This window comes from Acidobacterium sp. FHG110202_01 (assembly GCF_059115305.1).
The window spans coordinates 459,019-516,689 of the sequence record NZ_JBZYWJ010000001.1 but is presented as its reverse complement, the minus strand read 5'-3'; the positions used below and the strand labels follow the sequence as shown (position 1 = coordinate 516,689).

At 55.9% G+C, this 57,671-nt stretch carries 42 protein-coding genes (1 of these 42 running past the window's edge); 20 read left to right on the top strand and 22 right to left on the bottom strand.

Features of this window, described 5'->3' with window-relative positions:
- Positions 1–42: 42 nt before the first annotated feature.
- Together AC5S16_RS02040 and AC5S16_RS02035 are read right to left on the bottom strand one after the other, a co-directional pair.
- Positions 43–819, bottom strand: coding sequence for an SDR family NAD(P)-dependent oxidoreductase (locus AC5S16_RS02040; protein WP_493928336.1), 777 nt, complete (start codon positions 817–819; stop codon positions 43–45).
- Positions 820–1,097: 278 nt separating this feature from the next.
- Entirely contained in the window at positions 1,098–1,685 is a 588-nt protein-coding gene (locus tag AC5S16_RS02035) for a YdeI/OmpD-associated family protein (protein WP_493928335.1), read from the bottom strand.
- Positions 1,686–1,834: 149 nt separating this feature from the next.
- Here AC5S16_RS02035 and AC5S16_RS02030 point away from each other — a divergent pair, with 149 nt between their 5' ends.
- The gene (locus AC5S16_RS02030) at positions 1,835–2,065 is read left to right on the top strand and encodes a DUF2934 domain-containing protein (RefSeq protein ID WP_493928334.1); all 231 of its coding nucleotides are present in this window, start codon (positions 1,835–1,837) and stop codon (positions 2,063–2,065) included.
- Between the two features lie 61 nt (positions 2,066–2,126).
- Here the strand turns inward: AC5S16_RS02030 and AC5S16_RS02025 are convergent, their stop codons facing one another.
- Both AC5S16_RS02025 and AC5S16_RS02020 read right to left on the bottom strand, forming a co-directional pair.
- Positions 2,127–2,783, bottom strand: coding sequence for an arabinan endo-1,5-alpha-L-arabinosidase (locus AC5S16_RS02025; RefSeq protein WP_493928333.1), 657 nt, complete (start codon positions 2,781–2,783; stop codon positions 2,127–2,129).
- Entirely contained in the window at positions 2,761–3,180 is a 420-nt protein-coding gene (locus AC5S16_RS02020; protein WP_493928332.1) for a family 43 glycosylhydrolase, read from the bottom strand. The genes AC5S16_RS02025 and AC5S16_RS02020 overlap by 23 nt, the downstream gene beginning before the upstream one ends.
- On the opposite strand from AC5S16_RS02020, the gene recO reads away from it, so the two are divergent.
- The 3 genes from recO to glyS all read left to right on the top strand — a co-directional run bounded on the left by recO (position 3,164) and on the right by glyS (position 7,365).
- A complete protein-coding gene (gene recO / locus AC5S16_RS02015) occupies positions 3,164–4,012 on the top strand; it encodes a DNA repair protein RecO (RefSeq protein WP_493928331.1) in 849 nt (282 codons plus the stop codon). The genes AC5S16_RS02020 and recO overlap by 17 nt on opposite strands.
- A gap of 125 nt (positions 4,013–4,137) precedes the next feature.
- Positions 4,138–5,139, top strand: a complete 1,002-nt coding sequence (locus AC5S16_RS02010; protein ID WP_493928330.1) for a glycine--tRNA ligase subunit alpha — start codon at positions 4,138–4,140, stop codon at positions 5,137–5,139.
- A 108-nt stretch (positions 5,140–5,247) separates the two neighbouring features.
- Positions 5,248–7,365 (top strand): glycine--tRNA ligase subunit beta, encoded by a 2,118-nt coding sequence (glyS, locus tag AC5S16_RS02005; RefSeq protein WP_493928329.1) that lies wholly within the window; start codon positions 5,248–5,250, stop codon positions 7,363–7,365.
- A 71-nt stretch (positions 7,366–7,436) separates the two neighbouring features.
- On the opposite strand, the gene AC5S16_RS02000 is transcribed toward glyS, so the two are convergent.
- The 7 genes from AC5S16_RS02000 to AC5S16_RS01970 form a co-directional block, all read right to left on the bottom strand.
- Positions 7,437–7,967 carry a peptidylprolyl isomerase gene (locus AC5S16_RS02000; RefSeq protein WP_493928328.1) on the bottom strand — a complete coding sequence of 177 codons (531 nt, stop codon included), beginning with the start codon at positions 7,965–7,967 and terminating at the stop codon, positions 7,437–7,439.
- A gap of 69 nt (positions 7,968–8,036) precedes the next feature.
- Positions 8,037–8,738: a peptidylprolyl isomerase gene (locus AC5S16_RS01995; protein WP_493928327.1), complete on the bottom strand. Its 702-nt coding sequence runs from the start codon at positions 8,736–8,738 to the stop codon at positions 8,037–8,039.
- A 190-nt stretch (positions 8,739–8,928) separates the two neighbouring features.
- Positions 8,929–10,164, bottom strand: coding sequence for a dipeptidase (locus tag AC5S16_RS01990; RefSeq protein WP_493928326.1), 1,236 nt, complete (start codon positions 10,162–10,164; stop codon positions 8,929–8,931).
- A gap of 245 nt (positions 10,165–10,409) precedes the next feature.
- A complete protein-coding gene (locus tag AC5S16_RS01985) occupies positions 10,410–11,207 on the bottom strand; it encodes a succinate dehydrogenase/fumarate reductase iron-sulfur subunit (RefSeq protein ID WP_493928325.1) in 798 nt (265 codons plus the stop codon).
- Entirely contained in the window at positions 11,207–13,120 is a 1,914-nt protein-coding gene (locus AC5S16_RS01980) for a fumarate reductase/succinate dehydrogenase flavoprotein subunit (protein WP_493928324.1), read from the bottom strand. Before AC5S16_RS01980 ends, AC5S16_RS01985 begins: the two co-directional genes overlap by 1 nt.
- Complete coding sequence (locus AC5S16_RS01975) at positions 13,121–13,810, bottom strand: succinate dehydrogenase cytochrome b subunit (RefSeq protein ID WP_493928323.1); 690 nt, start codon at positions 13,808–13,810, stop codon at positions 13,121–13,123.
- A gap of 379 nt (positions 13,811–14,189) precedes the next feature.
- Positions 14,190–14,810, bottom strand: coding sequence for a non-canonical purine NTP pyrophosphatase (locus AC5S16_RS01970; protein WP_493928322.1), 621 nt, complete (start codon positions 14,808–14,810; stop codon positions 14,190–14,192).
- Between the two features lie 61 nt (positions 14,811–14,871).
- Between AC5S16_RS01970 and AC5S16_RS01965 the strand changes: the two genes are divergently transcribed.
- Both AC5S16_RS01965 and AC5S16_RS01960 read left to right on the top strand, forming a co-directional pair.
- Complete coding sequence (locus AC5S16_RS01965; protein ID WP_493928321.1) at positions 14,872–17,349, top strand: ABC transporter permease; 2,478 nt, start codon at positions 14,872–14,874, stop codon at positions 17,347–17,349.
- The gene (locus tag AC5S16_RS01960) at positions 17,346–18,221 is read left to right on the top strand and encodes a Nif3-like dinuclear metal center hexameric protein (protein WP_493928320.1); all 876 of its coding nucleotides are present in this window, start codon (positions 17,346–17,348) and stop codon (positions 18,219–18,221) included. Before AC5S16_RS01965 ends, AC5S16_RS01960 begins: the two co-directional genes overlap by 4 nt.
- Here the strand turns inward: AC5S16_RS01960 and AC5S16_RS01955 are convergent.
- The 6 genes from AC5S16_RS01955 to AC5S16_RS01930 all read right to left on the bottom strand — a co-directional run bounded on the left by AC5S16_RS01955 (position 18,204) and on the right by AC5S16_RS01930 (position 23,242).
- Entirely contained in the window at positions 18,204–18,818 is a 615-nt protein-coding gene (locus AC5S16_RS01955; protein WP_493928319.1) for a response regulator transcription factor, read from the bottom strand. The genes AC5S16_RS01960 and AC5S16_RS01955 overlap by 18 nt on opposite strands.
- The gene (locus AC5S16_RS01950) at positions 18,815–19,957 is read right to left on the bottom strand and encodes a sensor histidine kinase (RefSeq protein ID WP_493928318.1); all 1,143 of its coding nucleotides are present in this window, start codon (positions 19,955–19,957) and stop codon (positions 18,815–18,817) included. Before AC5S16_RS01950 ends, AC5S16_RS01955 begins: the two co-directional genes overlap by 4 nt.
- Before the next feature lie 15 nt (positions 19,958–19,972).
- On the bottom strand, positions 19,973–20,752 hold the full coding sequence (locus AC5S16_RS01945) for an ABC transporter permease (protein ID WP_493928317.1): 780 nt from the start codon (positions 20,750–20,752) through the stop codon (positions 19,973–19,975).
- 213 nt (positions 20,753–20,965) lie between these two features.
- Positions 20,966–21,919 carry an ABC transporter ATP-binding protein gene (locus AC5S16_RS01940; RefSeq protein WP_493928316.1) on the bottom strand — a complete coding sequence of 318 codons (954 nt, stop codon included), beginning with the start codon at positions 21,917–21,919 and terminating at the stop codon, positions 20,966–20,968.
- Positions 21,920–22,001: 82 nt separating this feature from the next.
- On the bottom strand, positions 22,002–22,712 hold the full coding sequence (locus AC5S16_RS01935) for an ROK family protein (RefSeq protein WP_493928315.1): 711 nt from the start codon (positions 22,710–22,712) through the stop codon (positions 22,002–22,004).
- 20 nt (positions 22,713–22,732) lie between these two features.
- Positions 22,733–23,242, bottom strand: a complete 510-nt coding sequence (locus tag AC5S16_RS01930; protein ID WP_493928639.1) for a P-loop nucleotide/nucleoside kinase family protein — start codon at positions 23,240–23,242, stop codon at positions 22,733–22,735.
- Positions 23,243–23,400: 158 nt separating this feature from the next.
- Here AC5S16_RS01930 and AC5S16_RS01925 point away from each other — a divergent pair, with 158 nt between their 5' ends.
- From AC5S16_RS01925 to AC5S16_RS01915, 3 genes are read left to right on the top strand one after another with little or no spacing between them, the layout of a single operon-like run.
- On the top strand, positions 23,401–23,883 hold the full coding sequence (locus AC5S16_RS01925) for a recombinase family protein (protein ID WP_493928314.1): 483 nt from the start codon (positions 23,401–23,403) through the stop codon (positions 23,881–23,883).
- Between the two features lie 46 nt (positions 23,884–23,929).
- Entirely contained in the window at positions 23,930–25,147 is a 1,218-nt protein-coding gene (locus AC5S16_RS01920; protein WP_493928313.1) for a tetratricopeptide repeat protein, read from the top strand.
- Between the two features lie 31 nt (positions 25,148–25,178).
- A complete protein-coding gene (locus AC5S16_RS01915; RefSeq protein ID WP_493928312.1) occupies positions 25,179–27,500 on the top strand; it encodes a TonB-dependent receptor in 2,322 nt (773 codons plus the stop codon).
- Between the two features lie 11 nt (positions 27,501–27,511).
- Here AC5S16_RS01915 and AC5S16_RS01910 read toward each other — a convergent pair whose 3' ends face one another.
- From AC5S16_RS01910 to AC5S16_RS01900, 3 genes are all read right to left on the bottom strand, one after another.
- Complete coding sequence (locus tag AC5S16_RS01910) at positions 27,512–30,265, bottom strand: ABC transporter permease (RefSeq protein WP_493928311.1); 2,754 nt, start codon at positions 30,263–30,265, stop codon at positions 27,512–27,514.
- Between the two features lie 335 nt (positions 30,266–30,600).
- Positions 30,601–31,257: a Vgb family protein gene (locus AC5S16_RS01905; RefSeq protein WP_493928310.1), complete on the bottom strand. Its 657-nt coding sequence runs from the start codon at positions 31,255–31,257 to the stop codon at positions 30,601–30,603.
- A 9-nt stretch (positions 31,258–31,266) separates the two neighbouring features.
- Positions 31,267–32,487: a winged helix-turn-helix domain-containing protein gene (locus AC5S16_RS01900; RefSeq protein ID WP_493928309.1), complete on the bottom strand. Its 1,221-nt coding sequence runs from the start codon at positions 32,485–32,487 to the stop codon at positions 31,267–31,269.
- Between the two features lie 110 nt (positions 32,488–32,597).
- On the opposite strand from AC5S16_RS01900, the gene AC5S16_RS01895 reads away from it, so the two are divergent.
- On the top strand, positions 32,598–33,377 hold the full coding sequence (locus AC5S16_RS01895) for a DUF899 domain-containing protein (RefSeq protein WP_493928308.1): 780 nt from the start codon (positions 32,598–32,600) through the stop codon (positions 33,375–33,377).
- Positions 33,378–33,779: 402 nt separating this feature from the next.
- Here the strand turns inward: AC5S16_RS01895 and AC5S16_RS01890 are convergent, their stop codons facing one another.
- Complete coding sequence (locus tag AC5S16_RS01890) at positions 33,780–37,412, bottom strand: carboxypeptidase-like regulatory domain-containing protein (protein WP_493928307.1); 3,633 nt, start codon at positions 37,410–37,412, stop codon at positions 33,780–33,782.
- A 545-nt stretch (positions 37,413–37,957) separates the two neighbouring features.
- Here AC5S16_RS01890 and AC5S16_RS01885 point away from each other — a divergent pair.
- The 6 genes from AC5S16_RS01885 (at position 37,958) to AC5S16_RS01860 (ending at position 45,304) form a co-directional block, all read left to right on the top strand.
- A complete protein-coding gene (locus AC5S16_RS01885; RefSeq protein WP_493928306.1) occupies positions 37,958–39,160 on the top strand; it encodes an ROK family transcriptional regulator in 1,203 nt (400 codons plus the stop codon).
- Positions 39,161–39,206: 46 nt separating this feature from the next.
- The gene (locus AC5S16_RS01880; RefSeq protein WP_493928305.1) at positions 39,207–40,091 is read left to right on the top strand and encodes an aldo/keto reductase; all 885 of its coding nucleotides are present in this window, start codon (positions 39,207–39,209) and stop codon (positions 40,089–40,091) included.
- Between the two features lie 29 nt (positions 40,092–40,120).
- Positions 40,121–42,664, top strand: coding sequence for an ABC transporter permease (locus AC5S16_RS01875; protein WP_493928304.1), 2,544 nt, complete (start codon positions 40,121–40,123; stop codon positions 42,662–42,664).
- A gap of 252 nt (positions 42,665–42,916) precedes the next feature.
- Positions 42,917–43,459 carry an RNA polymerase sigma factor gene (locus AC5S16_RS01870; protein WP_493928303.1) on the top strand — a complete coding sequence of 181 codons (543 nt, stop codon included), beginning with the start codon at positions 42,917–42,919 and terminating at the stop codon, positions 43,457–43,459.
- A complete protein-coding gene (locus AC5S16_RS01865) occupies positions 43,456–44,250 on the top strand; it encodes an anti-sigma factor (RefSeq protein ID WP_493928302.1) in 795 nt (264 codons plus the stop codon). Before AC5S16_RS01870 ends, AC5S16_RS01865 begins: the two co-directional genes overlap by 4 nt.
- A gap of 172 nt (positions 44,251–44,422) precedes the next feature.
- Positions 44,423–45,304, top strand: coding sequence for a ferritin-like domain-containing protein (locus tag AC5S16_RS01860; RefSeq protein ID WP_493928301.1), 882 nt, complete (start codon positions 44,423–44,425; stop codon positions 45,302–45,304).
- An 82-nt stretch (positions 45,305–45,386) separates the two neighbouring features.
- Here the strand turns inward: AC5S16_RS01860 and AC5S16_RS01855 are convergent, their stop codons facing one another.
- Positions 45,387–46,742, bottom strand: a complete 1,356-nt coding sequence (locus tag AC5S16_RS01855) for a hypothetical protein (protein WP_493928300.1) — start codon at positions 46,740–46,742, stop codon at positions 45,387–45,389.
- 258 nt (positions 46,743–47,000) lie between these two features.
- Here AC5S16_RS01855 and AC5S16_RS01850 point away from each other — a divergent pair, with 258 nt between their 5' ends.
- From AC5S16_RS01850 to bcsA, 4 genes are all read left to right on the top strand, one after another.
- Positions 47,001–50,756, top strand: coding sequence for an outer membrane beta-barrel protein (locus AC5S16_RS01850; RefSeq protein ID WP_493928299.1), 3,756 nt, complete (start codon positions 47,001–47,003; stop codon positions 50,754–50,756).
- Positions 50,757–50,840: 84 nt separating this feature from the next.
- Positions 50,841–52,547, top strand: coding sequence for a hypothetical protein (locus tag AC5S16_RS01845; protein ID WP_493928298.1), 1,707 nt, complete (start codon positions 50,841–50,843; stop codon positions 52,545–52,547).
- A 465-nt stretch (positions 52,548–53,012) separates the two neighbouring features.
- Positions 53,013–54,095 (top strand): nucleotide-binding protein, encoded by a 1,083-nt coding sequence (locus tag AC5S16_RS01840; RefSeq protein WP_493928297.1) that lies wholly within the window; start codon positions 53,013–53,015, stop codon positions 54,093–54,095.
- A protein-coding gene (bcsA, locus tag AC5S16_RS01835) for a UDP-forming cellulose synthase catalytic subunit (protein ID WP_493928296.1) crosses the window boundary here: on the top strand, positions 54,092–57,671 show its 5' portion. The gene runs 854 nt beyond the window's last position; 3,580 of the gene's 4,434 nt are visible here — the first part of the coding sequence; it begins with the start codon at positions 54,092–54,094; the stop codon falls past the right edge of the window. The genes AC5S16_RS01840 and bcsA overlap by 4 nt, the downstream gene beginning before the upstream one ends.

Genomic DNA, 57,671 nt, shown 5'->3' with positions numbered 1-57,671 from the left:
GTCGAATATATGTACCGCGAAGTTAGAAGGGAAGGGAACAACTCACTGATTCACGCCGCTCGCCAGGTAGCCTCCATCAACGGCGAAAATCTGTCCGCTCACATACGATGCAGCATCAGAAGCAAGAAAGACAGCCGCCCCCACAAGCTCATCCGCCTTCCCAAATCGCTTCATAGGAATTCTCATATGCAGCTCCAGTCCTCTGTCTGTCTTGTCCAGCAGTTCAGAGTTAAGCGCCGTCGGAAAAATTCCGGGCGCGATGGCATTTACGCAAACTCCGTGCTGAGCCAGCTCAACGGCCAGAGATTTTGTCAGTGACCCAACTCCGGCCTTGCTTGCACAGTAGGCTGCTACCTCGTGGAAGGCGACAAAAGTGCCGAGAGAAGCGATGTTGATGATTCGCCCGTACCGCTGTGCAACCATCGTGCGTCCAAAAATCTGGCAGGCGCGGAACGTTCCCATGAGGTTCGTATCCATGATCCGGTTCCATTCGTCTTCCGTGCAGTCGAGCGTTGGCACTTTTTGCGTGATTCCCGCCGAATTCACCAGGATATCGATTCGCCCGAAGGCATTCAGAGTCTTGTCATGGAGTACCTGTAAGGATTGCCGATCCAACACATCCGCAGTAAGCTCGAGGCTTTTTCGGCCCAGGGATTCAATCTCAGTGGTGGTCTGTCGTACTTCTTCGATGCGGCGTGAAGCGGCCACAACATCGGCCCCCGCTGTAGCCATACCAAGCGCGAGTGCGCGCCCAATCCCAGAGGTGCCTCCGACCACCACCGCCGTTTGTCCCCCCAAATCGAAAATATCTTGACTCATGCCTTTCCAGCCTAAAGTGATCGATTTAGTTTTTGTCTACTCGAAAATTAGTGTAATGCCAAAATGGCGGATACGGCACAACGATTCGCAGCAGAGTATCGTCGAAGCCCTTTTGAATGTCGGCTTTTTACTTAGAAAGACAATATCATGACGTTCACGAGCTTGCATATTTGCTGCAAAGCAGCTCACGGCTTTGAATATCAAGTCAACTTATAGTTTGTGTTTCGTACTAAATTGATTTAACCATAAGGCAATTTCAGGCTGGCTTGTTGCAGATTTTATGGATGGATCTTCTCGCCTCGCTCCAGCATTTCAATGAAGAGCGCGATGCGCCTGGCGCGCGTCTCCGCTTTCTTTGCCGTTTGTACGCGCCACAGGATGGCATAGCGGTTCCTGCCTTCCAGGGTTGCGAAGAATGCCTTTGCGCGGGCGCTCCTGTTCAGTGCCGCTTCAAGGTCAGGAGGAATCGTAGCAGCGCTTGGAGAATCGTAGGCCTGCTCCCACCGGCCATCTTTCTTTGCGCGCTCTATCTCCGCGAGGCCCGCTGGTTGCATCTGTTTATTCTTTATCAGAGCAAGCGCCTTTTCCCGGTTGATCTTTGACCACACGCTTTTCTTGCCGCGCGGAGTAAATTTCTGCAGCCAGGTCCCGGAGCTGTGGCTTTGCTTCTGTCCATCGATCCAGCCATAACAGAGCGCGATCTCAATCGCCTCGGCATAAGCCACGGACGGAATCCCGGAGTCCTTCTTCGCCAGTTGTACCCACAACCCGGCAGAGGAGAGATGGTTGGCCTTCAGCCACTTCTCCCAGGCTTTCTGGTTCGGGAACGCCCGGATCTCCAGCTCAGATTTTTTATCGTCGCGCATGCAAATAACACACTATCAGCCTGAAATCAGGCCGGTTGCTCAATCATGTTCCCTTTCAGTCAATGTGGAAAGAGAATTGCTGTCTTGAATGCGCGCGCTAGATTCGTATCATCTAAGTAAATGACGACCTGAGGAGGACTCATCGCCCCATGCCCACTCCAAAAGCCGAGAAAGCCGAGAAAAAAACAAAACCCCGCAAGACCCCGGCAAAGAAGACTCCCGCCGCGCCGGAACCCGTTGCCAACAACAACCATCACCCAACTCACGACCAGATTGCCGTTCTCGCCCACCAGTTCTGGGCAGAACGCGGATTCACTCACGGCCAGCACGAGCAGGACTGGCTGCGCGCCGAACAAGAGCTCCTGAAGACAGCCTCCTGACTCCTGAGTACGCCGCGATCATTCATACTTCATAAAGCAGGCGCTGTCATCCAGCGCCTTTCTATTGCTGAAGAGCAACATGGGGCCAGTCATCGTCCCACGTGATGGTCGAGATTTCGAGCGCCGGCTTTCCAGTTTTTGCGTCGTAGGCATGGAAGACAAGCAGATCCTGTCCGTCCTTACCCATCCATATAGATTCTCCGCCGGGGCCAAGCCAGCGCGAATTGGCAGTCAGAAGCTCTGTGCCTCCTCCTTCTGCCATCGATTTCCCATCTTTATCGAGATATGGTCCGGTGATATTCTTGCTGCGGCCAACCATCGTGTGGTAAGTGCTCTTTGTGCCGCGGCAACATAGATCCCATGAAACGAAGAGATAGTAATAGCCGCCGTGGTGCACGATAAAGGGCGCCTCCACCGCCTGCCAGTCAGGAGGAAGATCAGGTTTTGCTGGTGGCGGATTTTCCGGCTTCTGCCGCGACGCCAGCGAATACACTTTCGTATCAATGGAGGAGAGCAGACCGGTCTTGTCGTCAAGACGGCGCATTTTAATGCCGCTCCAGAAGCTGCCGAAGGCAAGCCATGCATGACCTTGCGCGTCGCGAATGAAATTCGGATCGATCGCGTTGAAGTCATCCGCCGGTGTCGAGCGCAGCACCAGGCCGTGGTCTACCCATTTGTACTTCGAACTCGATGGGTCAAGCGTCTTGCTGGGTTGCAAGCGCGATACCGGAAGTGTTTTTTCCGAAGAGCGAATAAGCATAGTAGAGACGGTACTCGCCATTCTCATAAGAAATATCGGGTGCCCACAGCTCTTCCGTCCCCGGGCTGTCTTTGTGAATCCAGTCCGGAATCTGATCAAAGACACGGCCGCAAAGCTTCCAGTCCCTCAGATCGTGGGAGCAGCGTACCTGGAACTGGCCTCCTTCGCGCGCCTTCCCCGTCGCAAAAACATACCAGGTATTACCTTCTTTCATGATGGATGGGTCATGCGTTCCCCAGTAGTCGCCCGTCAGGTCGAACGCCTTGGGCTGCTGGGCGAACGCGGCGGCGCAGAGAAGGAAAGTAAGCAGACTCGACAGAAATTTATGGCCAGAAAGCATGGCAAGCACTCGCATGAGAAATCGTTTTCTTTGCGAGCAGAAGACTACCATAAACATGCGCGCCCCGAGGAGAAGCAGTTCTTTTGTTCTATTCTGCTCAAGAGTGATCGTCCATCAGGCAGAAGCTGTAGTCCTCCGCACCTGGCCCATCCATGAGGCCGACCTGATCGTCTCTCTTTTCACGCGAGACCACGGTAAGATCAAGGGCATCGCCAAATCCGCCAGCAGAAGTCGTCGTCGCTTCGGCGGAGCGCTTGAGCCCATGACTCATGTCTTCGCCAACTACGCCGTAAAGCCACGGCAGGAACTGATGCGCCTCGATTCCTTCGAGATCATCTCCTCGCCGCTCTCCGGAGCAGTCGATTATGCCCGTGCCACAGCTCTCGCCTTTTATGCAGAAGTGCTCGAAGAATGCCTGCCCGACTATGACCCGCACGACGCGGTCTTTCGTCTGCTGCTGTCCATGCTCGAACAGACCACAACGGCAAATATCTGGATGCCGGTTACCTACTTCGCTCTATGGATTACGCGTCTCATGGGCTGGATGCCTGACGTAACACACTGCACGGTTGGCGGTGAAGCCTTCGCCGGCCGTCCTGCCTACTGGCATGCGCACGCTGATGGCCTTGTCTGCATTGCACACAAACGCCTCGCCAGCTTCATGCTTTCCCCAGAATCCCAGGCACTGGCGATTCGTATCTTCCGCCAGCCGGTTGCCGCACTGGCCCAGGAGAGCTGGCCGCGGAACCGCGCCGCAGACCTGCGCCGTTTCGCAATTCAGGGACTGGAACGCCACCTCGAACGCAAACTCACATCCGCACGCGCATTGATGAAGCTTGACGGATAAACTCTGTGCTCTCCGTGTCCTCTGTGGTGAAAGATTTTTACATACTTCGCAGCATCCAGCTTTCTCATTGGATCAATTAAAATCATCCCAGCACTAATTTCCCGATTTACAGAGAGACTTTGCGCGTGGCATCAGCCTCGGTTGTTACGAAACAAGCACCACTCACTTTTCAGGAATTGCTTTTCCGCCTCCAGACATTCTGGGCGCAGCGCGGATGCGTCCTGCAGCAACCCTATGATGTGGAAGTCGGCGCCGGCACCATGTCTCCGGACACTTTTCTGCGCGTGCTCGGCCCCAGACCGGTCAGCATTGCCTACGCGCAGCCCTCGCGTCGTCCCGCTGACGGGCGCTACGGAGAAAATCCGAACCGTCTCTTCAAGCACACGCAGTTTCAGGTCATTCTGAAGCCGCCACCGTCCGGCATTCAGGACATATACCTCGAATCGCTCTCCACCATCGGCATCGACCTGCGCGAGCACGACATCAAGTTCGAAGAAGACAACTGGGAGTCGCCGACACTGGGCGCATGGGGCATCGGCTGGCAGGTCATGCTCGACGGGCTCGAAATCACGCAGTTCACCTATTTCCAGCAGTGCGGCGGCATTGATCTCGATCCCATTTCCGGCGAGATCACCTACGGCCTCGAGCGCATCGCTGCATTTCTGCAGGACGTGGATTCGATCTATGACATCGTGTGGGCGCGCGATCCGGTGACGGGACGCGCCATCACCTATGGCGAAGTGCGCTTTGAAGAGGAGCTGCAGTTTTCCGTCTACAACTTTGAAGCCGCTGAAGTCGAGAAGCTATGGGAGCACCTGCGCATGTACGAAGCCGAGTGCCAGACGCTGCTTGCCAGCTTTCAGGACCTGAAGAAGCTTGAGCCGCGCCAGAAATCGCATGAGCGCCTCATACATGAGGAATCGCCTGCAGCGGATGAAGAAGTCGAAAAGTCGCTCAAGAGGTTTCCGGTGCTCGCTGCCTACGACCTGTGCCTGAAATGCTCGCACCTGTTCAACTTGCTCGATGCGCGTGGAGCCATCTCAGTCACCGAGCGTGTCGGTGTGATTGCGCGCATTCGCAACCTTGCTGTAGGAGTAGCCAAAGCCTACGCTGCGCAGCAGATGTAGCCACTAGCTATTAGCTTCTAGCCGTTAGCTTTTTACGGTTGGATGGTCACATACAAGAGAATGGAAAGAAGAGCTAGAGGCTAAAGCCAATAGCTAACAGCTAAAGATATGTCAGACTTTCTCCTCGAAATAGGACTAGAAGAAATCCCGGCACGCATGATCGCTCCCGCGCAGGCCGAACTCGCGCGCCGCGTAGAAGATCTGCTCACCCGCGAACGACTGCTTGACCAGATGGAACAAAGGGTGCCCCATTCTTCGCGAAGCGAAGGGTGGGAAAGCTACTCTACCCCACGCCGCCTCGCCATCCTAGCGTCCGGAGTATTGCCAAAACAAGCCGACACGGAAGAACAGCTCACCGGTCCATCGTGGAACGTTGCCTTCAAGAACGGCGAGCCGACACCAGCCGCGCAGGCATTCGCAAAGAAGGCTGGCATCGAAGTTTCCGCGCTCAAAAAAATCACCAATCCAAAAGGTGAATACGTCTCCGCGACTGTACTGCGCAAAGGGCGTACTGCTGCCGAGGTCCTCACCGAGCAGCTGCCTAAAGAGCTTGCCGCGCTCTACTGGCCGAAGAACATGTACTGGCGTGCCGGTAAGCCGGAGCGCTTCGTGCGTCCCGTAAAGTGGATCGCTACTCTGCTCGACCACGTCATCGTGCCCATTGAGTTTGCAGGAGTCCATGCCGGAAATCTCAGCTATGGACATCGCATTCTCCACGGCGACCATGCTGTCACTATCAACCAGCCGTCTGAATATGCAGCAGCGCTTGAATTCGCCAAAGTGCAGGTCGATGTGGAAGCACGCCGCCAGCGCATCCGCAAAGCATTGGATGCAGCCACACGCACTGTAGCAGGCGCACGCTGGCGAGAAGACGAAGCTCTGGTTGACACAGTGACCCATCTCACCGAGTGGCCTTCAGTCGTGCTCGGCAACTTTGAGCCCGAGTACCTGTCGCTGCCTGAAGAAGTGCTTGTCACCGTGATGCGCGACCACCAGAAATACTTCGCCGTCGAAGATGCATCTGGCAAGCTCGCGCCGCATTTTCTCGCCGTACTGAATACTGAAGCCAACGAGCAGGGAATCGCCGTCATTCGCCATGGCAACGAGCGCGTGCTGCGCGCCCGCTTCAACGATGCGCGTTTCTTCTGGGATGTTGATCAGAAGATTCCGCTCACCGAGCGCGTCGAAATGCTTCGCTCCGTCACATTCCAGAAAGATTTAGGAAGCTATTACGACAAGACACAGGCAAACCTGGCAATAGCCGAACAAGTCGCCGATCTTCTGGCGGCACGCGGAACGGTTCTCGACAAAGCCGCATTGCTCACCGCTGTCCACCTTGCAAAAACCGACCTCACTACAGAACTGGTCAAGGAGTTTACCGAACTGCAGGGAGTCGTCGGCGGCCTGTACGCGCGCGCTCAGGGACTCGGCGAAACCGTCGCGCACGCCATCTACTCGCAATACACGCCAGCATCGACTGAGGACACAATTCCATCCACCGTCGAAGGCCAGGTGCTGGGGCTGGTCGACCGCCATCACACCATCGCGGCTATGTTCGCTATTGGACTCGAGCCGACAGGCTCAAAAGATCCGTTCGCTCTGCGTCGCGCAGCGAATGGCGTAGTCAAGATTCTCGCGGAATCGGAACTGCCTCTTACATTTGAAAATTTGTCGAAGGCTTCGGGCGCTGAATCACAGGAATCTTTGAAGGCATTCCTGCGCGAGCGCCTTGAGTTCTACCTGCGCGATGTGCGCGGATTCAGCTACGACGTAGTCAACGCCGTGCTGGCTGCGGGTTTCAACGATGTACGCGACGCGATCGCCCGAGCAGAAGCGCTGACAGCAGTCCGCGGATCAGATGATTTCGTCGCTATCTCCGCAGCCTTCAAGCGTATCAAGAACATTCTGCGCCAGGCTTCAGAAAAACGGGAAGTTAAGAATGGCTTGAATGAACCTCTGCTCTCAGATGCAGCCGAGCAGGCTCTCTTTCAGAGCACAGAGAAGCTGGCTCCCGCAGTAGAAAAACTGCGGACCGAACACAAATATCAGGCTGCGCTCGAACAGATTGCGACGCTGCGCCCGCACGTTGATCTATTCTTCGATAAGGTCATGGTCATGGTTGAAGATCAGTCAGTCCGCGAGAATCGTCTTGCGCTTCTCGCGAGAGTCCTCAACGGGTTTTCTTCCATCGCCGACTTCTCAGAGATCGTAGCCGGCCAGGCATAAACACCGGGTGCCCCACCCTATCGCGTAGTTTGCGATAGGGTGGGATACCATAGATGCTTCGAGCGCCGTATTCAGGCCACGCGCTCAATCACCAGCGACTCAATCACCACCGGCTTCACTGGCTTGTCTTGCGCGCCGCGCGAGACCTTGGAAATCTTATTGGCGACATCCTGTCCCTCTACCACCTCGCCAAAGATGGTGTGCTTACCTGTCAGCCATTGTGTTGGAGCCACAGTAATAAAGAACTGCGAGCCATTCGTATTCGGTCCGGCATTGGCCATGGCCAGTTTGCCCGACTGGTCAAAGCTATGCTTGGAGCCTTTTGTCTCGTCCTCAAAGCGATAACCGGGCCCGCCGAAACCAGAACCCGCCGGGTCGCCGCCCTGGATCATAAAGTCAGGAATCACACGATGAAAGATCGTTCCGTCATAGAGCTTGTCCTTGCTCTTATTGTTGGTCACCGGATGAGTCCACTCGCGGCTGCCCTCTGCCAATTCGATAAAGTTGGCGACAGTCTTGGGCGCATCCGTTTCAAAAAGACGGCAGACAATGGTTCCTTCATTCGTGTTGAAGATCGCGTACGTTCCAGTAGTACGAGCCATAGTTACTCCTTTGATTTGAAAAAATCGGGTGCCCAGGTTCGCGGAGCTAACCTGGTTTTATCAGAATGGTTATTGAGAAGACGGAGCCGCCGGTACAGGCTGTCCGGCAGGCACAATCGTGACCTTCTTCAGGATGACCGGCTCAAGCGGCTTATCGTTGTCATCGCGCTGAACGCGGGCAATGGATTTCACCACCAGGACCCCTGAATCATCGCACTGCCCAAAGATGGTGTGCTTCTGGTCCAGGTGTTCCGTCGGAGCTTCAGTGATAAAGAACTGCGAGCCGTTGGTATTCGGGCCGGAGTTCGCCATCGCCAAACGTCCAGGCACATCAAAGTTCAGGCTGGGATCAAACTCATCTTCAAACATATAACCTGGATCGCCCGTGCCTGTCGCCGTCGGATCGCCGCCCTGAATCATGAACTCGGGAATCACGCGATGAAACTGCGTGCCGTCATAGAGCGGCTTGTGCATCTTCTGGTGCGTTGTCGGATCGGTCCATTCCTTCGTGCCCTGCGCCAGGCCAATGAAGTTGGCAACAGTCTTCGGAGCCTGTTTGTCAAAGAGCTTGCAGGTAATGCGTCCCATGCTCGTATCGAAAATCGCCGTAGGCCCAGTAGGTTGCGGGCTTGTATGAGCCTGCGTTCCTGGAGCGTCAGGCAATTCCTGTGTTGAAGCTGGAGTAGATGGAGTCGATTGCTGGGCAAAACCAGAACAAATAAGCACGGACGAAAAGAAAACGAGCGATGCAGAGCGAGCGATGACGTTCATGCAGATTCCCAATGGCTAGGGTACAGCATCGGAGGCAGCCGAGGAAACCTCGATAGCAAGTCGCTCCACAATCAAAGATTGTCATCCTGAGCGCAGCGAAGGATCTGTTTTTCCTGCTTTTCAAACACAGGTGCTTCGTTTTTCTCAGAACTTGTACGGATTGGCGCCGAAGGCGCGTATGCCTGGACGGCTAGTCCTTCTTGAAAGGCTGCTGCTCCATAATCTTAGGCCGCGACCCCGACTCCGCTTGCAGCTGCTTCGCCGTAGCCTCTACCTCACGCATCACGCGCAGCAGATTCCCGCCGAGAATCTTGTCGCAATCCGCAGCCGAATACCCACGCGCCATCAGAGCCTGCGTAATCTTCGGTAGATCAGCCGCCGAGTCAATGCCTTCCGGCAACTGCCCAGAGACACCGTCAAAATCCGAGCCAAGCCCGACATGGTCGACACCGGCAACCTTGGCGATGTGGTCAATATGATCAATCAAATCGCTGAGCGGCGGACGCGGAATGCGATCGGCATACTGGCGCTGCAGCTTTTCAAGATCGCCATACGTGACCTGCTTGCCTTCCTTCGCATACTGCGCTTTCAGATTTTCGGTGGCCTTCTTGACCTCCGGCTCCTGCGCAATCGAGGCATCGCGGTACTTCTGGCTGATGAAGGCCGAATAGTAGTTCACCATCACCACGCCGCCCTTGCTGTTCGGGCCTCCGCTGCGGGCCACCGCGCGCAGCATGTCATCGGTCATATTCCGCGGAGCATTGCACAGTGCGCGCGCCGAAGAGTGCGAAGCAATCACAGGAGCGCGCGAAGTAATCACAGCGCGATAGAAAGTCTTGTCGGCCACGTGCGAGATATCGACCATCATGCCCATGCGGTTCATCTCATACACAACGTCCTTGCCGAAATCCGTCAGCCCGTCCTGCATATGCTTGACTTTGGTGTCATCGATGTCGCCCGAAGAGTCGGCCCAGTCATTCGAGTTCGACCACGTCAGCGTCATGTAGCGCACGCCCAGCCTGTAATAATCGCGCAGCGTGCCAAGCGAGTTGTCAATCGAGTGCCCGCCCTCAATGCCCATCAGCGCGGCCAGCTTGTGCTCGCGGTGCGCGGCGACAATATCATCCGCGGTAAAGGCCATGCGCATCCTGTCCGGATGCTTCGCGGCCTGCTGATAGACCGCATCGATCAGGTCAAGCGTCCGTTTCACATACTGGCCCTTGTAAAGATCAGGCTCCACCCAGATCGAAAAAAACTCCGCGCCCAGATTGCCTTTCTTCGCCGACTCAAAATTCAGGTTGCCGCCATTCAGCGGATCGGTAAGGTCATAGTTCTCGTCGACCAGGCGCTGCGTCGTGTCAGCATGGGTATCGATCACAATAGCGTTCTGATGGACAGCGAGCGGGTCGGCAGCAGTTTTCTTCACAGGAGTTTTTGCGGTGGTCTGAGCAGTTAGCGGGAGCGCAGAAGCAAGCAGAAGGGCAGCAGCGTATCGGTTCGTCATGGTTTTGGTAATGGCCGGATTGTAACACCACCATAGGCTGGCATCTTAGAGTAAAGTCGGAACTCCCAACATGCGAACACCGCGCATGTTGGGGATTCCGACTTGGGTATTTCGCCTCTGTGCTCTCCGTGTCCTCTGTGGCGAAAGATTTTCCCTGCAGGGGACCTCTATGACCGCGCGCTCCACTCCGTCACCGGAGCAATCGTTTCGACCAGGTGGTTCCTCCGTTTCCAGCTTCCGCGGACGTAATCGCGGTTCATGGTCGCGATCACTTCCAGAGGAATTTCCTTGGGGCAGGCCGCTGTGCATTCGCCGATGTTGGTGCAGCCGCCGAAGTTCTCGGCATTCATCTGTGCCACCATGCTCAGAGCCCGCATGTCGCGCTCCGGCTCGCCCTGTGGAAGAACACTGAGGTGCGAAATCTTGGCTCCGGTAAAGAGAGCAGCTGAAGCATTGGGGCAGGCTGCCACGCACGCGCCGCATCCGATGCACGCCGCTGCGTCCATGGCCTGGTCGGCAATTTCCTTAGACACAGGAATCGCATTGCCATCCGGCGCATTGCCGGTATTGACGGAGACGTATCCACCCGAAGCGATGATGCGGTCGAACGACCGGCGGTCGACGACAAGGTCCTTAATAGAAGGGAAGGCAGCCGCGCGCCACGGCTCAATGACCAGTTCCTGCCCATCTTTGAAGTGGCGCATCGTCAGCTGGCAGACAGTAGTGGCAGACTGCGGGCCGTGCGGAATGCCGTTAATCATAAAGCCGCAGGAGCCGCAGATGCCTTCGCGGCAGTCGTGCTCAAAGGCCACCGGCTCTTCGCCGCGCTCGATCAGCGTTTCGTTAAGCACGTCCAGGCATTCGAGCATCGACATTTCCGGATTGACATCGTCGACCGTGTAGCTGACGAACTTGCCTGCTTCTCTGGAATTTTTCTGACGCCAGATTTTCAGCGTTAATTTCATTACTTGTAGCTCCTCTGGCTGGGATGAACGTAATGGAATTCGAGCGGCTCCTTATGCAGCTCCGGCTGGTTGCCCGGTCCGCGATACTCCCATGCTGCAACATAGGAATAGTGCTCGTCGTCGCGCTGCGCCTCGCCGTCCGGCGTTTGATACTCCTCGCGGAAGTGGCCGCCGCACGATTCATTGCGCTGCCGCGCGTCGATGCACATCAGCTCGCCCAACTCGAAGAAGTCGGCCACGCGCCCTGCTTTTTCCAGGCTCTGGTTCAGGTCATCGCCGCTTCCAGGAACCGTGACATTCTGCCAGTATTCCTCGCGCAGCTCGCGGATCTTTCCGATGGCGTGCTCCAGACCTTCAGCCGTGCGCGACATGCCGCAGTAGTCCCACATGACCTTGCCCAGCTCGCGGTGGAACGAATCGACCGTGCGCTTGCCCTTGATCGAGAGCAGCTTCTGAATCGTCTGTTTCACGCACGCCTCTGTATTGCGAACTTCCGTGTGCGACTCGCTGACTTTATCCAGCTTGGTCGAAGCCAGATAATTGCCCAGCGTGTAAGGAATAATGAAGTAGCCGTCTGAAAGGCCCTGCATCAGCGCGCTCGCGCCCAGGCGATTGGCTCCGTGATCGGAGAAGTTGGCCTCGCCCAGCACGAAGAGCCCCGGGATAGTGCTCTGCAGGTTGTAATCGACCCACAGGCCGCCCATCGTGTAGTGAATCGCGGGATAGATGCGCATCGGGACCTTGTAAGGATCTTCGTCCGTGATGCGCTGGTACATATCGAAGAGGTTGCCATAGCGCTCGCGAATCTTATGCTCGCCCAGGCGCTTGATGGCGTCCGAGAAATCCAGATAAACGCCAAGCCCCGTCTCGCCCACGCCGCGGCCTTCATCGCACACGGCCTTCGCATTGCGCGAAGCCACATCGCGCGGAACAAGGTTGCCGAAGCTGGGATAGCGCCGCTCAAGGTAATAATCGCGCTCCTCTTCAGGAATTTGGTTCGGAGGCCGCTTATCGCCCTTCTGCTTCGGAACCCAAATGCGCCCATCATTGCGCAGCGACTCAGACATGAGTGTGAGCTTCGACTGGTAGTCGCCCGAGACCGGTATGCATGTCGGATGTATCTGCGTATAGCAGGGATTGCCAAAGAGAGCGCCACGCTTGTGCGCGCGCCAGCCCGCCGTTACGTTCGAGCCCTTGGCGTTGGTTGAAAGGTAGTAGACGTTGCCGTATCCGCCTGTTGCCAGAATCACCGCATCAGCGATATGAACATCAATCGCGCCGGTCACAAGATTGCGCGTCACAATGCCGCGCGCCTTGCCGTCGATCACGATCAGGTCCAACATCTCCGTGCGCGGAAACATGACAACCGAGCCGGCATTTACCTGCCGCTCCAGCGCCTGGTACGCACCCAGCAGAAGCTGCTGGCCCGTCTGCCCTCTGGCGTAAAAAGTGCGAGACACTTGAGCTCCACCAAAGGATCGGTTGGTCAGCGCACCGCCGTATTCACGTGCAAAGGGAACGCCCTGCGCCACGCACTGATCGATGATGTTGACGCTGATCTGCGCCAGCCGATACACATTGGCTTCGCGCGCCCGGAAGTCTCCGCCCTTTACTGTGTCATAGAAGAGGCGGTAGATGCTGTCGCCGTCATTCTGGTAGTTCTTCGCGGCGTTGATGCCGCCCTGTGCTGCAATCGAGTGCGCGCGCCGCGGCGAATCCTGAAAGCAGAAGCACTTGATGTTGTAGCCAAGCTCGCCCAGCGAGGCCGCAGCCGACGCGCCCGCGAGACCCGAGCCCACAACAATGACCGTATGCTTGCGCTTGTTCGCCGGGTTGACCAGCTTCATCTCGAAGCGCATCTTGTCCCATGCCTGTTCAATCGGGCCTGAAGGTAGTTTTCCGTCGAGTGTCATTTACTTTATGATCCCCAGCAAAACGCTAACCGGAATACAGATGTATCCGAGAACGATGACGACAGCGATGACCAGCGCCGCAGATTTCAGAAGCGGAGTGTGGCGCGGATGATTGAGCCCAAGCGACTGGAACATGCTCCAGATGCCATGCCGGAGATGGAAGCCGAGCAGGATCATCGAGAAGATGTACCACGCAGATACCCACCACACGCTGAATCCGGCCACGACATTGTGGTACACATCGCCTTCAATATATTCCGATCCAGGATGGATATAACCCGCCGTGAAGTGCAGCAGGTGGAAGATCACAAAGGCCAGAATGATCGGGCCGCTCCAGTACATCGTGCGCGAAGCATAAGAAGAATTGATAGCTTCCTTGCGCGAGTAGCCGACAGGGCGGGCACGCTTCTTCCGCAGCGCAAGCTGAATCGTGGCGGTAACATGCAGAATGACAGATACCGACAAAATGATGCGCGCAGGCCAGAGTATCTCAAGGTTGCTGTGCAGGAAGTGCCCATAGGCGTTCAGCTTCTCAGGGCCTTCAAAAATCTGAAGGTTTCCCGCCATATGTCCTATGACATAAAGAAAGAAAATGGCGCCAGTTACCGCCATCACTACTTTTTTGCCGTTTGTCGAATCCCAGAAGCCCACCACGCGATTGGCGCGCAGGCTGACCGCAGCAGTGCTCATTCGATCTTCCCAGCCTTTTGATTCAAAGTGAGCGGCCTGAAGCAGTGTCCAGCCCGCAAGGTTTGCAATGTTCCGTGTAAGCGGAGCCGTCCGCCACCCGAAAAGGGATGCCTGTGTGCAGCTGAATTTCTCGGTGAAATCACTATCTATTATTGGTGTTCGAAAGAATGACCGTCAAGAAAACACGAAGGATTTCTTTAACAATCTCCAATGGTTGTCATCCTGAGCGAACCCTGAACAAAGTGAAGGGGAAGTCGAAGGACCCGCACGAACTCGTAAAATCCTGCCCTGAATGGAATCGAAGCGTTCGTGCGAATTGTTGCGAAAGCAACAACCTCACCTTTTGAATTGCCAGGAAAAAGGGCAGGAAAGCACGAACTCACCCACGCCGCAATTGTTTCAATAAGCGAAGAAAAGCTTTCCCCCGATGGCTCAAAGTCTGTTTGAGCGCAATATCAATCTCACCCATCGTTTTGCCCAGTCCCGGCAGATAAAACAGAGGATCATACCCAAATCCGCCATCCCCGCGCGGCTCCGAAGTAATTTCGCCCTCAACTGAGCCTTCAGCAGTAAGCACGACTTCACCCGCCCGCGCAGCAGCAATCACGCAGCGATAGCGCGCCGTATGTGGTCCCGCTCCATGGGACGAGAGCTGCAGCAGCAGATGAAGATTATTGCGCTTGTCGGTATCCAGGCCGTTGCCCAGGCTGAACCCGGCATCCTCGGCATACCGGGCCGAACGCACACCCGGCTCGCCTCCCAGTGCGTCCACTTCGAGGCCGGAATCGTCTGCAATCACCAGGCCCTCAGGAGCGAAGCCGCTGTAATAGACAGCCTTGATGCGAGCATTGTCCTCAAAAGTAGCGCCGTCCTCCACCGGAGCGGGAATACTTTTCAGCCCGGGCAGGGGAGCAATGACCACGTCAAAAGCTTCCGCGGCGGCAGCAAAATCACGCAACTTGCCCGGATTGCTGGTAGCAACATAAAGCGTCAGAGACATAAATTACAGAGTACAGTGCCTGAGCCTGTGTTACCGTGTTTGCTATTCACGAGGCCATTGCATGACGACCCTCATCTGGAATGATGTGAAGTACGCGCTGCGGCAATTATGGAAGACCCCAGGCTTCACTTTGACCGCAGTCCTCACCCTGGCGCTTGGCATCGGCGTCAATGCCGCAATGTTCTCCGTCATCGATCAGGTATTGCTGCGGCCCCTGCCGTATAAAAACGCCAGCCGCATGGTGCAGATTGGCAACTTGCCCTTTACTGGCCGCGGTTTTGGGCCTACTTCGATTCCCGATTTTCAGGACTGGCAGGCACGCAGTCATTCCTTTCAGGCGCTGGGTTATTTCATGGTGCAGTTTCCCAGCCTGAAGGGAGAGGGTGATCCGCAGTTCACAGTGCAGGTGTTATCCAGCACAAATCTTTTTGGATTGCTGGGTGTGCAACCCGCTCTCGGACGCAGCTTTCTGCCAGGTGACAGTGAACCTGGACAAAGCAGAGTCCTGATCCTTGGCGACGGAATATGGGCGCGGAATTTTCATCGCGACCCGAACATCATTGGCCGTTCGGTATTAGTGAATGGAACTCCATACACGGTTGTTGGAGTACTCCCTCCGGGAGGTGATTTTCCCGGGGATGTAGGGTCAGCAATTTACTCCCCCTTAGTGAAAGAGCAAAAATCGGTCGTTTCGCGAAATGATGCTTCGCAGTCTGTGATTGGTGTTCTGCGTCCTGGAGTTTCTGTGGAGCAGGCACGTGCCGAACTGAATTCCATTCACAGCCAGTTGCTCATGGAATACCCCAAGGAAGAACAAAAAGCGCCCATTCGTGTTGTCGGTTATCGCGCTTCGCTCACAGAGAGTGCTCGCCCGGGATTTTTTGCGCTATATGGAGCAGTGATCGCTGTCTGGTTAATTGCGTGCGCTAACGTTGCAGGGCTTATGCTGACCCGGACAAATGGCCGCAGGCGCGAGATTGCCATTCGTAATGCATTGGGAGCCGTTCGTGGACGCCTCACTCAACAGTTCTTTACTGAAAGTCTTTTGTTGGCATTATTCGGTGGCATAGTCGGTCTCGGGCTTGCGGCTTTGGTGTTGCGCATCCTGAAGGGATACCTGGAGAATCAGGTCTTCTACGGTGACCGCATTCACATCAACATAGCTGTTTGCGTTTTCCTTGTTCTGGCTTCCTGTGTCTCAGCTGTGCTATTCGGCTTGCTGCCTGCATGGATAGCTGCAAACATTCCTGCACAGGAAGGATTGCGTGAGGGCTCCGCCGCCTCCGGCACAGGCAAACGTCAGGCATGGTTGAGAGATGCTTTTGTTGTAAGCGAAATTACTCTGACGTTGGCTTTGTTGATCGAGGCAGGATTGATGATTCGCTCTCTGGTGACATTGCACAATGCCAGCGCAGGCTTCGTAGCGGAGAATGTGGTCACCGGCATGTTATTTCCGCCGGCAAACGCAAACTGGATTCCAGGTTCAGATCAGGGAAACTCTCCCAATTACGTTCGCGTACTTTACCAGCCGCTGCAGGATCATCTCAGTCAGATACCAGGCATTACATCTGTTGGATTGACTACTGTGCGGCCGCTTGCGCCTGGATTCAACTTTATTGACAGTGTTGTGATCGATGGCAGGCCCAAGGCAGACAAGTCCACCCTGCCACAGGCACATCTGCGCGCAGTTTCTGCCGGCTACTTCAAGACATTTCAAGTGCGATTGTTAAAGGGACGCCTCTTCAATGGCCAGGATACGCAGGATTCGCCGGTGGTGACGGTCGTGAACAATGCCTTCGTAAGGGCGGTCTTTCCGGACGAAGATCCATTGGGCAAGCGGATTGAAATTAGCGATGCTCCAGGACCAAGGCATTGGGCGACCATCGTTGGAGTAGCAGAAGATGTGCGCCAGCGCTCCATGGGGGAAGACTCTCTCCCTGAGTTTGATCTCAACCTGATGCAATTGAATCTCAATGATGATTTTTATCCACTGGCAACGTTTGTAATGAATGTCGCTATTCGCACGCACCTGCCCGTCGGGACAGCAGAAGAAGCAATTCGTAAATCAGTGCGTCAGATCAATCCTGATGTCGTGATCAATAATCTGGAGCCGATGACGCAAATCGTGAATGAATCAATGGGCAGCGAGACACTCGCCGCCCGCCTATTGGGCATCTTCGGTCTGGCCGCACTCGCTATCGCCGTCGCCGGAATTTACGGTTTGCTTTCCTACTCCGTAAGCCAGCGCACACGCGAGTTCGGCGTGCGGCTGGCGCTTGGCTCTTCGCAGAATGGCGTTATCTGGGTGGTGCTCCGCCATGCATCGCTGTTGCTTGCAATTGGAGTCTCCGCTGGCATCGCCGTCGCCGTTGCCGCCAGCGGAGTCATGCGTTCATTCATCTATGGATTTCACGGCTACGACATCTTTACCGTCATCGCTGTCGCTGCCATTCTAGTCATATGCGCATTAATCGCCAGCTACATTCCCGCACGCAGAGCAGCGAGTGTCGATCCCGTGGTAGCCTTGCGCTCAGAATGAAGATACAGGCCTGGATAGGTACTCTGCTGATTGCAGCTACCGCTTGCTCCTTTGCAGCGGCACAGACTACAAACAAGCCTCTCACTGCAGGCGAGGCAATCAAGCGCATCATCGCCGCCACGGGCGCGACGCCGCCCGCTAACACGGTCGACACCATCAAGGCCGGCGACCCAAATACAGTCGTAACCGGAATCGCCACAACCTTTCTCGATACCTATCAAGTGCTGGAACAGGCCGGTGCTGACGGCAAGAATCTCATCATCACGCATGAGCCTACCTTCTACAACCATCCGGACAACATGACGCTGCTCGCCGGCGATCCCGTGCAGGCCCAGAAGCTCCAATATATCGAGCAGCACCACTTAGTCGTGTGGCGCTTTCATGACACATGGCATCTGCGCAACCCGGACGGAATTCTCGAAGGCGTAATGGACGAGCTCGGCTGGAAGAAATATCAGAGCAGTGCCGACCCGCATTTGTTCACGCTTCCGCAGACCACCGTAGGCGAGCTCGCCAGATCGCTCCAGGCAAAAGCCGGCTTGCACTTCATCCGCATTGTGGGGGACACCGGCATGCCCGTAACACACGTAGCATTGCTCCCCGGTGCATCCGGACTGGCAAAGCAGGTCAAGATGCTGGAGCGCGATGATGTACAGGTGCTTGTTGCCGGAGAAGCCGCCGAATGGGAGACAGTGGAATACGCGCGCGACGCCGTAGCACAGGGAAGACACAAAGCCCTCATCCTGATCGGGCACGAGGACTCAGAAGAAGCAGGCATGAAATATTGCGCTGAATGGCTGAAATCCATACTGCCCGGAGTCCCGATCGAATTTATAAAAGCAGGCGAGCCTTTCTCAAAGCCAACCCTTTGAGCGCGCGATCCGCGCAGCTTCCACACGGTTTGAAGCTCCAAGCTTGCTGATTGCTTCGGACAGATAATTCCGCACCGTGCCTTCCGAGAGATGCAGCTCCTCCGCGATCTCTCCGCTCGATTTGCCTTCACCCGCGCGCCACAATATCTGCCGCTCGCGCTCCGTGAGAGGATCAGGATCGGCCGTCCACGCCTCCGCCGCAAGATCAGGATCAACCACGCGCAGCCCATGATGTACGCGCCGCACCGCATCGGCCAGTTCCGCCGCAGGCCGGTCTTTCAGCAGATAGCCTTTGGCCCCGGCATCGAGCGCGCGTCGCAGATACCCGGGCCGCGCAAACGTAGTCAGGATCACCACCCGCGTTCTCGGATAGCGTTCATTCACTTCCGCAGCCAGTGTGAGCCCGGTCATCTCCGGCATTTCAATGTCGGTCACCAGCACATCGGGCGAATGCTTGCCAATCGCGGAAAGCGCCTCGCGTCCATTCCGCGCCCGCGCGCAGACCGCAATATCGGACTCAGTCTCGAGCAGAGCCGCAAGCGCTCCCAGCACCATCGCCTGGTCTTCCGCAACAATCACCTGGATTTTCTTGCTCATGCCGTGTGTATCGGGATTTCAATGTTGAGGCGAGTCCCTTGTGTGCAATCAATGCTGAAGCGCCCGCCCAGCGCTTCGATGCGCTCGCGCATGCCGCGCAGCCCATTGCCTTCCTGCCGGACATTACCGCGACCATCATCTTCAACTGTTAGGAAGGTGTGGCTATTCTTCGTAACAAAGCTCATGTGGCATTGGCTAGCCTGCGCATGACGCACAATGTTGGTGACCGCCTCACGCACAGCCAGGGACAGCACACTTTCTTCTGCGGAATTAAGTGACGGGGGTTTTGAGTCGTACACCAGCGCAACGCCTGCGGCATCAAGCGTGCGCTGCGCACGTTCCATCTCCGCGGCCAGCCCTTCGGAACGGTATCCGACAATCGCCTCCCGTACCTCACCCAAAGCTTTCCTTGCAATCTGTTCCACATCGCGGACTTCTGCACGGGCACGCTCCGGATCGCGATCCATCAACCGTCCGGCAAGCTCCGACTTAAGGACAACGACAGAAAGCGTATGCCCCAGAACATCGTGCAGGTCGCGTGCAATGCGTTCGCGTTCTGCGATCTTGGCCAGGTGCTCGATCTCTTCATATGCGCTATTCAGCTTCTTGCTTGCGCGTACCCTCTGCGCGGTAAACAGATTCGATACGCCGACAAGGATAGAAGTAAAAATGCTCATCGCCCATGACCAGGGCGAGACGTGAAAGATAAGTCCTTCCGCTGCAGCGATGATACAAACGCCTGCGATAATGGCTGCTGCTCCCGGAAGAGACTCAACAGCGAAGGGCGCAAACGCAGCAACATAAATCAGGGCGCTGAGTGAGGCATGCACTACCGGGAACCAGGCAATTGCAAGCACTGTCATCGCCGCACAGAACAGATAGGTTGCATATCTGGTTCGTGCCAGGATAAAGCCGGAATACAGCGCCACAAAGGTTACGTAAAAGCAAAGGAACAGAATCCAGAAATGCCGGTTATTCCGCTCCACTGGCTCAATAAAGAAAAAGAGCGACCATATAATCCAGATGAAGTCGTAATACCGCGCTTTCGGCTTCCTCTCCCACCTGCGGGCAAACTCCCGCCGCTCTACCTGGTGCGCCTCCCACGAGCAGGCTCTCTCAAAACTTGTGTCTTCGGCCACGATAGATGTCTCTTCCTACGCTTTTGCCTCGCTGCGGGTAAAAATCAACCAGGAAATACCCAGCATCAGGCAAGTGAACCCGGCAAGCGCCTCCCAATGAATGAGCGTAGCACCAGAACGCGCGTATCCGAAAACATTCAGCGCAAGCTGAGCGTAGTGATAAGTGGGAAGCACAGGCGCAACCTTCTGCAGCCAGTGCGGAAGCACGTCAATCGGCATCCATAGGCCGGAGCAGAAAGACATGGGCAGATAAATAAGGTTGATGATCCCCGGCGCGGCATTCGGCGGAACAACTAGGGACAACGCCAACCCGAGAGCAGCAAAGGGAATGGCTCCGGCAACAATTACGACGGCAAGGTGCGCAATCTGCAGGGGAGTTGCCGTTACGCCTCCAAGCGTAAGCCCTAATGTAACCAACACGGTTATAATAAGCACTCCAAAGCCCATGCAGGTAAGAACCTTGGCTACCAGATAGGCAAGCCGCGGCATCGGACTGGCCTGTTTTACCTCAAGCCACCCCTGTGCCCGCTCGACTGCAATGCCGGCGCCAAGATTGAAGAGTGCAGCGGCGATCATGCCGAAGCAGCTGTATCCGGCAACCAGATACTGCGCATAGTTCAAGCCCGGCCCCGAGTGCCTGTTCGTAACTCCAAACAGCAGGTAGAACATGACGGGGAAGCCAAGCGTCGCCAGCGCATACATGCGGTTGCGCGTAGCCTTCAGAAACTCATACTTCGTTTCCCTGGCAAATAGATTCACATAATACGGTGCGGTAAGAGTTGCAGCAGCCATCATTGTTCTCCTTCGAATCGGTTTTGAAAGGGCACGGCTTCTAGAGAATGCGGAAAAGTCACTGCTTTGAAGGGGCACGGCTTTAGCCGTGCCATAAGTGCCCGGAATTCAACGCGGCTTTAGCCGCTGAGGGATTGCCTTCCGGATGAACTGTGATTTCCCTCATCCTCTTTCTTTTATCCCGTGCCATGAACATGCAAAATTCTGAGGAAATGCCTAATTCGCTTCCGTTCTGGTAAGCGCAAGAAAAGCATCTTCCAGCGCTGCAGCCGATATCTCAAGATCGCGCAGCGTGTCATCGCGCATCAGCATCTCGCGCACCACGTGTTCAGGATGCGAAGAAGTAATCAGCAGAGCATCACGGTCTTCAATCACCTCGGTCACGCTGGGCAATGCGCGCACAAAGGCAGCCGTGATCTGCGTCACGCAGCGAATCCTTCGCCCTGCAACCTGGTTCTTGATCTGGGCCGGCGTCCCTTGAGACACAAGCTGGCCCTTATTGATGACCAGAATCCGGTGTGCCAGCGCATCCGCTTCTTCCAGATAATGCGTCGTGAGCAGAACGCTCTTGCCGCGTGCCGCAAGCATTCGAATCTGCTCCCACAGATTGCGGCGGGCTTCAATGTCCATGCCGACCGTCGGCTCATCAAGAAAAACCAGATCGGGATCGCCGCACAGCGCTAGCCCGAACAACACGCGCTGCTTCTGCCCGCCGGAGAGCTTGCCGAAAAACTTGTCTTCGATTCCTTGCAGTCCGGCAATGCGAACCACTTCGGAAACCGCCAGTGGTTTTGGATAGTAGCTGCGAAAGAGATCAATGTGTTCCCGCACGCGCAGCGTCTCCGGAACTTTGGCCACCTGCAGCATCGCGCCAATCCGGGTGCGCGTTGCCGATTCGCGCGGATCATGCCCCAGTACTCGCACACTGCCCTGTGTGGGAGCGATCAGCCCAAGCAGCAACCGGACAGCAGTAGTCTTGCCGGCACCATTGGGCCCGAGCAGCGAAACAATCTCGCCGGGATGAATTTCAAAGCTCAGATTGTTGAGCGCAAGGACTTGCCCATAACGCTTGCTGACAGAATGCAGCCGTGCAACCGTCGCTTGTGCGCCTGCCGGAAAAGCGTTGACTCCATCAACGGCTTCGGGAACGAGAGTAGTCGTCGACATCATGCCTCCTGATTACAGGAGACAGAATGCCCGAGAAACCCATGCCGAAGCAGTGGAGTGTGTCATCAATCGGATATGACAGTTGTCATGAATCGTGGCGCCAGAGCGAAACGCCGCCCAGCAGCCCGTCTTCATTCGAGACAATCTGCACGTGCTCCCCAAGCGGGACATCGATCAGCTTCGCGTTGCCGCCCCCAATATAGAGATAGTCCCAGTTGAATGTCTTGGAGGTCTGTGCAGCCGCATCTTGAAGCAGCTTGTTCCAGCGCTTGCGGCCATACTTCTTCAGGCCGCGCTTGCCCAGGCAATCTTCGTAGGTCTTGCCCTTCAGCCAGGGATGATGCCCCAGCTCAAGTCCGGGGCAGAGCCGCCCATCCGTATAGAGAGCCGAGCCGAGCCCCGTGCCCAGCGTCAGAATCATCTCCACTCCATGTCCGCGAATCGCCGCATAGCCTTGTACCGCCGCATCGTTCGCTACGCGAACCGGCTTCTTCCAGCGCTTCTCAAGCTCCGCGTCGAGATTAAAACCGATCCACTTGGGGTGAAGGTTCGCAGCGGTATAAACAATTCCGCGCTTAATGACTCCAGGGAAACCAACCGCCACGCGGTCGAATTTCGGCACTTTAGCCTTGAGCCTGGTTAGAGCGGCGATAATGTTTGCCGGCGTTGGGTCTGATGGAGTATCGATACGCAGGCGGTCTGTCAGCGCTGCGCATTCGCTGTCGAGCAGCATGATCTTCAGGCCTGTTCCGCCAATATCGACACAGAGAGTAAGAGGATTCGCTTTAGCAGCCATAGGCCAGACCGTTATACCGTCTATGGCCGGATATAAGCAAGCGCGCCAGCCACAATGCCATCAACACCTTCTGAAGTGTCAAGGTCGAGTTTCGGTTGCTTGATAGGCTCAAACGCAGCCTTCACCCGGTAGTAGAGGGTCGCATCGCGATTGCGCGCCGGATGGTCAGGATCGGCAATTCGAAGGCGCGCTTCGGCAACTTCGTCCGTCGTGGTCAGGTGCAGAATGCGCCACGCTGCTCCGGCTTTTTCTGCTGCCTGAATCACTTCATCGATATGCGATGCGCGGCTGAAAGTCCGCCCATCGAAGAGAATGAATCCCGCAAGCCCGCGCCGCGTGAGATAACTCGCAGCATCGATCATCGCGCGCATGCAGAGTTCATCCTGGTCCGCGGAGTAGTCGGTCATTGGGCCAGGGAAGAGTGCTGCGCGGACCTTGTCCTTATCCAGAATGGCTGCGCGATGGAGTAGGAGTTGTGCGGCGAGCTTGCGCGCCAGAGTGCTCTTTCCCGTCGCAGGCAAACCTGCCAGCAGAACCCAGGTTATCGAGCGTGCAGACAGATGTCCCCCCTATGCAGCACTATACCGGCAGATGATTTCCTGTCCGGCCGCGGACACAGATTCACAAAAACGGACAGACCCGGCATTCCCGCCTCCATATCTTTCAATAATTTGGCGTGGCCCTTCAATTGCCATTCATAAGCCGGAAGAGTCTGTTTCAGGAGGCTGGAATGGCATATTTTGAGCGGATGCGTGACGTAATCCATGGGTCGGTGACTCCCGAGCTGATCGAGCGGCGGGCACAGGCAGGCTGGCAGGCGGTATCCATCGAATGGAGGCGGCAGCTTCCCGGCAGCGCGCCGGAGGGCAGCTTCGACACCGAAGACGTCCCCTACGGCCTCCGCGTCTCCGAGGACTGCACCCACCTTGAAATCCACCCGCAGGAAAACCAGGTGCTGCTTCAGATGATGGAGCTGCTCGTGCAAGACTTCTCCTTCTCGAGCGTCGCCAGCGACCTCAACGAGAAGGGCTACCGCACCCGCGAAGGCAGGATATGGAGCCCCGTGACCGTCTTCAACATGCTGCCCCGCCTCATCGAAGTCGGCCCCCGCTTCTTCTCCACCGAAGAATGGGAGCGCCGCCGCGAGCGGTTCGCCGGCAAAGCACGTTAGGCGGTCATCCAAAACCCACAGGCCACTCGTCTAAGATGACAGACGAATGGCAGCCACACGTGTGCGGTTTTCCTGGATAGCGACTTTTCTTTTTCTGTTGGGCGGAATAAGCTCCGCCTTTGCCGACACTGTAAACACCGATCCTCTGAACCGCGACCCCGCGGTGCGCGAGGGCTTCGACCATTTCTACATCATGGATTACGACGGTGCGCTCTCACGTTTTCAATCCGTCCAGAACACACACCCGTCGGATCCCATCGCGACCGACTACCTCCTCTACACCACGCTCTTCAAGGAGCTTTACCGGCTCGACCTGCTCGACACCACCTTTTACGCCAACGACGGTTTCCTGACCGGAAAACACACCGTCGTTGAAGACCCGCACATCCGCGACCAGATCAAGGCTCTCTCTGACAAGGCTGTCGACCAGTCGAATGCCCAGCTCAAGGCAAATCAGAACGATGTCAACGCGCTCTTTGCCCGCGGATGGGCAAAAAGCCTGCAGGCGACCTACATGGCCATGGTGGAGCGCAGCTTCAGTCCCGCTTTGCATCTGGCGCTCGCTGCGCGCGGCGATCACAACCGCGTCCTCCAGCTCGATCCAAACTACATCGACGCAAAACTCGTCGTGGGAACCTACGAATATGTAGTGGGCGCACTGCCGCTGCCGTTCAAGATACTCATCGGCTTCGTCGGCATCCACGGCTCCAAGGCCGCAGGTATGGAGATGCTGCACGACGCAGCGTCGCGCGGCGTCATCACATCGGTTGAAGCGCGCACCTGCATGATGCTCTTCCTGCGTCGCGAAGCGAAATACCAGGAGGCAACGAAGATCGCGCAATCGCTCGCCGACCAGTATCCGCGCGATTTCCTCTTCCGTCTCGAGGTCGCCAATCTTGAGAAAGATGCCGGGCGAGGGCTGTCTGCAATCTCAAGCTACCGTGAAGTCGTAGACCTGTCGAAGAAGCCTGGTTACTTCGTGACGACGCATCTGGAGCTTGTGTACTTCGGCCTGGCCGACAGCCTGCGCGGCCAGAGAATGTACGCCGACGCCGTCGAGGCCTATAAGGAAGCTGCAAACCAGGCAACTACCAGTCCCGAGCTGAAGCGCCGCTGCCTCCTCGCCGCCGGACAGGTCTACGACCTGATGCACGACCGCGACAAGGCAAAACAGCAGTATCAGGCCGTAATCGACGCCGGCAGCGACACGGCGCAAGCTGACCAGGCACGAAAATTCATGCGAACTGCATATGATGGACGCTGAGCCGTATTCGCGATAATGGACAGAGGCCAACATGCACAGAGCGAAGAAGCTGCTTGCGGTATTTCTCTTGAGTGCATCTTCTGCATTGGCGCAGGTCAATTACGGTGAAGTGCGCCTGAAAACCACCGATCCGTCAGGTGCTGCCGTCCAGACCGCTATCGAGTTGACCTCCACAGGAAATGGTTACGACAAATCATTTCGCAGCGATGCTTCAGGATTCCTCGCCGTTCAACAGGTTCCTTATGGTGCTTATCAGGTGCAGGTGCAGCAACCTGGATTCGCTCCTTTTTCAATGAAGATTGAAGTTCATTCCGCTCTGCCCCTCGATAGAAGCATCCAGCTCAGCCTTGCTTCCGTTGTGACTCAAATCAATGTCACCGAATCCAATACGCTGATCGATCCCAATAGTTCCTCGTCGGTCGCGCAGATCGGCACCAGGCAGATTCAGCAGCGCCTTTCTTCGTTACCGGGGCGCTCCGTGCAGGACCTGGTCAACTCCCAGCCCGGCTGGCTCTATGAAGGTAATGCCGTTTTGCATCCACGAGGCTCGGAATACCAGACACAGTTCGTTGTCGACGGCATTCCTCTTACCGACAATCGCTCGCCCAGCTTCGGCCCCGAGATCAAGGCTGATGATCTCGATGCAATCAGCATTTACACTGCGGGCTATCCGGCAGAGTACGGCAGAAAAATGGGCGGTGTGGTCGAACTCAATACCCGGCATCAAACCGATCCCGGCCTGCATGGCCAGCTCGTTCTCTCCGGCGGCAGTTACGATTCTGCTTCTTCTTACGGGCAACTCCAGGATGTCTGGGGCAAAAATACAGTCGCAGTAAGCGCCGCAGGCAGCATGACCAGTCACTACCTGAATCCCGTGGTGCCGCAGAACTACACCAATAATGGCACTCTTGGAGATTTCTCCGCCAGATACGAGCGCGACCTGACCGATCGGGACCGCTTGACCTTCAGCGCGCGGCATGAATTTTCGCGCTTCTTCATTCCCAATGAACTCGTGCAGCAGGAAGCCGGGCAGATACAGAATGGCGATAACTTCGAGACGATGGGAACCGTGAATTACCAACACATACTCTCGCCCGACAGCCTGATCGCGCTTGCCGGTATGGTGCGCGATAATGCCTCCAACCTTTACTCCAACCAGGATTCCACGCCGGTCATCGCCTTCCAGCACAACTATTTCCGCGAAGGCTATTTCAAAGCGACCTACTCTCTGCATCACGGTAATCAGGAATTTAAGGCCGGAATAGAATCAGATGCTGCCTTTCTGTATGAAAAATTCAATTATCAGATCACCGATCCCGATCAATTCGACGATGACACTCCGCCGGCTCTGAGTTTTTCCGATCAGCGGCCTGACCTGGAGCAGTCAGCATTCATGGAAGACCAGATTCATCTGGGCAAGTGGACGGTGAGCGCCGGCCTGCGCTGGGACCACTATCAGTTGTTGCTCAATCAGAATGCCTTCAGCCCGCGCATTTCCGTCGGCCGTTATCTGCCGTCGCTCAACATGACGCTTCATGCTTCGTTTGACCGCATTTTTCAGACGCCGTCATTTGAGAACATCCTCGTTTCCAGTTCTCCGCAGATTGATGCGCTCAGCGATCAGTTCCTCCGCCTGCCTGTTCAGCCATCGAAAGGGAACTATTATGAAGCTGGATTTTCCGAAAGCGTTTTGGATCGCATGCGTCTCGATGTCAACGTATATCGTCGCGACGTCAGGCATTATGCCGATGACGATCAGTTGCTGAATACCGGAGTCAGCTACCCGATCTCTTTCGATAAGTCCGTTATCTATGGCGCAGAGGGCAAGCTCTCAGTCGTGCGCTTAGGCCGGTTGAGCGGTTTTCTGAGCTATTCCTATATGGTTGGCAATGTCTGGTTTCCAGTAACCGGAGGTCTCTTTCTTGGCGATGATGTCGGTGATGCTCTCTCACAGTTGAGCGGCCATTTTCCTGATTCACAGGATCAGCGCAACACCGTAAGAACCCGCTTCCAATACCAGATTGCTCCGCGCATCTGGTTCGCTGCCGGCGCAGACTACGGATCCGGGCTGCCGTTCGAATTCACAGGCGATGAAGATGAAGCTCTCGCCGAATACGGCCCCGAAGTCATCAGCCGCATCAACTTCGACCGGGGGCGCATCCGCCCTCTGCTGTCTGTGAACTCATCGCTCGGTGTAAATGTCTATAAGGGTGAGAAAGCAGATGTCCGTCTCCAGGCCGATGGAGACAATCTGAATGACCGCCTCAATGTCATCGACTTCGGTGGACTGTTCTCAGGAAATGCCATCGGTCCCGCCCGCAGCTTTGCCATCCGGCTGAATACTACCTTCTAAAGTCCGATTAGCTATTCATAGCGCAGCGCCACCATGGGATCCACCTTCGAAGCGCGGCGGGCAGGAAAGTAAGCTGTCAGCAGCGTAACAGCCGCAATCACAAGGATGGCGGAGGCCAGCGTCAACGGATCGTATGGGCTTAATCCGAAAAGTGCCGATCGAATGGTGCGATGAATAGCCACGGTAGCCGGCAATCCCACCACAACTCCAATGCCCAGAAGCAGCAGGGATTCCCGGAGCACCATCCACAGCACACGTCCCGTTTGCGCTCCGAGGGCCAGGCGAACGCCAATCTCATTGGTACGCCGCAGAACACTGTAAGTCATCACTCCATAAAGACCGATGCATACCAATGACAGGGCCAGCAGCGAAAAAAAGCTCGATAGCCGCGAGATCAGCTTCTCGTTGTCCATCCGCTGGTCCACCTGCTCGCTGATGGTCATCACCTGCAGAACGGGAAGGTTCGGGTCAATCTCTGCCAGTGCCGCTCGAGCGGCTGCCGCTACCTTGCTGGAATCTCCCGCTGTTTGCAGGTGCAGCCAGTATGCGTATTGATCATTTTCCGTAAGCTGCACCACGGGCAGGTACGTCATGCGCTGCGGCTTTTTGCGTGGGCCGTTATATTTTGCATCGCGCACTACGCCCACAATTTGAAAAGCTCCTTTGACTGCGGGATCATCAACCGTAAAACTGTGGCCGATCGCATCTCCGTGCGGAAAGAAATGGTCAGCCATGGACTTGTTCACGACCGCCACCTTCAGAGACGACGCGGTGTCTGATGCCCTGATCGTCCGTCCATAGAGCAGCGGAATTCCCAGCGTTTCGAAGTAATCAGGCCCTACCCGATTCAGCAGAGTGCCGACATCTTCATTTGGCGCAGAAACGTGCCCTTGAACGAAGATAGGAGAATCCCAGCTGCCGGGGCTTACCGGCGGCGATCCGGCAAGCGTGGTCGACCGCACGCCGGGCAGCGCATTCAGGCGGTCTAGCATTCTCTCGTAGAGCGCGTTGAGCTGCTCCGGTTTGTATCCCGCAAATTTCGCGTTGAAATTCATTAGCAGCACATTCTGGCGATTGAAGCCGAAGTCCTGCTGTTGCAGGTTGCGCAGCGTCCGCAGAAACAGCCCTGCTCCAGTAAGAAGTATGAGCGAAAGCGCCACTTGCGTTATGACCAGTATTTGCGGTGCCAGCCTGCTCGATTTCTCTCCGGCACTCAACAATGCCCGGACATTCGCTTTCAGAGCAGGAGTCACTCCGATTCCGGAAACGCGAATCGCAGGCGCAATTCCAAAGAGCAGCCCCGTCAGCAGGGAAATGCCGAGAGTGAATGCCAGCACAGGCAAATCCGGCATCGCGCTCAGGGAAGGACTTTGAGTGCCAGCTGCAACGAAATGGATCAGCAGGCGCGTTCCCCAGAAAGCGAACAGCAGTCCAAGTGCGCCGCCGGAAACTGAAAGTAGCAGAGCCTCCGTCAGTATCTGGCGCACAATTCGCGCACGGCTTGATCCGAGCGCAAGGCGCGTAGATATCTCGCGCTCGCGCGCCGCCGCGCGGGCCAGAAGAAAATTCGCCAGATTCGCACAGGCAATCAAAAGCACCAGCACCACAACACCCATCAGAAAATACAGGGGCTGCGCAAATTGCTGGCGCAGGACGGAGGAGCCGCGATCACCCGGAAGCATGTCTACATAGATCTTCTGTATCTCTTGTTTCCGCTGGCCGGTAATCTTCGCTCCTTCATGATCGATCATGAAAGCCTGCAGCTGGCTCGTAACCCATGCCTGCGCCTGCTTCATATCAGTGCCTGGTTTGCGCCTGGCCATCATATGCAGCCAGAAGAGTCCATGAGGCTCCAGTAGGGATGACTGCAGCATCACCTGAGGCTGCATAGAGACGGGCAGCCATAGATCTGTCGCGTCCTTGATTTGGTCAACGCCGTAGAATTCGGGCGGCATCACTCCGATAATCGTGAACAGCGTTCCATCGATGGTGATTGTCCTGCCGATCACTCCCGGGTCAGAGGCCAGAGCCTGCTGCCAGTAGCGGTAACTGATGACTGCAACCGGGCTGCGCCCCGGAGCATCCGCATCTGCCGGAGAGATGGTTCTGCCAAGCAAGGGCTCCGCTTCCAGAACGCTGAAGAAATTTCCAGACACAAGATGACTCATCGCCTGGCTTGCAGGCCCATTGCTTGACGAAGCGAGTCGCACGTTCACCTGAGTTTGAAAGCTGCCATATGTAGCAACCCCTTGAAACGGACTCTGCTTCTCCATGCGCTGATAGAAGTCATAAGGAAAAATATCCAGCGGCCCCGGCCCGATCCCATCGACGCTGCCTCTGCTCGTCTGATCTCCGAAGGCGACTAGCTGTTGTGGATCCCGAACAGGCAGCGTTTTGAGTATCAGACTATGGATGAGTGTGAAGATCGCGGTATTCGCGCCGATTCCCAAAGCAAGCGAAAGAATCGCGACTGTAGTAAACCCGGGACTCTTTGCTAGCATGCGTACGCCATAGCGCATGTCCTGCCACACGCTTTCAGCCGCTGACTCCCATCCTGCCGCCGCAACTTTATGCTTCACGCTCTCCGTGCTGCCCATCTCCAAACGGGCAGCGCGCTGCGCCTGGTCACACGTCATGCCGCGGCTGATTTTTTCTGCCGTTGAGTCTTCGATGAAACCCTGCAGTTCTTCATCCATCTCGCGGCTGCGCAGGTCTTTGTGAAAGACTGTCCTCAATCCGGCAATAAATATCCGCAAGAATGCCACCGGGATGGTTCTCCTTTAGATGATCTAGAGTTATCAGTTCTTTTGTCTAGATTGTCAAGAGGAAAGAAATGGATATAATGATACTTGGATTGATGTGCGCCTCTGTTCTTGTCAAGCCCTTCACATCTCATCACCTCAAATAAATAAAGCATTTCCAGCAACTTACATAGATCGAAGAAGCGCAGGGAATTATGCCTGAATTTGATAAACTTAAATTAAGGAAATAGAAAGGGCATGGGCATAAAATCCAGGCACTTTAAGATTTACGGCATAAGTTAATGAAACTAAACGATCCCCGTACAAATCCCGGAGAGGGGTACCCATGAGATCTATACTCAACCTCTTCCTGCTGCAGGGCTTCGTTTAGGCCGCCGGACAGCCCGTACTTTCCCGCTCTTCTCTCCGCCGCAGAAGAACTGATTGCCGCCGTCAGACTCAAGGCCCGACACGCTGACGCCGGATGGCATATCCAGCTTTTCCAGTAGCTCTCCCGTGCTCGAATCGATTCGCCTCAGATCGCTCTCGCCGCCTTCCAGGGTTCCGTGCCACAGTTCGCCGTCAACCCAGGTCACCCCGGTGACAAAGCGATTCGACTCAATCGTGCGCAGAACCGCCCCTGTGTCGGGATCAACCTGGTGTATCTGTCGAGCCCGGTACTGCCCAACCCAGAGCGACCCCTCGGCCCACGCCAGCCCCGAATCGCCTCCGCCGCCAGGCGCAGGGATTGTGGCGAGTACTTGACCGCTCTTCGGATCGATCTTCTGGATACGATCCTCGGCAATCTGAAACAGGTGCCGACCGTCGAAAGCCGTTCCGGCATGCGCGGCAACATCGATCGAATGCAGAATCTTCCCGCTCGCGGGATCGAAAGCATTCAGCTTGTCTCCGGAAGCAAACCACACGTGCTGGCCGTCATAGGTGACGCCATGCACGCGGTCGGCTCCCGGGAACGGACCATACTCACGGACGATTTGGGCTTTGGACTGACTCATGCTTCCACCTTAATCAACCGGCAAAGGAGCGGGGAGTAACAAAGTCGTCGTGAATCCCGGCACCGGGGGAGTCATCCAGCGACGAGCGCGCCCACCGCCAAACCACTGCACCTTTCCCGCCTCGGCAAGCGACTCGAGCGACCGCTGCACGCTGCGCTGGCTTGTTCCCATCGCCAGCGCCAGGGCCGAGCTCGACCACGACTCGCCATCAGCCAGAAAGGCGAGCACCGCCGCGTGCTCGTCCTCGACCGGCTGCGCCAGTACAACAACCTTGCGGGCGCCTTGCGGTGTCAGTGCAAACCCTCGCTTCGTCGCGCGGATGTTGGCCAGCGGCCGCAGCGCCCGGCGCAGCCGTCCTATTTCAACCCGTAATCGCGCACGATGCGATTCATCGACAAATCTCGCTCCAAATGCCCGCGCCAGCAACTGATCCCTCGGCACATCGTCGGGCCACGCTTCGCCCAGCGCTCGCGCCAGGGCAAACAACACCGGACGCCTTGTGAGAGGAACCACCGTGCCTGCACGACGCACCACATAACGGCACGCATCCACGACAAGCGCCTTCGACGCCAGCAATGTCTCCACCTCGTCAAGCAGAAGAAGCCGCTCCTCGCTGTTCGAAATGAAGCGCGCCGCCGGCGTCTTCAGCACATGAGACGCGCTTTCCACCTCCGCTGCCAGCGCCGGGATAGCTGCAAGCCGCGCCGCGCTCTCGGCCCGGGCAAGCGCAACGCGCGCTGCCTTCGTTCGCAGACGGCGCATCGCAATCCCTGCAAGTACCAGCTCGTGCGCCGTCCTCAATGCAGGCGGAAAGAGCATAGGGTCGAGATCGGCAAGCATGCGCTCCGCTTCGTCGAGCCGGCCAATCAGAACAAGCCGCCGCGCTTCAAGATACCGCGCATGCGCAGCATTCAACCGGTCGCCCTGCTTCTCAAGCGTCACTCGCGCAGCATCGAGAGCCTTCGCGCCCCAACTCAGATCGCGAGTGACGAACGCAATCTCCGCCTCGGCGACAACGCACCTCGCCCGCGCTACGGCTTCTCTCGGACCGAAGCCGCGTGCCGCGCTGCGCAGCAATTCCTTCGCCCGCGCCAGATCGCCAAGCTGAGCCATGGCGATGCCTCGCAATGCCAGAGCAGGCGCATCATCGCGCAGTGCCACGCGCTTCAGTGCGCCGAGTGGATCACCGGCAGCGAGCGCGCGGGCTGCAGCCGTGATCAGCGAATCCATCGGAATCCCGCCACACTTGTCACTCCCACCCTGTCAATTCTCAGCGCTAAGTTTATCTCGTGACCCAGACCACAAGGTCATATTGAGAACAGACAAAGGGAGAAAAGATCATGACGACACAGACAGCACACAAGATCGGAACTCGGGAACAATGGCTCGAAGCACGGCTTGACTTGCTCAAGGCAGAGAAGGACCTGACGCGCCGCAGCGACGAGCTGGCGCAGCAGCGGCAGGAGCTGCCGTGGGTTCCGATCGATAAGGAATATCAATTCGACACGGACGAGGGGACAGTCTCTCTTGCAGACCTCTTCCAGGGGCGCTCGCAGCTTCTCGTTTATCACTTCATGTTCGGCCCGGACTGGACCGCAGGCTGCCCCTCCTGCTCGTCGATCGCCGATGGCTTCAATGGCATCGCAGTACACCTGGCTAATCATGACGTCATGCTCTGGGCCGTCTCTCGCGCCCCGTTGGCTAAGCTCGACGCATACAAACAGCGGATGGGCTGGACCTTCCCCTGGGCCTCCTCGCTCGGCGGCAATTTCAACTATGACTTTACTGCCTCCATCACCGAAGAGCAGCAGCGCACGGGGAGCGCAGAATACAACTACCGGCGCGGCGGCCATGCAATGGACGCAACGACTAAGTTCCCGGAAATTGTCGTCAAGCAGTCGGTCATGACCGGAACCGACGCGCTTGCGTACACCCGCGAGCGGCCGGGCATGAGCGCCTTCGTGCTCGAGGACAGCATCGTCTACCATACCTACTCCACCTATGCCCGCGGACTGGACGGCCTCTGGGGCATGTACCAGTGGCTCGACCGCGCCCCCAAAGGCCGCAACGAACAAGCAGGCGGCATCTGGTGGCGGAGACACGACGAGTACAAGGGTTAAGCAAATCGCCTGTTCTGGAGGGGTGAGATGTTCTCAACAGTAATTAGCACCATTCGCAAGCCAGCTTCCTCTTCGCATGGTAAGAGGAAGCTGCTGAGTTGCTGCCATGTCAAGACGAGAGGTTGGCGGAGCCGCGCAAGCGGGTGTGCAGGCTCCGCCGCTCTGCTCGTCCTGCTGCCGAAGTGCCCGCTATGCATTGCAGCATACGTAGCTCTCTGGACAGGAGCCGGCGTGGCGATGCCAATTGCCATGCGCCTGCGTCCTGTCTTGGAGATTTTGTTTGTCTTCTCGGCGGTCCTGCTGCTCATACGATGCATGGCAGCCCGGCGGACATGACTCACAAAATGCAAAGGCGGGGTGAATGCTGCGGCAGCTCTGTGAAAGAAGCTGCCGCAGCATTTCTTAGAACGTGAAGCGTCCGCTGAATTGCAGTGCACGCGAATTACCGTAGTTCGCCGTGATCATGCCAAATGTGCCGTAGTTGCCTGCGGCGATATTCGCGTTTGAAGGCACGGTCGTATTCGGATTAGCAAGCAGAGTATGGTTCAGAGCATTGAATGCTTCAAAGCGAATCTGGAACTGACTCTCGTGGTACACCGTGAAGCTGCGGAAGATGCTGGCATTGAGAAGAGTCTGCCCGGGGCCGCGGAACTGATTGCGCCCTGTATTGCCGAAGACAGGTGAGGCAATCTGATCCGGAGTTTCATTGCCGGTATACGTTGGCTCAACCGGGTTAGCGAAAGTCGTTGGATCGAACCACACCTTGCCGCCACTGACGGGACTGCCGGCGCTGCGGGCACGGCCGCCGAGCTGATGATAGGGTCTCACCATGTTGGCATAGAGCTGGTTGCCGGGAGAATTGGTGTTATTCGTGTTGGCCGTGACTGTAAAGGGAGCGCCGCTGGTGTGGCTGAGCTGGCCGTTCAGCTGGAAACCGCCGAAGATAGTGTTGGCAATGCCCGAATTCGCCCAGATATGTCCGCGTCCGAAGGGCAGGGCATAGATGCCATAGACCTGTATGTTGTTGGTTACATCAAATCCGGCGCTGGCACGGTTGAAGCCGTAATACGCTGGATAATTCCATTGCAGACCTGCCGAACCGGAGCCTGCTCCGTTGTCTTCAAAGTCGATGGCGTGAGAGAAGGTATAGATTGCTCCCAGCTGCGTCTGGCGGCCTCCGTTGTATGTCAGCTGCGCCTGCAGTCCGTTGTAGTTTGCGCTGAAAAGTGGCATGACCATGCCGATGCCGCCAGTGTTATAACAGGCCGGATTGCTTGTTCCAGCGCAATATTGCTCGTTGATGATCTCGTTGGCAGCAAAGTTGCAGTTTCCCGTCAGTCCGGTTGTCGGGTTCCACTTGCCGTTGGCCATGCATGGAGTGGAGCCGCTCGGCAGCGGCGCTGCATTCAGGTAGCCCGTCTGGATGAGCTGTCGGACATCATGCATTCCCACATATCCAAGATTCATGACAAGCCCGTGCGTAAAATCCTGCTGCACGAATGCATTCCAGCTTTCAATGTAACCGCGATGGAAATCCTTCACCGCAGTAACCGTTGATCCGCTGACCGGCAGGGAAGCGAATCCGTTGACGATCGCCGGTGGGACTGCGGCGGGGATACCATAGGCAAGCGTCATCGGCGCGTTGCCGTTTGCAGGATCGACAGTAATGCTGTTGGCCGTCAGTCCCGTGTAGATCGGCGCCAGGTCTTCAGGAAACGCATCGCGCAGGAAGCGGAGGCTGTCCGGATCGGAGGTGATGCCTCCGCCCGCGCGAATCACTGTCTTGTCACTCACGCGGTAGGCAAAGCCTACGCGGGGAGCGATAAAGCCCCAGCCCATTTGCAGTCCGGCGCTCTTCGGATTGCCGCCGACTCCGCCGATCTCAACATTGGCAGATTGAGGCAGGTTTGGATCGGTGATGAAGACTCCAGCATCATGGTCGCGATACGGCGGGGGATAAAACTCGTAGCGGATGCCATAGTTGAGTGTCAGCTTCGGAGTCACTGTCCACTGGTCCTGTGCGTAGGCAGCATATTCTGACCAACGCATCGCATTGGGATTAGTGATCTGTGAGGCCTTCGTCACGGCGCCGCCGTTGGCTGTAGTTGTGCCGTTGTTGGGCAGGCCCAGCAGAAAGTCGGCCAGGTTGTTGTAGTTTGTTGTGCCGCAAGTAGCTCCGCCGCAGGTCATTCCGCCGGCAAAGAAGAAGCCGCCGCGCGGATTGCTGATGCCCGCGCCGCTGGTTGGCTGAAAGTGATTCAGCAGAAAGTGGTAATAAGAGAAGCCATACTTGGTGGCATGCTTGCCGATCGTCCAGCTGAAGTTTACGTCGCCGGTAAACTGGTTGTCGCGGAAGAGAAATGGACTGGCCCCGCTGGCATTGCCCAGAGTACTGAACGATGTGACATTCGAAGTGGTGGCAACACCCAGTGACATAATTGGCTGTCCCACGTAGTTTGGCCCATCACCATTCGTGCCTGGAATATTCAGTACATTAAGACCAAAATCGCCAACCTGCTGGTCGAGCGACGATTGTGATCCTGTCACTTGGCGGGTATAGCCAAAGTCGGCATCGATGACTTTGTTCGCGCTGAAAACATGGCTGACCCCGAGACCGACGTTCTGGATGCGCCCACTCGCGGCACCGGGTTGTCCACCGTCAAAAGTGCCGCCTCCAGCCTGTCCCAGCGTCTGTGGATCAGTAACAGAAAATGGCTCGATGCTATAGCGTCCGAAGACCTGCGTATTGTCGCTCGGAACATATGTGATCTTCGTATCCGAGGTGTTGCGATTGTAAGCCAGCGTGGCAGTGCCGAAGTAATCGTTCACCATGCCGGACGCGATCAGTGCCGGTGTAGGGGTAATCTTGGCTGAAATCGGTTGAAGCAGAGAAAGCATCTTGACTGCGGCGGGCGCCTGGCGCGATGCCGGAATGCAGTTGCAGCCATATTCCGAAAGGAACGTAGGACGAGAAGCAGGAGCTAGATAAGGCCCAGTGCCTCCTGGCTGCGGATCGTACAGGGTCACAACGGAGTTTGCTTCAGAGAAATCGCCGCCAATCATGGCTGTATCCGGAACATTCTGGAAGCCGCTGATAAGCTGACGCCGCGTCGTGCGCTCGAAGTTTTCAAAGAAGAAAAGCTTCCTTCTGCCGGTAAGGAGTTTGGGAATGTAGACCGGGCCGCCGATATTGAACCCAAATTGATGGAAGACATTCTTGGGGATGGTGGGGGAGTTCTGCCTGGTTGCCGTGTAGGCGCGTGCATTCAATGCCGCATCCTGGTAGTACTCCCACGCGCCGCCGTGGAAGTCACGCGTACCGCTTTTGATTGTGACGTTCACCGAGGCGCCACCGGCCAGGCCCTGTTCGGCATTGAAGGAATTCGTGGTGAAGTTGACGTTCTCAATCGAGTCTGCGGGCGGTACATATGCCACCAGATATGGCAGCCAGCCGTAATAGTTCACCGCGCCATCAATGCGCGTGGTATTGCCCATATCATTCATGCCGTTGACGTTGACTGACATGGCGCGCGAAGGATTGGACGCTGTGGAGTTCTGCTCCTTCACCATGGCTGAGCCGGGAATGAGGGTATACAGCGACTGATAGTTGCGCCCCTGACTGGATGTGACCGGCAGCTGCGATATCTGCGCCTCGGATATCTGATGATTTACCTCGGCTGTTTCCGTCTGCAGGATTGGCGGAGCCTCTGTGACCGTCACTTGTGAGGTCACGCTCGCGAGCTGCAGCGTAATGTCGACGCGAAGCTGCTGGTTGACCTGGACTCTGACATTGTTCTGTGTAAACCCTGCAAAGCTGCCCGCGCGTGGCGTGGATACCGTATAGGAACCGGGAAGCAGGTCGCGAAAGGCATAGTTGCCGTTATTGTCAGCTGTGGCGGTCCGGCTTTCGCCTGTGGCTTCGCTCGTCAGTGTCACCGTCATGCTGGGAACCACAGCTCCGCTGGCATCATTGACTGTTCCGGTAATGGAACCGTAAAGCACCTGCGCTTTGGCTGTCGCGGTGCTTATCAGCAAAAGAAGGAGTGTTATAGCCAGAAGACATCTTCCGGCCCTGCATTGTGTATTTGGCCTGTACATCATACTGCCTCCCTCAATCAAGCAAGTGCTTCGCTCTCTTATCAATCCACGTTTTCAACGTTGCAGGGATTGATTGCCGAATCATCTTCGGTTTAATATGCGACACGAACTATAGAAGTACAGTTCATGGATTGTCAAGAATCTTCATGCGACATTGGCTGCTTATGGAAATAACATTGTGGTCAATGTTCATCTATGAAACAGGCTTTTGCGTCTAAATGAAAGAGAGATTTGCAATTTTGAGAAAACGCAGGCAAAGGAGATCGGGCAATGGTCGTCGTGATTTGAGAAAGAGAGCTGCTTGAGCAATCGTTGTCAGCGGTGACAATGTTCGTTCGTGATAGAAACTAAATGCGGCTTTATCGCGATCGGTTGTAGGCAAAGCGCCCATTTATGATGACTGGAAGAACCGAGATGTCTGCCTCTTGTATAAAAACTCACAAATGAGCACACAGGAGACAACGAAGACTCGGAGGGAAAATTTGAAGAAATCGAAGCAGGCAGCGAAAGGCTTGCGCCGCGTAGATCTCAACGACATAGAGTCGGCCTCCAGTGAAACCGCGCGTCGCATCAATCGCGAAATCATTCTGCAGCTCATCCATGTGCGCCAGCCCATCTCGCGCGCCGACCTCGCAAGGCTTTCCGGATTGCAGCGCAGCACCGTTTCGCAGATCATCGAGCAGCTTATTCATGAGCGATGGATACGCGAAGGCGCCGTAGCGCAGCTGCCGCGTGGCCGCCGCCCGACCATGCTGGTTCTCAATGACGATCTTGTTGTCCTGGCTGCTGACATTCATCCCCGGCAGGTAACTGTTGCCATGGTGGATTTAAGCGGCCGTCTGCTTTCCCGGTCTACGCTGCCGCTCGGCACGGATCCGGCCAAGGCTGTTGCCAGCATCATTGATTGCATGAAGCGAATCCGCGACAGCCATCCCAGGAAGTCAGTCGAGGGAATCGGCATCAGTGTCCCGGGCCGCGTCGATAAGGAGTCGCACTCGCTCATCTTTGCACCCAATCTGAAGTGGCCGGAATTCGACATCAAGCACGCGATCGAGCGCGGAATGGGTTTGCCGACAGAAATGGAAAATGCTGCGACCGCCTGCCTCATGTCCGAGCTCTGGTTCGGAAGAATGGACGGTGTGCGCGATGCTGTACTGATTACGGTTTCTGAAGGTATCGGAGCCGGAATTCTGGCGAATGGCCAGCTGATATCAGGGCGTCATGGAATGGCGGGCGAGTTTGGGCACATTTCCATCGACCCCTCCGGTCCGCGTTGCGGGTGCAAACAAAATGGGTGCTGGGAGGTCTTCGGATCGTGCAATGCCGCGCTGCGCTACTACAGTGAATCGCAGCCGAAAGCGAAGCACGTGACATTTCACGAGCTGCTCAATCTTGCCGAAGAGGGAAACCCACACGCTGCAGCCGCGCTGGCAAAGCAGGCGAAGTACATCGGGAAAGGGCTGCGCATGGTTACCGCAGCATTGGCACCGGAAGTCGTGCTGGTCGCAGGTGACGTGACCTCCGCATGGAGCCGCTTTGCCCCCATCATCCAGACAGAGCTCGAAGGGCGGTTGCTGGCCGAAGAGCCGCCGCGCCTTGTGCCGACGCATGAAGGCGACGTCGCCCGGCTTCGCGGCGCGGCAGCGCTGCTGCTGCAGCGCCACTCTATTCGCAGCGACGCATAAGCAGGTCAAACAGTGGTACCATGGCCAAAAGCTGCGGAGGCCTGTTATGAGCCCATTTTCCCGTCGCGACTTCCTGAAAGGTTCACTGGCTGCCGGAACGATTGCCGGCCTTAGTCCTCTTGCGCTGACTGCCGCGCGCCGTACAGCTACAGATACCGTCACTTTAGGCAAATCAGGAATGCAGGTCACGCGACTTGCCTTCGGCACCGGCAGCAACAATGGCCACGTGCAGGCCTCGCTCGGTCAGCAGGAATTCACGCGCCTGGTGCATTACGCATATGACCACGGCATCCGTTTCTTTGAAACCGCGGAGGCCTACGTCACTCCCGCGATGCTGGGCGAAGCGCTCAAGGGCTTTCCGCGCGACAGCTATCAGCTCATGTCCAAGGTGACCACCGACGAGGAGAATGACCCGCTGAAGCGTTTCGATGCGATGCGCCAGACCCTCAAGACTGACTACTTCGACATCATGCTGCTGCACTGGCAGCATACGGATGACTGGGTTGCTGCTACTGCACGCTGGCAGGACGGCATCCTCGAAGCACAGTCAAAGAAGATCATCCGCACGCGCGGAGCATCGGTCCATGGCCTGCCCGCGCTCCGCCAGATGCCCGGCAACAAGTGGCTCGAAGTTGCGATGATCCGCATGAACCACAACGGTACGCGCATGGACGGCCCCACCTGGGAGGACAACAACAATCCCGATCATGTGGATGAAGTAGTGGAACATGTCAGACAGGTGCACAAGCAGGGCATGGGCGTTATCAGCATGAAGCTCGTGGGCAACGGCGCCTTTACACGCCACGAAGACCGCCAGGCTGCCATGAAGTTCGCCTTTCAGCACGCAGGCGTGGATTGCGCTACGGTCGGTTTCAAGAGCACGCAGGAAATCGACGAAGCCATCAATAATCTCAATCTTGCTCTGGCCTAGTAAGGATGGTGAGAGAACATACCGCTTCAATGCATGGCTCACAGACCTTTGAACGTATGTGGTTCGATCTGCGCTATGCATTCCGGCAGCTGCGTCGAGCGCCGGGATTTGCGCTTACCGTCGTCACTACTCTTGCCCTTGCCATCGGAGCAAACCTCGCTGTTTTTCAACTGCTCTATGGCGTGATGCTGGCTCACCTGCCTGTCCAGCAACCGGACCAACTCTATTCACTGCACGCGCTCAAGTCTCCATTTGATGGGCAGTGGTTCTTCTCTTATCCGGCATACCAGCGCCTGCGGCAGGCCAGTGGAAGCTCCGCTCCAGTCATCTCGCGCTCGGGCCTTGAAGAGGCAACATTACAGGCGAGCGATGGCTCTGCGGAACGGGTAAATTTTCAATTCGTTTCCGGAAACTTCTTCAGCGTGCTTGGAGTTCATCCCTTTGCCGGACGGCTTTTCGCGGACAGGGACGACGAGCCAGGGCAGAATGAATGGCCTGCCGTGGTCACGTATCAATATGCGCAGGAGCATTTCGGGCTGGACCGGTCCGTGGTTGGCAGGCGGTTCGTTCTCAATGGAGTTCCTGTCGTCATCGCCGGTATTGCGCCTGAGCGTTTCTATGGAGTCATGCGCGGCTTCGCGCCTGATCTCTGGCTGCCTCTTGAAGCGCAGGCATCAGGACAACTCGGCGCATGGTTCGATTCACTTGGACCGGGTTTTGGAATCCATCTGAACGAGCCATGGCAGAATCAGCCCGGCATCTTCTGGCTGTGGCTGCTGGCCCGTATGCCTGATGCGGACAAGCCCGCAACGCCGGCGCGATGGACAGCTGCACTGCAGCCGGACCTGCAATTGATCGCCGCAGCATCGAAGGACGCGCATGTTCGCGAGCAGACTCTGGCGGCGAAAGTTCAGCTAGTCTCAGCATCCAGTGGTGAAGGGGCATTTTTCAAACGGTATACGCCGCCTCTGATTCTCCTGATGGCAATGGCCTCGGTCATTTTTCTGGTCGGTTGTCTCAATCTGGCCAACCTGCAACTCGCGCGTCTCTCGAGCCGTTATCGTGAAATTGCTATTCGCATCTCTCTGGGTGCGACCCGGTGGCGGGTAATGCGCCAGATTCTGATCGAGAACCTGCTGCTCGCTCTTCTGGGTGGAGTGTTTGCATTCGCAACCGGACGTGCCGCAAGCGCTGTCCTGCTGCACTGGGCTTCCGGACGAGACTGGACCATCGCGCTCGATCTGCATGTGAATGCATATATGGTTTTACTGGGAGCAGGGCTGCTTATCTGCTCTATGGTCTTATTCAGCGTCTGGCCTGCGTGGTGGATCACGCGAAGCAATTTCGCAGCGGCAAGCGGATCAAGACAAATCACACCTGGCCTTAACTCGGGTGCTACGAATAAGTCGTCGAGCATCCTGCTTGCCGGGCAGGTCTGCTTCTCGCTGCTGCTGGTAGGCATGGCTTATATGTTTGGTCAGACGCTGCTCAGCGTGGATCATATCGATGCGGGCATGGACCGTGAACATGTGATCTCTGTCCATCTCGATACCGCCAGGTTTGCAAAAGGGCGGCAGGACGATCTCCCTGCGCTTTACCGGCAGATGAGGGAGCGCCTGAAGTCATTGCCCGGCGTGACCAATGCAGCCGTCCAGATGTGTTCCATTCCCGGTTGCGGATGGAATACGGCCCTCCACGTCTTCGGCCGGCCTGAGATGGCTGATGCGCAGATGCATGGAGAAGAAAATCACATCGGCACGGGCTATTTCCGGACGCTCGGTATTCCATTGCTGCGGGGAAGAGATTTCTCAGACGATGACCGCACGAATACAGAGCCCGTCGCCATCATCAATCAGGCGTATGCAAGAAAACTGTTCGGTGAAGAGAACCCAGTCGGACACTGGATTGGTTACAGGCCTGCTCCTGACGACCACCAGTTTTTGATAGTAGGCGAAGCAGCCGATACCCGCGTCGATGGGCTGCGTTCACCCGCGCCGCCAGTTGTCTATATTCCTGTCAGCCAGCATTCCGACGTAATACACACCATCGAAGTGCGCGCCAGCGGCCGCCCCGAAACAATTGCAAGGCAAGTTCGTCAGGCGATTCATGAACTGGCCCCCGATCTTCCCGTAAAGGAAATCGTGACGCTCAATACCGAGTTTGAAGATGGTCTCGCGACAGAAAAACTGCTTGCTCGTCTTACTGCGGTCTTTGGCAGTCTCACGCTTACGCTGGCAGCGCTGGGGTTTTATGGACTGCTGTCGTTCCGCGTTTCCAGGCGCACATTCGAGATTGGAATCCGCATCGTTCTGGGAGCAACACGTCTTCATATCCAGATGCTGGTGTTGCGGCAGACGCTCATGATTCTGCTGGTTGGAATTCTTCCAGGAATTGTTCTCACATCTATCGCAGGGCATCTCGCGCAAAGTGTTCTCTACGGCGCAGGCAAAGCGAGTCTGTTAGCCATGCTGTTTGCGGCCGCAGCATTAGCTATAGTTGGAGTCGTTGCGACATTCCTGCCCGCGCGGCACGCTGCTTCGGTCAACGCCATCGAGGCGATCCGAACGGAGTAGATGCTTATGCCGGAATGCTCCTGTCAGTTAAGTACCATGAGGCCCCAGTCGAGAAACTGAAACTTCAGACCAGATGCCTTTTGTTCATTAGCAGCACGGCATTGCGATGTAGCTTAAAGAGTAGCCTTATTACTTGCACTGAGAACCCCCTCAATGTCAAAGTAGTTAAGCTCAAAGGACATCTCTCTCTGCTAACAAGTCCAAATTCAGGTGTCGGACGTACTATGAGAGAGGAGAATGGAGTCATCCGGCATGGATGGCGTTCAAACCGATGCTGATGATGTAGCTCTGATCGCGCGGACCAGGCAGCGCGACCAGGATGCATTCGCACGATTGTATGATCGTTACTCAGCATTGGTGTATTCGGTGGCTTTAAGAGTGTTGAGGAATCCCAGCGCGGCCGAAGATGTCCTTCATGACATCTTCCTGCAGTTATGGCGTTCGCCGGAAAAATTCGATTCGGCCCGCGGGAACTTTGCCTCGTGGCTTGCCGTCATTGCCCGGAATCGCGCCATCGATGGAACGCGCCGCGAAAGACCGCGAATCGATCCGGAAGACGTAGTTCTGATCTCGCCCGTGAATATAGAAACCGAAGCGGAACGAAATGCGGTCGCCGAGAAGGTGCGGAATTTGCTGCAGGAGATGCCTGAAGCGCAACGCAGCGCCGTGGAGATGGCTTTTTTCGACGGCATGACACATGGAGAGATAGCGGCAGCAACACGTGAACCGCTGGGCACCATCAAGACGAGAATAAGGTCCGCACTGATGACGATACGGAAGGCATACGAGAGATGACGAACGAAACAAAACTCGATCATGTCGATCCGGAAAGTCTCGCGCTGTTCGCGATGAGTGCGCTGGATGCGGAGGAATCTGCTCAGATTTACACGCATGTTGAAGATTGCGCCGCATGTCGGCTGGAAATTGAAAAAATCAGAGGAGACCTCAGCCTGCTGGCGATTGGGGGTTCGCCCCTGGCACAGCCTCCTGCCCGCTCAAAGGCGAGATTGATGACAGCGATCGGCAAAGAGAGCGCTCATGTCAATGAGCGCCCGGCCTCGTCGTTCTGGAAATGGGCATTCGCATCGAGCGGCGTTCTGGCCCTGGCGCTGATTGGAGTTGTTCTTCTGCAACGCGGAGAAGTGCATAGCCTGCACAAAAGTATCGAGGGCATCCAGGCCAGCCTCGATCAGGAGCGGGCAACATCGCAACGGGCGCGGCAGGTCGCTGAGTTGCTGAACTCTCCGAATTCGATTCGTTTCACACTGGTGACAGCCCAGGTGCATCCACAACCGGAGGCGCATACTACTTACGATCAAAGCAAGGGCCTGGTATTGCTGGTAGCCAGCAACCTGGCGGAGCTTCCTGCAGAGAAGACATATGAGCTTTGGCTGCTTCCAAAATCCGGTACAACTCCCATTCCCGCCGGCCTTTTCAAGCCGGATGTGAGCGGCAATGCGCAGATGCTTTATGCGGAAATTCCTTCCGGCGCTGAGGCGAAGGGTTTTGCAATCACGATAGAGCCGAAGCAGGGCTCTCCTGCTCCTACGACGACCCCATTCCTGGTCGGCCTTGTAAAGTCATAGCGCAGTAATCACTGCAACTGCTTTTCACAGACCAGGTATTTTTTCAATTTCAGAACCAATCCAGGACTCAGCCTGCCTCGTACTAGTGCTGTGGACGAAAGGCTGCGGGCCTCGATGAGTGGTCCGCTCCAGGCCTGCACGGTTCCATAAATCGATTCAAGGAGATTCGGATATGAACCTGTCAAAAGATGACGCAGCAGCTCAACTTATCGCCGATGGAGGCTCAACAGGGATGACGAGACGGTCATTCTTCAAAAGCGCTACGTTTGCCGGGGCTGTCAGTGCAGTTGCGCTGGGCGGTTTCACGAAACTGGCTTCCGCGCTGGATATGGATGAGGAAAGAGATTTCAACCACCACTGGTCCGGCCACGGCAGGACCAGGCTGACAAAGGGCGACCGCGATATTCTGGTTGCCGCAGAGATTGCCGAGGCGCTGGCGGTCACGACGTACTCCAACATCATCAATACGGCGCCATTCTTCGACCATCTGGAGTCGGACGACCAGGGATATCTCCGGGCAGCGCTGCAGGAAGAGATGTCGCACTACCTGCTGGAACAGTCGGTGACGGATGAGCCTAGCCCGTACATGACTTTTTACTACCCGAAAAACATGTTTGCCGACCCGCAGACGACTTTGAATACGCTGGTCACGCTGGAGGATGCCTTCATTGCCGCTTACCTGATCGGCGTACGCAACTTCAGCACTGTAGAGCTGCGGGTGACGGCGGCGCGGATCATGGGTATCGAAAGCGACCATCGCACGCTGGCGCGCGTCGTTGCTCCTGGTGTGGCAGCACAGGATGGCGGCCCGATCGAGACTGTGACCGGAATCCAGGGAGTGGCGGAGAGCGTCGATCCTCCAAATAACAATGGCTACGAAAGAACGCTATGCCTTACACACATCGAGCAGGCGGTAAAGGCCCTGACGCCGTTTGTCGATCCTACAGCAGCGAAGTCAGCGGGCTTCGACACCTCGAAACCATATTCGTTCGAACCGTTTAATCCGACGTTGCCGTCTCCATTGGGAGAGTTCATTTCCTTCAAAGGCTGCTGAGTGTGGAGAGATTCCCAGGTCTCGATTCTGAGACCTGGGGACATCAGAAAGCAGGGTGCGTCTAACCATGACGCTTGGCCAATCAGGCAGGAATGCGGCGCACGGCAATCACTTCAAAGCCGCTCACAACTCCTTCAATGGCGCGGTCACGGAGGAATATCTCTACGGACTGCGTTCCGGCAGCAAAATCCGGGCCGATCGCTTTGAGAATGCTGGATCGCAGCTCCTTATTAAAGATCAGCTGAGTTGCCGCCTCGTTGGCTTCCATGGATGCGGCATTGAGCAGAAGGACATAACCCGTTTTTGTCAGATTGGGCAAAATGGCAATGTCCACATAGCTTTCCGTTGGATCGAACTCCAGCGATGGAATATAGATGTCCTGTTCGCCTGCCAGCGGATGCTTGTTGCGGAAATGGAAGATGTGCGTGGCCGGGTCTTCTTCAAAAGCGAAGTTCAGCCTGGGCTCGAACAGTGTTACCCACGGATCGGCTGTCCGGCTGCCAATCAGAATAAAATTGCCTTTTTCAAAATCGCGCGCGTTCAGATAGCGCGCATAGCGGATCGTAATCTGAGCGCCATATTGATGGGCCAGCTCTACGCACTGAACTGCAATGTTCAGGTCGGCAAGGCTGGTGAATCTTCGCGGAGCCAGCCTCTCGAGCATCTGCTTCTCGCCGTCGTCTGAAGCATTCGCAAGAATATTGGCTGGATAGTTCCTGCTGATGTACTCCTTGAGCGACAGATCGGTATGAAGCATGTTCTGGAGAAAGACCAGGTTTGTATCCGCGACCACAATCGACACCGGCACGTCGCTGATGAAAATGCGGTCGAGGATAGGATTATGCGTAGGCCGCGCTATTGAAGCTGAAACGCGACTGTGCTGGCCGAGGGTATAGAAGAGGAAGGCAATGGCTGCCACCCCGGCAGCAGCAAAAAGGTAAGCCCACCGCAACCTTGGCAGAAAGGGACGTTCGGGCGGCTCGCTGCTCTCCTTGTCCGGAGGCAGTTCTTCAGAGACTTCCATGACCGGAGGCGGAGCCGCAGCTTCCCGCGGCTCGAAGCTCGGAACGTAGGTGCCTTTCGGGATGGTGACGACCAGAGGCTCAGATTTGCCTTCCAGCGAGAAATACTGTTCCAGCTTCTTCCGCAGGTGCCCGATCTGCACGCGAACGATATTGTCACCCGAGGGATCGAAATCATCCCGGCGTCCCAGCACCTCGCAGGCAATCTCGTACTCCCGGATATTGATCGCCTGATCGAGCAGCTTGCGCCGGGTGATATAGAGGAGGATCTCACGCAGCTGTGCAGCTTTAGCAAAGTGCTGGCTGGAAGCAATCCGATGGACCAGCTGCCATCGTTCATCCTCGGCAAGCTTGGGATTTTCTTTTTTGTATCCGGATTCCCCGTCGGGGGCGATCAGAGCACTGGAGGCGGTCATGGCAGATATCAATAAACCAAAATTAGGAATGAACGGCACCAAGTGTAGTGCTGCTATCTGCCAAAGTCCAGCAGGTAGTAGCGCCGGTAGAGAAGGGTAACTTGATCTACATTTTAATCAATAAGATACGGCTGCGCCAGGGCTTTGTCTGATGGGCGAATTTACGTAAAAGCTGAGTAGCTTCACGGTAAATTGTCTTGTTCGCGGTGCAAGCAGACGCGGAATATTCTCGCCAGTTCGAAGTATTGCGAAAAGCACATGATAAAGAAGTCTATCTGGTGGGTTCTTTTTTGGGGGCTGTATGCAGTTGGTTTCATCCCAGGCGCCGTTGCTCAAACGGGAGCGGGCGCCATTCAGGGAACCGTAAAGGACCCAAGCGGGGCTGTTATTCCCGGAGCAAAGATTTCGATTACTCAGGCGGACACCAAAGTCACGTCACAGACCGAGACCAACAAGGATGGCTTCTACATCGTCCCTTCGTTGTTTACCGCTGAATACTCTGTCAAGGTAGAAGCTCCCGGCATGCGCCCATGGGAAGGCCATGTTGCTTTGCGCGTCGGCCAGACGGCGACGGTAGATGCACAGCTGGACGTGGGGGCCGCGACCGCACAGGTCACGGTAGCCGGAGACGTCACGCCCCTCATCACGACCGATTCTCCCACTACAAACACGACCCTCGAACGCGCGCGCATCGAGCAGCTGCCGATCAACGGCAGGTCGCTGCTTACGCTGACAAGCGACACGACTCCCGGAGTGGAAGGCCAGCGCTCCAATGGACTGCGTGAATCTGCCTTCGAGTTCGTACAGGACGGAACGCCTCTGGCCAACCGCGATCAGGGCGGTCTCGATTTCCAGCCGCCCGATCCTGACTCGGTCGAAGAGATGCGGATCGAGAACTCGAATTCATCGGCAAAGTTCAACCGTCCCGCAACGGCAGTTCTTACCACGCGGTCCGGCACCAATCAGATCCACGGTACCGCCTTTGAAACCAATCGCGACAACAGTTACGGCATCGCCAGGAACCGTCAGGATTCCTATACATCGAGCGCTCCAAAATTCATACGCAATGAGTTCGGAGCGTCCGTCGGCGGGCCGATTTATTTCCCCTACCTGGGTCCCGGACCTAAGCTCTATCGGGGACGGGACTCATCTTTTTTCTTTGTAGCCTGGGAACGTCTCGAGCTGCGGAACAATTTTTCAAGAACCCTCTATGTGCCGACGATGGCCATGCGCCAGGGCGACTTCAGCGCGCTGACCAACGGAAGCGGGCAGGGAATTGTCCTCTACGACAACCAGACCACTGCTCCTGCCAGTCCGTGGACGCGCCAGCCGTTTCCCGATAATCAGATTCCGATGAGCCGGCTCAGTCCACTGGCCAAGGCTCTCTACGCCATTACTCCTCCACCGACGAACAACGCCAATCCCATGCTGTCTACCGGCTTCAACTGGATTGGCCCTACGCCCAACAACCAGACCACGACTTCATTCACGACACGACTGGATCATCATTTCAGCGAAAAAAACACGGCTTACCTTCGATACACCTGGGGACACAACGAGTTTTATAAATTGGGGTCAACTGCTCTTGGTCCGCCGACATTGCACAACGAAGCCAATGTCACCTTTCAACCCATCAAAACGCAGGGCGCAGCCATTGGCTGGACGCACATCTTTTCACCAAGATTTTTTAATGAATTTGTCGCCGCCATGAATTATGAAGGCGACACCGTACAAACCGGGCCTGATCCCAGCCATAACTATGCCGCCGACCTGGGGCTGGAAAACAACTATGGACTCCTTGGCTGGCCTTACATCACCGGCACCACGCAAACGGGAACCGGCAATACATCGATGCTCATGGGTTACGGCCAGGGAGACAACACCCGCCGGAATGGCCAATACATCAACGTCTTCGATGACAACGTGTCCATGGTTCTTGGCCGTCACCTGCTGCAGTTCGGCGGGCGCTATCGCCATGAGCGCATTCATATCCTGCCCGACCAGCCGTACCCGTCGAGGGCCATCTTCAGTCAGTTGGGCACAGCCATTTACGATCCGAAAAGCGGAACACAGTACAGCGCACTCAACAATACCGGCGCCGCGGTAGCCGACTTCTTTATCGGCGATTCGCAGGAATACCAGAACACTCTTGCGCCGGCCTACCTGCGCCTGCGCGACCAGGAGATTGCCGCCTACATTCAGGATGATATCCACGTTCAGAGCAACCTGGTGTTCAATGTCGGCCTGCGCTGGGAGGCTCATCCCGCGCTGCATGAAAAGTACAACCAGTTCACTGCGTTTGATTTCGCGAACCATGCCATCGTCACCGGCAAGCCGCTCGACCAGCTCTATCAGCTTGGTTTTACCAGCCCGCAGATCGTAAGCGGCATGGAAAGCATCGGCGTGAAGTTTGAGACGACTGAGCAGGCAGGGCTGCCGAGCAGCGTGATCAACAACCAGCTCTTCACCTTCGGCCCGCGTCTGGGACTTGCATATAGGCCGTTTCAGAGGAGCCAGGGAACTGTCATTCGCGGAGGATACGGAACCTACATCTATCCGCCACCTACTCGAAATTTCTATGCCTCGCTGAACGGACAGGTCCCCTACACCAACGCCTTCCAGCAGGACTACACCAATCCCGTGCAGACCGATGGGCTGCAGAACTATATTCTCCGCTCGCAGCAGACTGTCGTTGCCGGGCAGAACAGCTCGGATGCCATCAACTTTAATGCTGCATCTGCTTTTACTCCCGGCACATTCACTATCGGTGTGCTGGACCATGACTATCCTGTGACTTATGTGCAGGAGTGGAACGCAACCCTCGAGCAACAGTTCAAGGGCCAATCTGCCTTACGCATCAGCTATGTGGGAAACCACGGAAACAATCTGGAGCAGTACTGGTACAACAACACCAAACCAAGCAACTATGTGTGGTTTGAGACTACAGGCCAGCCGCTCCCAACCGGGCGCTATTCCAACACCGCGACCCGGCCTTATGACAAAACTACTTATGGAGAGCTCGAAGTCCAGAGAAAGACCGGCTACTCCAACCTCAACTCCATCCAGATCAATTTCCAGCGCCTCTACAATAAGGGTTTTGCCTATCAGGTCTTCTATGTATACAGTGCTGCGCTGAAGAATGGCGGCAATGGTTTCCGCGACTCTGTCGTCTATCCGTTTTCTACTTTCCTGCCTGGCACTATGTCGAGTTATCCCGACTATCTCAACAGATTCCAGAACTATTACCGCGACACCGCCATACCCAAGCACAGAGTCCGCTATAACTGGCTCGTAGATCTTCCATTCGGGAACGGCAGGCGCTACTTCTCCGGTGTCAATCGATTCGTCAACGAATTCATCGGCGGCTGGGAAATTGGCGGCATCGGCTCTATGGGAGCATCGTACTTCCAGCCGGCGCAGACAGACTGGGGGCCATTCACGCCGATCCATACTTATGGCCGCAAGTACAAAATCGATGACTGCCGCAGCGGAGTCTGCAACAAAGGCTATCTTTACTACAACGGATATATTCCTCAGTACCAGATAAACACGGCAAAAGGCGTAACCGGCATACCATCGAATTACACGCCTGCACATTCTCCTGTCATCCCGCTGCCCCCCTCGGGGCCGCCCGCGGGTGGATGCAGCAAGAATCCAGATCCAAACTGCCCGTATTACGGGTCGCAGACAGTTTTCGTCAGGCTTGCCAACGGTACGACTGTCGCCACACCGTATGCTCCCGGACCGCAGGGAGCACCTGGGGGATCATCACAGGGAGTTCATCCTTATTCCAGATCGTTTCTGCTTGGCCCGCTCAACTGGAGTACAGACGCATCGATCTTCAAAGTATTTCCTATTTCAGAAAAGATCGGCCTGAGGCTTCAGGGCGATTTCTTCAATGTCTTTAATCAGCAGGGAACAAATTATCCGGATTCATCTACCGGCCTGATCAATACCACCAGTTCCTACAACACTGCACGGCAGATTCAACTGACTGCGCGATTAACATGGTGATCCTGAACTGAAGAGGTGATTGAGACTGGCAGTCAATCGGGGGTGACGGCCATGTCAGTAAGAAGTAAGAGATGTGTTTTATGGATGCTGCTTTGTAACCTGGCTGTTGCTGTACCTGCATCGGCCACAGAAATAGAACATAAGATCGTTGTCAACGGACAGTTGTACTCCACGTTGAATGCCGCGTGGAGCGCTGCTGTTTCCGAAGCAAGCCAGAGCGGCACCGATCAGACGATCTTCCTTTCATCCGGTAATTTCCCGGTCACGGCAACGCTGGCTGAGCCGGCCAATGGCGTATGCGTCAACATCATCGGTTTTTCCGGGACATCGGGCGGCGCGGACGTCTCCACCTCTGCGACTACCATCTCAGCGGCCAGCGGTATTTCCGGCGATCTGATTAACCTGCTGAACGCATCGGCTTCGAACATCGCCGAGGGCTGCACCTTCAGGGACTTCACCGTGCTCGGAAACAAGCTGATCACTCACGCCTTCGAGCTCCAGTGGTTCAGGGCGCTTGCCATTGAAAATGTGACCATCAATGACACGACGTCAGATGCGATTCTTCTTGGAGAAGTATCCGGCACGCATAATGCCGTGATGTACCTGCGCAACGTCACCATCAGCTATTCAGCCAGTGCGTTTACTCCGGCAAACCGGCCAAACTACGGGCTAAACATGCAGGCCACTGTGTACGATTCCTATGTCGACTCGCTGATCGTGCGGAATGCGCTGCAGGCCGCGGTCTATAACGCCGGAGGCAGCACCACCTTCAATCTCATTCATGGATTCGGCTACCCCTATACTTGCACCACGCCTCCCTGCAATAACCAGGAAACGAACGCTTCCGCTCCGGATGCTTCCTACGCGACCAACTGGGAAGTGATTGACTACGGCCACGGCGGAAATATGTACTTCAACACTTATATGGATTCGCCGGCGCTCGCCGCCTTCGATCTGCACTCGAACGGAGTGCAGGTGAATGGCGGACATATCGAATGGCCGGATGTCACGTCTTTTCCATACGCATCGTTTGCGGTTGTCGAAGCCAGCGTCACGTCAAACATCATCTTCTCGAATGTGGATTGTCTGAATATGCCGGGCGGCGCGGGCTACGGGCCTTCGCAGGGCGCAGGCGTATGGGTGACCTATCTTGGGAACCCGCCGCAATACTCGACTCTCGATAATCTTGCCGGGTGCGGGGATTATTTTCAGACAACGCAATCCGCGTCTGTCACGGCGTTTGACCGCAGCGGCAATTCTTTCTACGACACAAATGCCAGCGCAAACAACGGCAAGGGGCAGGTACCTCGTGTGTGGGCCTCCCCGCTGTCATCGGCAGCAAACTATGCGGCTTTCGCCGCGCAGCTTTATACCGGCTATCTGGGCGATATGTATGTCGGAGCATTCGACGGGCATCCATCGATATTCAACGTTACCTACCAGGGAACAGTACGGACTGCAGGAGGGCTGGCTTTGAGCACAGTGATGAACACTGCCGCGACTCTGGCTCTGACGACGGCCAACAAGAATGTGCTGGCGAATGCGGCGAGCGGCGCGCAGACGATCATGCTGCCGGATTGTTCCACCAATATGCCGGATGGGGTGCTTCCAACCGGCCTTGAAATCACGATTTACAAGATTGACACCACAACAAATACGGTTACCATCAACTCGGCAGCTTCCGGACAGAACATCTTCTACAGCGGAACCTATTCAGCTTCACTGGCAATCACTGCTCCCGGCGCCACGACACTAGTATGTGGTCCTGATTACAACTGGTACGCGAGATAAGCCCGGCAATATAAAAAACGCACAGCGTTTGCTCATCTCGACCCTGCATAACCCAAAAAACAAAAACTATTGCGAAGGTATTCATCGGGTCAATGTTTGCATAGATTTATAAGCCCTTAGAGGACGAAGATTACAAAGTTGTTGTGCTATCATTCGTGCGATAAGAAGTTTCGGCCTTTGCAAGTATTCTGTTGCTCATGCCGTCACTTGTGATCCAGGTTCATGATCTAGCTGGACCGCTGCAGTTTTCAGACAGACGGCATCTAATGCGAGCACTGGAAGTTTTAAAACGGCCGAGATAATCGGCTTTTTTGGCGATGAGCCAGCTGTCTTTTAATCCCCAGAGTCACATTAGAGGACTCTGCTTTGACTGCAGTCTTGCGGTACATATCAGACCTTTAAGCAATTGGAAGCAGAAGTGTTGATTCATGCAGTTTTGCCTGACAACAGAGTGAGTCTGGTCCAATGGAAAATGGGGAAAACAAGAACGTCGACGTGCGCGAATCAGAGGATTTGGCGAACGACGTAGCGCAGCTTTACTCGTTGGCACACGTCGGAGATGTGCATTACCGCACTTTTCAGAGGCAGCGCAGGCCACAGGCACCGGCGCAGCTTTCTGAGGTGAGTAAGCCGGATCCCCCATCGCCTCCTGCACAGACGGCGGCAACCAGTGTCGAAGTTCCGGTCGCGCCTGCGCCACAGCCCCCGGTTGTAACTCCGCCCGTCATACCCGATAGCCCGCCAGTCCAGCCGCTGATACCTCCGTCGGAGCATCATGGAATCTTCACGGAAGAAACACTTCATGGCGAAGGAGAGGAGGGAACCGCCCTAGCGGTGTACTCGCTCGCCGGAGGAGTGGGGAAGACCACGGTCACTGCAAACCTGGGCCGCATCCTGGCTTCATTGAATGAACGCGTTTTGCTGGTCGATTCATCCGGCAGCGGATTACTACCGTTTTATTTTGGTGCGGGCGATCTTCGCTGTGGGCTTCGTACTTTCGTAGCTCCGGACACAAATTATCCTCCCATGCAGGTTCTTGGTGCCGAAGAGATCACAGCAAAATGGCTCGAAAATGACGTAAAGGCGGCAATGAAGGCCGCGCAGAGAACTATCTTTGATCTGGGCCCTGCGTCCATGAGCCTGCTTCCAGAAATTCTGGAGATGTGTACGGTCCTGTTAATTCCGATATTGACCGACCTCAATTCGATTCTTACCGTCTCGCGTATCGAAGCCTCCATAAAAGCAATGCGTGATAAAGGATTGAATATTCCGGTGCCAATCTATGTCTCCAACAAATTTGAAGCTGACAGTCCTATGGAGCAGCAGGCTCGCAATCTGGTTCTTCGGCAGGTGGGTGACCGGCTACTACCACTCACCATACGGCGGAGCCCCGATGTGGCGGCGGCTATCAGAGACCGTATGACCGTGGCGGACCACTCCCCTGACGCCGAGGTGACCCATGATTTCATGGAACTGGCCTTGTGGTTGAGAAAGGTCGCTCCTGTCCATCAATTTGCGAGGTTCACTGGACAGTGGAGTGAACGATGAACAGAATCCTTGACTGGTGGATTTCTTTTGGAACCGGGCGCGGTTTTCTCCCCGCGCTTTTCCGTCTTGTGGTGTACGGCATTCTGCTCTATTTTGCTTACGAATGCATCACCATAGATTTCGACTGGCCGGAGCAGGCCGTGCTTGGCGCGCTCACTATCCTGCTGGCTTACTTTATTCATCGCACATCCAATTCCACGCTTATCACCCAGGCATTGATGTTCGCTTCCATGCTGGCGACCGGCCGCTATGCCTATTGGCGCATCACGAACGTGTACGCGGCCATTTCCAAGCAGGGTCTTGCTCTGGGAATCATCAATATTGGTTTCATGCTGCTGCTGCTTTCAGCAGAGGTCTATGCTTTTCTCATTCTCTTTCTCGGAGACGTCCAGACGATCAGGCCTCTCCGGCGACCACCGGTTCCGCTGCCGGACAATGTCGATGAATGGCCCGAGATCGATCTCCTGATCCCTACCTATAACGAGCCTCTGTCGGTGGTGCGGTCCACAGTGTATGGGGCTATGAATATCGACTATCCCGAGGACAAGCTGCACGTTTACGTGCTCGACGATGGGCGCAGAGAAGAGTTTCGCAAATTTTGCGAAGATACCGACGTTGGCTACATGATTCGTCCCGACAATAAGCATGCCAAAGCCGGCAACATTAACCATGCCTTGACCAAGCTCCACGCTCCTTATGTCGCAATTTTCGATTGTGATCACATACCGACGCGCAGCTTTCTGCAAATGACAGTGGGCTGGTTCCTGAAAGACCCGAAGCTGGCAATGTTGCAAACGCCGCACCACTTCTATTCGCCCGACCCATTCGAGCGCAACCTGAACCAGTTCATGGTCATTCCGAATGAGGGTGAATTGTTCTACGGCATCATTCAGGACGGCAATGATCTGTGGAATGCAACATTCTTCTGCGGATCGTGCGCGGTGCTGCGACGCACGGCGATGGAAGAGATCGGCGGCATTGCAGTAGAAACTGTCACGGAAGACGCGCATACTTCGCTGCGCATGCAGTCGCGTGGCTGGAACACGGCCTACATTAATATTCCCCAGGCTGCTGGTCTGGCCACTGAAAGTCTCTCTGCTCACGTCGGGCAGCGCGTCCGCTGGGCTCGCGGCATGATTCAGATTTTGAGGATCAACAACCCGCTTCTGATAAAGGGCCTGAAATGGCCGCAGCGGTTGTGCTATTTCAACGCGATGATCCATTTTCTCTATGCCGTTCCGCGCCTCGTCTTTCTCACATCGCCGCTGGTCTACATGCTGCTGGGATGCATCAACATTCCCGGATACTGGGGTGCAATTCTGGCCTATGCCATGCCGCACCTGTTTCTCTCAAACGTGACCAACTTCCGCGTCCAGGGAAAATTCCGGCACTCGTTCTGGAACGAGGTGTATGAGACGGTGCTGGCTCCTTACATTCTTGGTCCCACAATACTGGCGCTGCTCAATCCCAAATTGGGGAAATTCAACGTTACCGCCAAGGGCGGACTGGTACAGAGAAGCTACTTCGATGCGCGCATTGCACGGCCTTATATCATTCTGATCGTGCTCAATGTGTTGGGGCTCCTGGTCGCGCCTATCCGTTGGTACTTTTGGAACCCGGGGCATCCAGGGACGATTATCATGAACGTCGTCTGGATCCTCTTCAACCTGGTGATTCTGGGTACGGCGAATCGCGTTGCATTTGAGGCCCGCCAGCAACGCTCCGACATCCGCATCGATCTGCGCATGCCTGTCGAAGTTGTGTTGCCGGATGGCCGCAGCGTTTTTGGCCAGTCTGTAGATATGTCGTTGGGTGGATCGATGGTAAAGCTCGAAGAGCCTCTTGTGCTGACCGGAGAAGAAAAAGTGCGCGTAAAGTATCCTCTGCGTCACGATCAGGCGACATTCCCAATGAAAGTCATAAGCTCCAAGGGCGCAGAACTGCGTCTGAAATACGAGCAGCTGTCCATCGAAGAAGAGGAGATGCTGACGCTGGTGATTTATTCGAGCGCAGACACGTGGTTAAGGCCCAGCGAGCATCGCGAGGTGGACAGGCCATTCCATAGTTTTCTTCGCCTCGTCCGGCTGTCTGTAAAAGGTGTGGGCTATGCATTACTCGATCTGATTCCGAAGCGCAAGTCTCCCAAAGCGGTGCCGGCAGGCGCTGGCGCTGGCGCAACAACAGCGTTGCTGGCCATTTTGCTTATGGGGATGCCGGCCCTTCTGCATGCACAAAAGAAGCCCGCTGCTCCTGCTGCCTCTGCGGCTCCAGCAGCCCAGACACCAGCCAGTAGTCAGGGAAATTTTCAAACCACCTTCACGCTGAAAGACATCGGCATTCCAGAAGAGATTGTTTTCCGCGGCGTGGACGCTTCCCGCAACATACCCTTCTCGCTGCCGCAAAACGAGATCGTGCAGAAGGCGGCACTCAAATTGCAGTATGCCTTCTCTACCGGGCTGATCGCGCAGATGAGCCACCTGAGCGTTTTTCTCAATGGAACTCTGATCGCCACGCTGCCTGTTCCACAGAATAAAGGGGAGCTGCAAGGCCCGCTTGAGACTACTATTCCGCTGCCGGCGGAATTACTCGTGCGCGACAACACTCTGGGCTTCCAATTCATCGGTCACTACACACAGCAATGCGAAGATCCGTCAAATACGGTTCTCTGGGGCCGCGTCGAGAACTCAACCAATATCGAGTTATCCGGTTCATTGCTGCCTCTGGCTGACGACCTGAAGATTCTTCCATTGCCGTTCTATGATGGCGCTCTCAGCAGCGAGTCAGCGACCATTCCATTTGCCTTTGCGACGCAACCGTCGAAACAGGCTCTGTCTGCTGCCGGCGTCGTTGCTTCATGGTTCGGAGTAGTGGCGAAATCAAGGCCGCTTACATTCCCAGTCAGTGTTGGCGGGGACCTTCCCAAAGGCAACATTATCCTCTTTGTCGAGAATTCTTCGGCAATGCCGCCCGGCATAGACCTCAATGTGAACGGGCCGCTGATCGCTGTGCGTACGAATCCCAGCGATCGCTTCGGCAAGGTGCTTGTCATTGCCGGTGGCGATCCGGGCCAGTTGCTGAATGCGGCGCGTGCGCTTGCCCTGGGCAACTCTCTGCTGCCGGGCAATACCTCGCAGATCGGCAATTTCCAACTGCCGCCCCCACGCCAGGCGGACGACGCTCCTCTGTGGATGAGGACTGACCACATCTCGCCCTTCTGGGATTATTCCGGAAATCCCGAAATGCAGAGCGATGGATCAGGCCCTGTAGCCGTGTATCTCCGCGTGCCGCCAGACCTTTATCTAGGCGAAAAGGAGAGCCTGCCGCTGCATTTGGATTACCGCTACAACGCCATTTCTCTCGCCAACGAGTCCACGCTGAGAGTCAGTGCCAATGGCTCGATGGTCAATGAACTGCCTCTGCCGCACGAGGACAATCCAAAGAAGCAGCTGTCCAGCGATGTCGATGTTCCGCTCGTAGACATGCGGCCCTTCTCCAACACGTTTCTCTTTAACTTCTATTTCCAGATTGCCAAGAAAGGCCATTGCGAAGATACGCCTCCAATCAATCTGCAGGGCG

What these genes read in the sequence shown, in the direction of transcription:
- AC5S16_RS02040 (WP_493928336.1), bottom strand. Translation starts at nt 819, where the DNA reads ATGAGTCAAGATATTTTCGATTTGGGGGGACAAACGGCGGTGGTGGTC.
- AC5S16_RS02035 (WP_493928335.1), bottom strand. Translation starts at nt 1,685, where the DNA reads ATGCGCGACGATAAAAAATCTGAGCTGGAGATCCGGGCGTTCCCGAAC.
- AC5S16_RS02030 (WP_493928334.1), top strand. Translation starts at nt 1,835, where the DNA reads ATGCCCACTCCAAAAGCCGAGAAAGCCGAGAAAAAAACAAAACCCCGC.
- recO (WP_493928331.1), top strand. Translation starts at nt 3,164, where the DNA reads ATGGCAAGCACTCGCATGAGAAATCGTTTTCTTTGCGAGCAGAAGACT.
- AC5S16_RS02020 (WP_493928332.1), bottom strand. Translation starts at nt 3,180, where the DNA reads ATGCGAGTGCTTGCCATGCTTTCTGGCCATAAATTTCTGTCGAGTCTG.
- glyS (WP_493928329.1), top strand. Translation starts at nt 5,248, where the DNA reads ATGTCAGACTTTCTCCTCGAAATAGGACTAGAAGAAATCCCGGCACGC.
- AC5S16_RS02000 (WP_493928328.1), bottom strand. Translation starts at nt 7,967, where the DNA reads ATGGCTCGTACTACTGGAACGTACGCGATCTTCAACACGAATGAAGGA.
- AC5S16_RS01995 (WP_493928327.1), bottom strand. Translation starts at nt 8,738, where the DNA reads ATGAACGTCATCGCTCGCTCTGCATCGCTCGTTTTCTTTTCGTCCGTG.
- AC5S16_RS01985 (WP_493928325.1), bottom strand. Translation starts at nt 11,207, where the DNA reads ATGAAATTAACGCTGAAAATCTGGCGTCAGAAAAATTCCAGAGAAGCA.
- AC5S16_RS01980 (WP_493928324.1), bottom strand. Translation starts at nt 13,120, where the DNA reads ATGACACTCGACGGAAAACTACCTTCAGGCCCGATTGAACAGGCATGG.
- AC5S16_RS01975 (WP_493928323.1), bottom strand. Translation starts at nt 13,810, where the DNA reads ATGAGCACTGCTGCGGTCAGCCTGCGCGCCAATCGCGTGGTGGGCTTC.
- AC5S16_RS01970 (WP_493928322.1), bottom strand. Translation starts at nt 14,810, where the DNA reads ATGTCTCTGACGCTTTATGTTGCTACCAGCAATCCGGGCAAGTTGCGT.
- AC5S16_RS01965 (WP_493928321.1), top strand. Translation starts at nt 14,872, where the DNA reads ATGACGACCCTCATCTGGAATGATGTGAAGTACGCGCTGCGGCAATTA.
- AC5S16_RS01960 (WP_493928320.1), top strand. Translation starts at nt 17,346, where the DNA reads ATGAAGATACAGGCCTGGATAGGTACTCTGCTGATTGCAGCTACCGCT.
- AC5S16_RS01955 (WP_493928319.1), bottom strand. Translation starts at nt 18,818, where the DNA reads ATGAGCAAGAAAATCCAGGTGATTGTTGCGGAAGACCAGGCGATGGTG.
- AC5S16_RS01945 (WP_493928317.1), bottom strand. Translation starts at nt 20,752, where the DNA reads ATGATGGCTGCTGCAACTCTTACCGCACCGTATTATGTGAATCTATTT.
- AC5S16_RS01940 (WP_493928316.1), bottom strand. Translation starts at nt 21,919, where the DNA reads ATGATGTCGACGACTACTCTCGTTCCCGAAGCCGTTGATGGAGTCAAC.
- AC5S16_RS01935 (WP_493928315.1), bottom strand. Translation starts at nt 22,712, where the DNA reads ATGGCTGCTAAAGCGAATCCTCTTACTCTCTGTGTCGATATTGGCGGA.
- AC5S16_RS01920 (WP_493928313.1), top strand. Translation starts at nt 23,930, where the DNA reads ATGGCAGCCACACGTGTGCGGTTTTCCTGGATAGCGACTTTTCTTTTT.
- AC5S16_RS01915 (WP_493928312.1), top strand. Translation starts at nt 25,179, where the DNA reads ATGCACAGAGCGAAGAAGCTGCTTGCGGTATTTCTCTTGAGTGCATCT.
- AC5S16_RS01905 (WP_493928310.1), bottom strand. Translation starts at nt 31,257, where the DNA reads ATGAGTCAGTCCAAAGCCCAAATCGTCCGTGAGTATGGTCCGTTCCCG.
- AC5S16_RS01900 (WP_493928309.1), bottom strand. Translation starts at nt 32,487, where the DNA reads ATGGATTCGCTGATCACGGCTGCAGCCCGCGCGCTCGCTGCCGGTGAT.
- AC5S16_RS01895 (WP_493928308.1), top strand. Translation starts at nt 32,598, where the DNA reads ATGACGACACAGACAGCACACAAGATCGGAACTCGGGAACAATGGCTC.
- AC5S16_RS01880 (WP_493928305.1), top strand. Translation starts at nt 39,207, where the DNA reads ATGAGCCCATTTTCCCGTCGCGACTTCCTGAAAGGTTCACTGGCTGCC.
- AC5S16_RS01875 (WP_493928304.1), top strand. Translation starts at nt 40,121, where the DNA reads ATGCATGGCTCACAGACCTTTGAACGTATGTGGTTCGATCTGCGCTAT.
- AC5S16_RS01870 (WP_493928303.1), top strand. Translation starts at nt 42,917, where the DNA reads ATGGATGGCGTTCAAACCGATGCTGATGATGTAGCTCTGATCGCGCGG.
- AC5S16_RS01865 (WP_493928302.1), top strand. Translation starts at nt 43,456, where the DNA reads ATGACGAACGAAACAAAACTCGATCATGTCGATCCGGAAAGTCTCGCG.
- AC5S16_RS01860 (WP_493928301.1), top strand. Translation starts at nt 44,423, where the DNA reads ATGAACCTGTCAAAAGATGACGCAGCAGCTCAACTTATCGCCGATGGA.
- AC5S16_RS01855 (WP_493928300.1), bottom strand. Translation starts at nt 46,742, where the DNA reads ATGACCGCCTCCAGTGCTCTGATCGCCCCCGACGGGGAATCCGGATAC.
- AC5S16_RS01850 (WP_493928299.1), top strand. Translation starts at nt 47,001, where the DNA reads ATGATAAAGAAGTCTATCTGGTGGGTTCTTTTTTGGGGGCTGTATGCA.
- AC5S16_RS01845 (WP_493928298.1), top strand. Translation starts at nt 50,841, where the DNA reads ATGCTGCTTTGTAACCTGGCTGTTGCTGTACCTGCATCGGCCACAGAA.
- AC5S16_RS01840 (WP_493928297.1), top strand. Translation starts at nt 53,013, where the DNA reads ATGGAAAATGGGGAAAACAAGAACGTCGACGTGCGCGAATCAGAGGAT.